This window comes from Gelidibacter mesophilus DSM 14095 (assembly GCF_000423005.1).
Classification (GTDB): domain Bacteria; phylum Bacteroidota; class Bacteroidia; order Flavobacteriales; family Flavobacteriaceae; genus Gelidibacter; species Gelidibacter mesophilus.
This window is the reverse complement of the sequence record NZ_AUHD01000006.1, coordinates 288,358-346,028: the sequence shown is the minus strand read 5'-3', so window position 1 is coordinate 346,028 and position 57,671 is coordinate 288,358. Positions and strand designations below refer to the sequence as shown.

The window sequence follows — 57,671 nt, the reverse complement described above, 5'->3', positions numbered from 1 at the left end:
CTTCCACATAAGCGGTGACGTGCGGTGATATATGTTTCGAATAGACCATATGATCAGCAATCATTTGGCGCATCCGATCCATTTTAATGATTTTACCCTTGCCTTTATCGAAATTCAATTGTGGAATTCTATATGCGGTCGAGTCTTGTGCAATGGGTTGTGCAAGCTTGTAAGGTCTTCCCTCTTCTATATAATTAAAGAGATCGCTTTTTCGCAATCTTCCCTCATGTCCAGTTGTTGGAATTCGGGCGAGTTCTTCATAACTGATGTGTTGTTCTTTTGCTATTTTTTGGATTAGTGGGGAGAAGAAAGCATTTGAAGTTGAAAATGAAATCGAAGATGAACTTGAAGTAATTGGTCTTGATGAAGCTTTTGTAGCTTCTGATTTTTTTACCTTTTGAATTATTTTTTCTTCAGAAACACCAGGTTTAGAGGGAAAATCAACTTTCTCATCGGCCGTTATATCTTCCGAAGCCTCAAAAATTGCAATAATTTCTCCAACAGGAACCACGTCCTTTGCCTGAAATAGGGTTTGTATCAGTTTTCCAGATTGAGGTGCTGGGACTTCGTTATCTACTTTATCGGTAGCAACCTCCAAAATGATATCGCCTTCTTCAAAGCTGTCTCCTTCATTGATCAACCAACTGATGATAGTTCCTTCTGTGATGCTTTCTCCCATTTTGGGCATCTTTAATTCCCACGACAGTGGGAATTTCTTCTCTTTACTCATTGTCTTTTAGTTTTAACCAAGAAGATTTGAACACTACTGGTTATCAAAATTTCGTTAATATTCTCGTAACTGCTTTAAGGATTGAGGCATTGTTGAAGCTCCTCGAAGAGAGCGACTGCCGAAAGCCTGACCCGTTAGGGTAACGCCAAAAAACCTCATATTATGCACTTTACCTTTTCCATCTAATTTATTCACCATATCATGATGCTTGAGCCTTTAATCACGAGATTCCTGCTTTCGCAGGAAGTGTTCACGAAGCGTTTTATAAACATCCTCCTGTATTTTCATATTCTCCGGAACTTCCCTTAATGGCTCCACTGCTCTTAAACTCTCATGACAGTCGGCTGGTAATTGTTGATAAAGTTGGGTGCCTTTAGTTTTCCATGCCATCATCTCATCGCTTACTTGTTTAATTACTTTTGCAGGATTCCCAACTACCAAACTGCGTTTAGGAATGATGGTTTCTGCTTTTATAAATGACATGGCACCAACGATGCTTTCATCGCCAATTTCAGCGTCATCCATAATCACTGAATTCATCCCAATCAGGCAATTTCTACCCAAATTAGCCCCGTGAATAATCGCACCATGCCCCACATGAGCGCTTTCTTTTAAGGTGATCGATTTGCCTGGAAACATGTGCACCGTGCAATTTTCTTGAACGTTGACGCCATCCTCCAGAATAATCTGTCCCCAATCACCTCTAATTGCAGCTCCCGGACCGATATAACAGTTTTTACCGATGATGACATTTCCTGTTACCGCTGCCAAGGGGTGCACGAAACTGGATTCGTGAACGACGGGAATGTAACCTTGGAAAGAATAAATCATTGTGATCTTATATTGAAGATTGTTGATTGAAGATTGTTGATTTTTGAACTTCCAAAATCAACAATCGTTAATCTTAATTCGTTAATCATTCATATTCTTTGAGTTTCTCCTTAGTAAAGTCTGAAAGCACCAAGCGTCCACTAATTTTTGCACGTTGTAGCAACAGTTGGTCCCAATCTTCGGTACCGCGCCAAAACATTGTTTTCATTTCGGCCATGGCTTTTGGATTGTAACTGCACATGGTTTCGGCGAATGTTTTTACAGCATCGTCCAATTCTTCAGCGGAATCGAATACCTGGGTATATAATCCTTTTTGCATGGCCCATTCTGCGGTATAAAATGTGTTGGCGTCAATGGCTATCTGCGACATGCCGCTCAATCCCAATTTGCGTTGTACTGCAGGCCCAACCACAAACGGTCCGATGCCAACATTCAGTTCGCTTAATTTGATTTGGGCATATTTAGTTGCCATACAATAGTCGGTGGCTGATGCCAGTCCGACACCTCCACCAACGGTTTTTCCTTGAATACGACCGATGATGAATTTTGGACATTTTCGCATGGCATTAATGACGTTCGCGAAACCCGAAAAGAATATCTTTCCAGTTTCCTCATCGTTGATAGCAACAAGTTCGTTGAAACTTGCACCTGCACAGAACGTTCTATCGCCCCCGCTCTGCAGGACCATGACCTTGATATGTTCGTCTTCACCAGCAGAATGAATAGTTCGTGCCAATTCTGACAATAGATTTCCGGGTAAGGAGTTTTGGGCAGGATGGAAAAATTCGATATATCCTACTCCGTTTTTGTTTTTTAGTGTTACGTATGGCTCCATATATTAGAATCAAGATTTTTAGAATCAAGAATCAAGACTGTTTTGACTCTTGAATGATGTTTTATGATTGAGACCTTTCAGGTTTTACCTAAAGAGTTTATAAATAAGCTATTTTCAAACCTACAAGGTTTTGAAAACCTTGCAGGTTGAGTCATTCATTTTTTAAATTAATCCAAACTGTTCAAAGTGATGATTCAAATGTTTTCTTTCTAACAAATAAGATTCATATTTATTCAATTCACCAAAAACTAAGTTTTTCAGTTTTGCTTCTGGATTTTCTTTGAAAAACTCCAGATACTTTTCTCTTTGCTCTTGAAACTTTTGTTTCGCTGTCTCTAAATCTGGGTATTTTAAATCTTCGAGTTTGTCTTTTTCGAGTAATGGAAAATTCGTGTTTCTTGGAAACTTATCATAAGTATAAAGGCTGGCGTGGACTTTTTCTAAAATCTTTTCCGGTGTTGCCACTTCAAAATCCTGAATCTCACCAGAGGCAATTTTATAGGTATATTCTAAATGCTCCAACATATGCTGAGCAGTCATGATGCCCCATTTTGGCTTCATGTCTGGAGTTAACTTTGAAAGAAGTTCTTGAATTTTATCATCAGTCATTTCAACAAAAACCTCTTGTTTCTTTTGAACCATGGTTAAAATTGTAGCGACAGCTACCAATTCATCTTCCGCATCAAATACCTCAACAAACCATTTGACAATCCCACTTGGATGCTCTGCGGAAGCCACATCTCTATCCACCTTTTGCTTACAAGTCAATCGCACATAAATGGTATCATTATGATATAATGGACGTAAAAATCGACAGTCTTCCAATCCGTAATTTGCAGCAACTGGTCCTTTATTTGGATAAACAAACAATCCAGCGGCAGCAGCAATGATAAAATAGCCATGGGCAGTTCGTTTTTCAAAAATGCTACCATCCAAGGAAGTGATATCAGTATGGGCATAAAAATGGTCCCAAGTGAGATTGGAAAAATTGATGATATCCGTATCTGTAAGGGTCCGTTTGTGCGTTTTTAACGACATACCGGGCTGAATATCTTCCCAATGGTATTGGAATGGATGTTGGTCGGCTTCTTTATATTTGGCTTTGGCTTGATATATTCCAGTAATTTCCGTCAATGTAGTTGGAGATCCCTGAATGGCGGTACGCTGTAAGTAATGCTTGATTCCTCTTAGACCTCCCATTTCTTCACCACCACCGGCACGTCCTGGGCCTCCATGAACTAAGTTTGGTAATGGTGACCCATGACCTGTACTTTCCTTTGCCATTTCACGATTGATGACTAAAATCCGTCCGTGATGGCTTGCCGCGTTAATCACATATTCTTTTGCGATCTTATCATCAAAAGTGGCAATGGATGACACCAATGAACCTTTTCCCATTTGGGCCAAAGTAACGGCCTCATCTATATTCTTATAAGGCATAATGGTACTTACTGGACCAAAAGCTTCGGTCTCATGAACCGATAGGTTTTTAAATGGATGGTCTTCACGTAGTAAAATCGGACTTAAAAAAGCCCCTTTCTTGGCATCGGCACCTATGGCTTCTATTTTATCTAAATCGCCATAAACAATACTGGCAGTTTTAGCCAATTCCTGAACGCGATTTCTAACTTCTGTCACTTGATCTTTACTTACCAAGGCACCCATTCTGACTTCTTTAAGTCTCGGATCTCCAATAGTGACTTTATCCAAGGTCTTTCCTAAGGAAATCTGTACATCTTCGACCAAATCTTGCGGTACTATAATTCTTCGGATTGCCGTACATTTCTGTCCGCATTTGACCGTCATTTCATTTCTGACTTCTTTGATAAAAAGGTCGAACTCGGGTGTTCCAGGAACAGCATCTTCTCCTAAAACAGAAGCGTTCAAGGAATCTGCTTCCATATTAAATGAGACGGATTCTTCTATGATACGTTTATGCGATTTTAGGAGTCGGCCGGTGGTTGCAGAACCAGTAAAAGTGACCACATCTTGAGATTCGACCGTATCCAAAATTGTTCTCGCTGATCCTGTAATTAATTGTAATGCTCCTTCTGGTAAAATCCGTGAGGCTATAATTTCACGCACCACAGCTTCCGTTAAAAACGAGCCATTTGTTGCAGGTTTTACAACTGCGGGAACACCTGCCATCCAATTGGATGCGCATTTCTCCAACATGCCCCATACGGGGAAGTTAAAGGCATTGATATGAACTGCCACCCCGCGTTTTGGCACCATGATATGATGTGCCACAAACCGTCCGCCTCGGGACAAATCGATAGGCTCTCCTTCTACGTGATAGGACTGGTTAGGGAATAATTTTCTTAGGGACGCGTTGGCAAAGAGATTACCAAATCCGCCTTCAATATCAATCCAACTATCCATTCTGGTTGCACCGGTTCTATAACTTAGCTCGTAAAACGCTTCCTTTCTTTTGGTAAGATATAACGCAAGAGTTTTTAACATATTCCCACGCTCTTGAAAGGTCATTTTACGAAGTACTTCGCCGCCTTTGGTTCTTCCGTAGTGAAGAATTTCGGCAAAATCCAAGCCTTGTGTATCAGAAAGCGCTACAACCTCGCCTGTGATAGCGTCGTACATAGGAGTACCTTCTCCTTTACCTTCTATCCATTGTCCTGTGACGTAATTTTGTATTTTTTTCATAGTAATGCCCACAAAAGTGGAAATCGTATTATTAAATTCTTTACTCCAATATTAATTCAACAACCTTGTTCTATTTTGCTTGACTGCGTTAGCGATTACTCAACCATACTTATTTGATAATTAAGAAATCGTGAATGCTCAGCATTTGAACGATCTGTTTGAACTCTCCCACTCTTTCGGTGGGAAGCGAGTAGTGAAAGCGCGACCCTTTTCGGGGAACGCCCAAATACTACAAATTCACATTTTCAATTATTGCTGCATACCCTTGACCAACGCCAATACACATCGTTATAAGTGCATATCTTTTTCCTTTTTCTTTCAACTCCAAAGCAGCTGAATACGCAACACGAGTTCCCGTTACACCGAGCGGATGACCAATAGCAATCGCCCCTCCGTTAGGGTTTAATCGCGGGTCGTCATCTGCCAATCCCCATGCTCTGGTGCACGCCAAAGCTTGCGCTGCAAACGCTTCGTTGAGTTCGATGATGTCCATATCGTCCATCGTCAAACCTGATTTTAGTAATGCCTTGTTAGAGGCTTCCACTGGACCGATGCCCATGATTCTTGGTTCGACACCAACCACTGCTGAACTTACAATTCTCGCCAAGGGTTTTAAATTGTATTTTTTTACGGCTGCTTCAGAAGCGATGATCGTTGCGGCGGCTCCATCGTTCAGTCCTGATGAATTCCCGGCGGTGACGCTTCCTCCTTCAGCTTTAAATGCGCCGCGCAATTTCCCTAAAACTTCTAAAGATGTATTCGGTTTTACAAATTCATCTTTTGAAAACAGAATGGGATCCTTCTTTCGCTGAGGAATTTCAACGGTCATGATTTCTTTAGCTAAACGTCCGTTTTCTTGGGCTTTAGCTGCTTTCATTTGGCTCCAAAAAGCAAACTTATCTTGATCTTCCCGAGATATCTTATATTTCCCTACGAGATTTTCTGCGGTTTGCCCCATGCCATCGGTGCCATATAATTTTTCCATTTTCGGATTGACAAAGCGCCAACCAAAACTGGAATCGTACATTTTAGCATCAGTTCCAAACGCACTGGATGGTTTGGCAACCACATACGGCCCTCGGGTCATATGCTCCACACCTCCAGCAATAAAAATATCACCATCACCAGCTTTTATGGCGCGATTGGCATGAATAATTGCAGATAAACCAGAACTGCATAAACGGTTGACCGTTTCACCTGGAACTGAAAATGGTAAACCAGCCAATAATGAGGCCATACGCGCCACATTTCGGTTGTCTTCTCCTGCTTGGTTTGCACAGCCCAAAATGACATCGTCATACGCTTCTTTTGGAATGTTTGAATTCCGTTTGACAATTTCTGCTATAACCAAAGCTGCTAAATCGTCAGTTCTTACTGCAGATAAAGTGCCTTGATAACTTCCTATTGGCGTTCTGATGCCGTCTATGATATATGCTTCTTTCATAAGCTTTCCTTATTCCCGCGAACCTGCCTGCCGGCAGGCAGGGGCGGGAATCTTTTGTTTTTATTTTAATTTCCAAACCAACAAGGTTTTAGAAACCTAGCAGATTGGTCAGTTATAATTTATTTATTCAATCATCACCAACTGCATTTACGATGCTCAACTTTTCTTACAACAATGAGATTCCTGCCTTCGCAGGAAGAGTTTAATTCAATAATTCCGAAAACGTATCGCCTTGTCTGATATCGCCAGTTTTATAGCCTTTCATGAACCAGTGCATGCGTTGCTCGGAAGTACCATGGGTAAAACTATCTGGTTGGACACTACCTTGCGTTCGTTTTTGAATGGCATCATCACCAACCGCGTTTGCAGCACTTAAGGCTTCTTCAATATCACCTTCTTCCAAATATTCTTTATTGTGATGCGCCCACACCCCTGCGTAAAAATCGGCTTGAAGTTCTTGTGCTACCGAAAGCTGATTGGCTTGTGCCGCACTGGATTGCTGCTGCATCTGCCTTACTTTTTGAGAAGTTCCGAGCAAGGTTTGAACGTGATGACCAATTTCGTGAGCGGTTACGTATGCCATAGCAAAATCACCACCTTTTGCTCCAAATCGGGTTCGTAATTCATCAAAAAAACTTAGATCCATATACAGTTTCTGATCAGTTGGACAATAAAATGGTCCCGAAGCCGAGCTTGCATTTCCACAACCAGTTCTTACAGCATCAGTAAACAAAACCATTCCAGCTTCTTTATAATTTCCGAGATTATTGTCCTTAAAAATTTGACTCCAAATATCTTCTGTATCCACTAATACAGCGTCCATGAATTCACCTAATTCTATTTCTTGTTCGGTCAATTCGCGTTCTTCAGTCGGCTGTGAACTTGACTGTGTTACACCTTCAAGAATTGGTGCCAATACTTGTCCGGTATCACCTCCAAACATTTGCAGTAGCACTACAACCACGGCTATAATACCGCCACCTGCGGCAAACTTTCCTTTATTGGACATGCCACGACGGTCTTCCAAATTACCACTTTTTCTTCTACCTTTCCATTTCATATTTGCTATTGTTTATTGGTATTATTTATTTTGTATTAAATATAAAACAATACCAGCTATTCTTCCCATTTTTTATTGGTTCTATATACCACACCTTTGAAAAGTGCTACCAATTCATTGCCGCGCTTAACCTCGATGATATTAAATCCTAATTTGTTTTTCATCTTCTCAATTACGGATTCAGCCACTATATAATCGCCTTCATTTAAGGCTTCAATATGATTGATACTTGTCTCTATAGAAACTGCGTACTTACCATGCGTATTAGCCGCAAATCCGAAAGCAGTGTCTGCTAAGGCGTAACTGATACCGCCGTGGGCCTTTCCCATGCTATTTAGCATTTCTTTTCTGATGGTCATTCCGACCTTACATCTTCCTATTTCGCATTCTAAAATTTCAATGCCGAGGTAGGTGCTGTAGGCATCGAGTGAGAGCATTTTGTAAGGAATGAGGTTTCCGTTTATTGGCATTAGGTATTTGGAATTAGGGATTAGTTATTTGCGTTTCTTTCTAAAATCTTCTTTCTTAAAGAAGACATCATTTTTGTCAATTCTGAAATCAACTTTCTATTTTCTTCATCTTCATCAAAATTAATATATAATCTTCGTTTGGCTTTTGTACTGCAACTAACACACTCATTTGCGCTATAAATGGCATAATTTATATGCTTAACAAATTGTGCATCAGAACCAGGATAGCCTTCTGCAATATTTAAAGCAATCGAATCCGCTGCTCTTCTGAACTGTGATGATAAGGGGTACAATTCGTATGCTGGAAACTTTTTGACTATCACATCAACGACTTCCCCCAAAGTCCATCGCTTTCTGATAAACTTGTAAATCTTCAAACTTAAAATGAAATGCACTTTTCATACTAATACCAAATGCCTAATACCTAATCCCTCAATAACTCTAATAAAAAAATGTTAGTCCCTCCGTTTCCTCATACCTCAAACCTCAATCCGTTAGTTTTCATCTTCCTCAACAACGGGCTACACCGATACCTATCCTCATGATATTCATTATATAATTCGTCCATTTTTGAAACGCACCAATCGATTCCTTTTTCGTCTGCCCACGCCAATAGGCCTTTTGGGTAGTTAACCCCTTTGGTCATCGCATGATCAATATCTTCTGCAGAAGCAATGTTCATGAATAGTGCATCTGCAGCTTCATTAATAAGCATAACCAATACGCGGTCGAAAATTTGTTGGGCTAATTTTTCGTCGAGTGGTTTCTTTAACTCAGTTGAAATTAGTATCCTACCATTGTCATCATAATCATAATAACCCTTTCCTGATTTTCTTCCTAAATAGCCAGCTTCTGCAAAACGTTTTTGGGTAAAGGCTGGTTTGTATCTCGGATCGAAATAAAACGCCGTAAAAACAGTTTCAGTCACTGTATAATTAACGTCATTTCCAATGAAATCCATTAATTCGAAAGGCCCCATTTTGAAACCTCCTAAAGTTTTCAAACTCTCATCGATGGTTGCGAAACCTGCCTGTCCGGCAGGCAGGTCAGCAATACCTTCTTCGTATATTCTTAAAGCTTCGCCATAAAAAGGTCTTGCAACCCGATTGACTATAAATCCGGGAGTGTCTTTTGCAACGGCTACTGTTTTTTTCCAATCGGATATAATTTTTGTCGATTTCTCTAAAACTTCTTTTGAAGTTTGAATGGCCGGAATCACTTCTACCAATTGCATCAATGGGGCTGGATTGAAAAAATGGATCCCAATGCAACGTTCTGGTTTTTTTAAGGAGGCTGCAATGGAAGCAATCGACAAACTTGACGTATTGGAGGCTATAATACAGTCTTTTGAAACATAGGTTTCCAATTCTGAAAACACTTTCTTCTTGATGTCCAGATTTTCAACAATGGCTTCAATGGTCAAATCGGAGTCTGATAGGTCTTTTAAATCATCGACGTAGGAAATGTTGTTTTGGATTCGGGATTTTTCGTCAGCATCAATACGATCTTTTTCAATCAATCGTGATAATATTTTTTCCAAAGCGGCTTTTGCCTTGTCCAATGCGGATTGATTGGTATCGTACAATTTTACTTTGCAGCCCGATGTTGCAGCAACCTGTGCGATGCCGCTTCCCATGGTTCCTGAGCCGATAATTCCTACTCTCATTATTGAAGATTGTTGATTGGAAATTGATGATTTTTGAAGTTTGGCTCCAGACATAACCTATGATTTCAATTTTAATGATGCCGTTTTTATGCTAACCACAAAAATCGAAATCAATTCATTATTTTCCTTTAATAGCTTGTCCAAAGCATTTATGTCTGTAATTAAATTGGCTCCTTTCTGAATCTTCATATTTATTAAGCATTCACGTAATTCCTTTAAACAGATTTTCATATTATGCAGAAAATCCCTAATTGATTCTCCACCTTGAGCCTCCCCATAATTTAATGCGGCAGAAGTTGCCGATCTTATAAGTTGTTTAGCCAGATGTTCTGAAGCAAATGAATTATCTATCTTCTTGCAAATCAAAATCACATCAATTGCAAACTGAATAAGTCGCTCCTCTAATTGATTTGGTTTCATATTATTATAATTAAACTATAAATGATTTAAAATTGTTGATTCTTGAAGTTTGTCTTCATAATATGTTATATGCCGCTTTCCGGATTTTCATGTTGATTGAGCATCCCTGTAATTTTTTTACGCAAACTCTCAAATTGTGCAAAAAATATAACTTCAAAAATCCTAAATCGACATTCAACAATCTACAATATAAATTTATCTACCGATGAAATTCGGTTTCCTTTTTTCAACAAATGCCGCAACGCCTTCAGCATAATCTTCAGTTTGTGCTGCTTCGATTTGAAATTTAGATTCCAATGCCAACTGGGCTTCCAAATCGTTAGTCATGGATTGATTGAATAATTCCTTGATCATGCCTAAAGCTTTTGTGGGCATATTGGCAAGTTTTAAAGCAAGTTGATTGACATCTTCTTCAAAAGTCTCTAAAGGCAGAACTTTATAGAGCATTCCCATTTTTTCAGCTTCTTCTGCAGACACTTTATCGCCCAGCATAGCCAATGCCAATGCTTTTTGAAATCCGATAAGTCTTGGCAAGAAGAAAGTTCCTGCACTATCAGGCACCAAACCAATGAGACTAAATGCTTGAATAAAACTGACCTTTTCATGAGCTACAACTATATCGCAAGCCAAAGCAATATTTGCTCCCGCTCCAGCAGCTACCCCGTTGATCGCACCAATAATTGGTTTTTTGATCGAGCGGATTCTTGTGATTATCGGATTGTAATGTTCTTCCAAGATCTTCTTAAACCCTGGATTTAATTCTGGCGAGGTCACCTCTTTTAAATCTTGACCCGCACAAAATGCTTTTCCGTTACCGGTCAAAACGATGGCTCGAACCTCGTCGCTTTTTTCACAAGCATCAAGTGTGTCTTGCAACCGTAGCGCCATTTCACGATTAAAACTATTGAAGACTTCTGGGCGGTTGAGCGTGATATACGCCACACTATTTTTTATCTCTAATAATATTGAATTCATTTTATATAATTTTTGATTGAAGATTAACGATTGTTGATTTTAGAAGTACTTCAAAAATCAACATTCTTCGATCTGCAATCGTTGATCCTTGCTACTTTAAACATTTAAAATAATCAAAGGGTTCCAAGCAATCGTCGCACTGAAACTGTGCTTTACATGCTGTTGAACCAAACTGGCTCACCATTTTTGTATTTGTTGAACCACATTGTGGACACTTTACAAGGCGTTTGCCGTGAAGCAATACATCTTTGTCGGCTTCGACACCTAAGGGTGCTGTGATTCCATAATCTTCTAATGCCTTTCTGCCTCTTGGGGTAATCCAATCGGTGGTCCAAGCTGGGGATAAAATCAACTCTACTTCCGACTTATATCCCGCATCTTTTAATGCTTTTCTTATATCATCACCAATAACATCCATGGCAGGACAGCCACTATAGGTTGGTGTGATTTGAACTTTTACAATGCTATTTTCAAAAACAGCAGAACGCACAACACCCATGTCCATAATAGATAGGACTGGGATTTCCGGATCGGAAACTGCTTCCAGGATCGGGATTAATTTTGGGTCGATATTTTGTTCTGTTGTGATCATAGTTAATATCGAATATCGAACGCTGAATAATGAAATTTGAAGTTTTGTTCAGATTTAACTTCATGATTCGATATTCAAACTTCCTTATTCATGATTTTTCTACCATTCCATATTGGGATAAGTACGCTGCATGTATTGCAATTCTGATAGCAAAAAACCCATATGTTCCGTATGAATCCCCAATTTGCCTCCTTTTTGGAAATATTTGGATTCAGGAATGGTTAAGGTTGCTTCTTCTAAAATCGTATTTACTTTTTCGTAATAAGCGGCTTTTAATTTGGTAACATCTACGCCAATACCTTCTGAAACCATCGCTTTATCGGCTTCAGTTTGGTGGAACAATTCATCGGTATAGGTCCATAAATCGTTAATTGCCGCTTGCATCCGGTTGTGACTTTCTTCGGTGCCGTCGCCTAAACGTCGGATCCAATCCGATGAGAAACGTCGATGGTAACTGACCTCTTTAATACATTTTATAGCGATTGCCGCCAAGGTCATATCCTTACTTTTCTTCAACTCTGTTAAAAACAGTAAGTGATACACATCAAATAAAAAGTGACGAGCCATAGTATAAGCAAAATCGGTGTTGGGCTGTTCTACTAAAAGCACGTTGACATAGTCCCGTTCTTTACGAAGCATGGCAATGTCGTCTTCTGTACGCCCATCACCTGCGATTTTGGCCGCATATTGGTAATAGCTGCGCACCTGCCCGAATAAATCCAAAGAAATATTGGTACAGGCAATGTCGGTTTCCAAACTTGGTCCGTGGCCGCAAAGTTCGCCCATGCGTTGCCCGAGGATTAGGGAGTTGTCGGCGATGCCGAGAATATATTGATAGAGATTATCTTTCATTTTAAAAAATTGAAGTTGAAATTGAAGTTGAAATTGAAGGGCTCCAATACATAATTTATCCTTTTCGAATTGAAATCCGATTTAAATTTCAACTCCTTTTTTAATTAATGTTTTTAATTCTTGTAACTATTATTCTTATCAGTTGATCATTTTCATCCTTTAATCCAAATAAATCTTCATTTGAAAACAATTTAGCTTTAGATTGAATATTGAGGTTTCGTTGACTTTCTCTCAATTCCTTTAAGCAAATTCTTAACTTATTAATTTTGTCTGCATCTGTTCCTGCTCCCAAAACTTCTCCATAGTTTAAAGCTGATGAACATGAGGAACGAATGAGTTGTTTAGCCAAATAATCACCAGCATAAGACAACGGCTTTTTATCATATAATAAAATGATTGAAGCTGCAAAATCTTCTAAACGTTCGCATAAATCATATTTGTTCTCATTCATTTTTTCAATTTCATGCCCGTCCGGCAGGCGGGCAACTTCACGTTCAATTTCAAGTTCGTATTACATATATTTCACCTCATCAGGCAATTCGTAAAACGTTGGATGGCGATATACTTTATCTTTTGCTGGCTCAAACATTTCGCCATTGTGTTCTGGATTGGAGGCGGTAATGTTTTTGGATTCTACAACCCAAATGCTGACGCCTTCATTTCTTCGGGTGTAAACATCGCGGGCATTTTCAAGTGCCATGTCTGCATCTGCTGCGTGGAGACTACCAAAATGACGATGTTCCAATCCGTTTTTGCTTCTTACGAAGACTTCCCATAGAGGCCAATTCTTTGTTGTTGTCATAGTTTTGTAACTTAATATTATGTTTCAAACCTGAAAAGTTATAATTCAAACTTACAAGGTTTTGAAAACCTTGCAGGTTGTTATACTGCTTCTTTTTCTTTTCTTTCCGCTTTCTTCTCTGCGTGTGCCATGGCTGCATCTCGCACCCATTCGCCGCGTTCCCATGCACCAACTCTGGCTTTCATACGCTCTTTGTTCATTGGACCATGACCTTTGACCACCTGCCAAAATTCATTCCAATCGATGTCACCAAAGTCATAACTACCACGTTCTTCGTTCCATTTCAAATCGGGGTCGGGAATGGTCAATCCGATCAAATCTGCTTGTGGCACGGTTTGATCTATAAACTGCTGACGTAATTCGTCATTTGATTTACGTTTCAGTTTCCATTTCATGGATTGTTCAGTATGGACAGATTCTGCATCTGTAGGGCCTAACATCATTAAACTCGGCCACCACCATCGGTTTAAAGCATCTTGTGCCATTTCCTTTTGTTCAAATGTACCGTTTGCCAACTTAATCATGATTTCATAACCTTGACGCTGATGGAAACTTTCTTCTTTACATACACGCACCATTGCACGAGCGTAAGGGCCAAAAGAGGTGCTGCATAAGGGTACTTGATTAATAATCGCCGCACCATCAACTAACCACCCAATAGCGCCCATATCGGCCCAAGTAACGGTAGGATAGTTGAAAATACTCGAGTATTTCGCTTTTCCCGTATGTAATTGCTCATACATTTCTTCTCGTGTAATGCCCAAGGTTTCTGTTGCAGAATAGAGATATAATCCATGTCCCGCTTCATCTTGGACTTTAGCCAACAAAGCTACCTTCCGTCTTAAAGAAGGGGCCCGGGTGATCCAATTGCCTTCTGGAAGCATCCCTACAATTTCAGAATGCGCATGTTGCGACATTTGACGAATATGCGTCTGACGGTACTTTTCTGGCATCCAATCTTTCGGTTCGATTTTTTCGTCTCTTGCGATATGTTCTTCGAATTGTTTTTCTAAATTCCTAATTTGCTCTTCACTCATTTTAATAATTATTAGTGAATGGTTATTTACTTTGCTCAGACCTCGCAGGTTTTTAAAACCTGTGAGGTCTTGTCACGCTTTATGATCTCTTTATCCTGTTCTACAAGGGTAATCTTTAAACAAACTTGAAACCTGCCAGGTTTTTAAAACCTTGCAGGTTGATGCTATCTAAACGTCAAAATCGACCACAACCTTATCGCTTGTAGGAACGGCTTGACAACTCAACACATAATTTTGTGCCACTTCCTTGTCAGCGAGTGCGTAATTCTTTTTCATTTTCACCGAACCTTCAATGACTTGACATTTGCAGGTACTACAAACGCCACCTTTACAGGCAAAAGGCAAATCGGCTCCCGCAGCTAAAGCACCATCAAGAATCGTATCAAAATCATCATTCATAATGAAATGGAATTCTTTTCCGCCATCGATAATGGTCACACTTGTGCCGTCAATTCGTTGCTCAAGGACTTCGGCAATATGTTTATTTTCTTCTTCTGAACTGCCCGTAAAAAACAATTCGAAATGGATATTATCCTTAGGCATCCCAGCAGCTTGTAATTCATCGCGAATCAAGAAAATCATGTCTTGCGGACCACAGATGAACGCATGTTGCGTATCCGGAATATCAATAAAGGTCTTGGTTAACACGGCTAATTTTTCCTTATCAAAACGTCCGTTCAAAAATGGAATGTCGCGCTGCTCCTTCGTTAAAAAATAAAAGACCTGAAACCTTCCAAAAAATTGATTTTTAAGCTGTTCTATTTCCTCTTTAAAGATAATGGATTTTACGGTCCTGTTCAAGTAAAACAGCTTAAAGGTACTGTTGGGTTCTTGCTGCAAGTGTGTTTTGATTATGGATAATAATGGCGTAATCCCACTTCCTGCAGCAAATGCGATGTAATTATTACTTGCCTCAACATCCACATCAACCGTAAATTCGCCATGTGGAATCATGACTTCAAGAGTGTCACCCTTTTTAAGTTCGCTAAAGGCATAATTTGAAAACACACCGTCCCGTATGGTCTTAACCGCGACTTTCCATTCGCCATCCAACGGACTTGAACATAACGAATAATTCCGTCGAATGTCTTCGCCATTGATCTCTTTTCGCAAAGTTAAATGCTGTCCTTGGCGGTATCTGAACGTTTCTTTGAGCTCATCAGGAATGTCAAAAGCAACGACTACACAGTCTTTTGTTTCCTTGTAAATATCTGCAACTTTGAGGTTGTGGAATTCTGCCATAATCCTATTCCTTTCCAAGGAAAGGAGGTTTTGTTTTATTAAATTCAGTATCACTACAAGTATCTGGCTCGAGGACCGGAAAACTTGCTGAAATCAAACTAACACTTGTTAGTCTAACGGCAAATTTACAAAAATTATTGTAAACTATTTATTAATTCCGTTGATGAGGACCTGGCTTAAGTTTTGGGCTAATGCTTTGGAATTAACAACTTCCTTTTTAGGGATCCATAAGTACAAGGAACGCAACGTAGACAGTATGGAGAACATGATGACTTCAGGGTTGGTGTCCGCTATTTCATTGGAAAAAACTCCATTTCTGATAATCTTTAGGAAGTCTTGCTCATAGCCTTCCCGCAATTCCAAATAGTATCCAAGTTGTTCTTCCAAATGCATCCAATCATTATTAAGAGAGGCCATTCCGTATGGGTTCTTGGTGGTAATTTCAACGTGAAGTGCCACAATCAGTTTTAATTTTTCTATGGCGGTCTGATCTGAATTTTTGATGATATCCATGCCATGCGTGAATTCTTCAGCCAAGGAGATAATGATAGCTTTTAAAATCTCCTGCTTTGAATTTATATGGTTATAAAGACTAGCAGCTTTCATTCCCATGGCCGTTGCCAGATCTCGCATGGTCACCGCGCTGTATCCCTTTTCTTTAAAAAGTTTTGCCGCTGTTTTTATAATTTCATCTCTACGTGTGCCTTCGATGTTCACCATTTACAGTTTAAAATTTAAGGTTAATGGCTCAGGATCTGTCCAATTTTTCGTAAATTTAAACAAAAGAAAATTATGGGGATTTTTGATTTTATATTCGGCATCAAAAAAAGACAGATTAGTGAGTTACTAGAAAAAGGTGCGATTATTTTAGATGTTAGGACTCAAAGAGAATGGGATAAAGATCACATTGAAAATGCAAAACATATTCCGTTGGATGATTTAAAAAATCATATGGCTGAACTTCAAAAATTAGATAAACCTGTGATTACCTGTTGTGCTAGTGGAGCCCGATCGGCCAAAGCCGCAGAATATTTGGCGCTTAACAATATTATAGCTACAAATGGCGGTAGCTGGTTAAGCTTAAAGACTAAAATGCCTATATAAATCCCCCAGAAGAAAGGATTTTTGATTACTGTTGACTTGCCGAATAGTCCTTTTAAACTTAGAGTTTTATGTTTTGCAAATCATCAGAAGATTTGATGGAATTGCCTTCATACTGAAGCGTCCAACCTAAGGAGCTTGTCAGGATATAAAATTTGGACAATTCGCTTATCAATCGATTTTCGGCATTACTTTTCAAGTTGGATGCTTCCACCTTTTTCATCAATTGCACTTTGACTTTATCTTTAATTTTATTATAATCTTCAGCGTTAAATGGATTCAAATAATCGGCTGTCACATCGTAATATTCAAAATCTGGACTGATGTTTATTTCTTCTTTAGGGATGCTTAAAATTTTGAGTGTTTTACTTTCCTCATCAAGTTCATACTGAATCAGGCTCAAATCATAAGAAACAGTGACATCCGCATTGACCACCACTAAAGCTTTCTTTTCCACATTGACCAAGTTGGCAAAAATAGCTTTCGAATTTTTATAAGTAAAAACTTGACTGAAATGCCCTTCAGTAACCACTAATTTGCTAACATTCCTAATTTGTTCTTGAATGAGTGCAGAGTTTTCCTGAAGGATGGTTTTATCCTTATCATTGAAAATATAGCGATAGCCGAACAAAACGACCATGACGAATATTAAAACGTATAGGAGTTTTCGCATTTTTTTATTTTTTGAAACCCACAAGATTTTGAAAACCTTATTGGTTTTTAGATTCTATTTATTGAGCTCCAACTTTTCGGCAAAATAATCGCAAAAATCCTTCATGGTGGCGGTCATCTTTTCATCTTGGGTAGCACGCTGGAACGTATGACTCATTTCAACCAAGGTTTGGTGAAAAAACAGTTTCATTTCGTCAACAGGCATATCTTTAGTCCAAAGATCAATTCGCAATGATTCTTGGGCTTTACTGTCCCATACCGAAAGCATCATAGCCTTGGCTTCTTCATTATTGATACCGCCGTCAGTGGCCGTCCAGCTTAATTTTTCCGGCACGCGATTTTCATCCAATTCAACGTGCAGTTCTATAGTTGATTTTATAGTATTTGACATTACTTTCGAGGTTTAAATTTAGATTTATTAAAAATTTCGTCGGCATTCTTTTGCATCATGTCCATGAAGTCGACATCATTGTTTTTCATATACGATCTTACAATGTGCCAACCCATATACTGACCTATTTTGCCTGGGGATTCACTATCCAATTCCAAGTAAAATTTTGAAAACGGCGCATCAGCAATAAAGCGTTCGGCCAAACTATTATCAGTACTGAACAACAGTTCACGCTCTATAAAATAGCGCCATATTTCGCTTTCATTTTCTTTAACCCATTCCAATTGCACATCGGAATAGCCAATTTTTACCGCATCTGAGACGAATGGAATCATCTTATCCTTAAAATAAAGTTGTTTTCCGAAGTAAATCATATCATCCAACAGTGTTTTGGGCTGATCTTGATATATATACTTTTCCGAATAGTTTGCGGCCAAATCACTCACAATTTGCGATCGTTTCATATTTTGGGTCAGAAACCTTTGTATGCCTTCGTAAAAATGATGGTCAGCACCTAAATAGGTGTCTAAAGAAATAAGCACAATAGTATCAGTTACAATGGTTTTATTCCTGTAGTCAACATCTGATGTGACGGTAATCACCCGTGGTATCTTGAAGGTCTTATCGTAATATTTTAAATGTTGAAAAAGTGATTCAATATTGTCACGAACGTCATCAAAATTCGCAAAAGTTTTTTCAACTTCATCTGAAAGTTCTTTCTGCAAGGAATCATTAATTCGGTCTATCCATATAGAATCATTGATACGCTCCGAGAACAAAAAAGGATAAGCCTCCTTCAGTTTTGGTAAATCCGCTGGGTTCGCATGGGCAAACGCCAAATCAAAACGTTCGATCTTAACCTCCACATCCATTTTAGAAATTTCACTTTCTAATTGATCATCTTCTTTACAAGCATTGAAAAAAAGCAACAGAACTATAAGAAAACCAACATTTTTCATAGAAATTTTTAAAAGGTCTTTAATTTTTATTACTTAAGTGATTACTTTATTTTTGTGGCGCAAAGGTAGTATTCTTTGTGTTAAATCTTCCAAAAAATGCAAACAGAAAAAGTAATTGACCACATTGTAACCTGGCTAAAAGATTATGCCAACAACGCCCAAGTAAATGGTTTTGTTATAGGTATTTCAGGTGGAATAGATTCCGCTGTCACCTCTATTTTATGTGCCAAAACAGGGTTGAATGTTTTATGTATTGAAATGCCCATCCATCAGCCAGAAAGCCATGTCTCAAGAGGGCAGGAACACATCAAACAATTGAAAGCCAATTTTAAAAATGTAAGCGACCAGCTCGTCAATTTGACGCCTGTTTTCGAAGCATTTAAATCTGAGGTCACCTTAGATGGCTCCCAAGCCACAGTGGATATGGCTCTCGCCAATACCCGTGCACGGTTAAGAATGACCAGTCTCTATTATTATGCAGGCATGAAAGGTTTATTGGTTGCAGGAACCGGTAATAAGGTGGAGGATTTTGGTGTTGGATTTTACACCAAGTATGGTGATGGAGGTGTAGACCTAAGCCCAATTGCGGATTTGATGAAATCAGAAGTTTACACTCTTGCAAAAGCCTTGGGGGTGACCGAATCTATTATTAATGCCGCCCCAAGTGACGGATTATTTGGTGATGACAGAAGTGATGAAGATCAAATTGGCGCATCCTATCCAGAATTGGAATGGGCCATGCACATGAAAGAAAACGGCAAAACAACGCTTGATTTTGAAGGGAGAAAGCGTGAAGTCTTTGAGTTGTTTTCAAGACTAAATACAATCAATCAACATAAGATGATCCCGATTCCGATATGCGAAATTCCTAAAAATCTAATATAATCCATCTTTTTTACGCTCTAATTCCTTGAATATTACCAATTTTCATGGAATACAATTATTTTTTTTATACTTTTACGTACCACATCTCCACGGTTTCAACTTAAGTCCTTACGTGTATTAACTAAATAATAAATGACATATTATGATTAAGGTATTGGTTGTGGACTCTCATCCCATTGTAAGAAAAGGACTAAAGCTACTTTTTGACGCTGATCCTGAAATTGAAGTTGTGGGCTCTATTGGCTCAGGTATTGAAATTTTCGAATTTGTAAGACGTCACCCCGTGGATGTTATTATTTCCGAAATTGATCTTCCTGAACTTAATGGCATTACCGCATTAAGAGCCATCAAAAAAGAACATACACAGGTAAAAGTCATTATGTTTAGTTACCATCCCGAAGAAATTTATGCCATTAGCACTATAAAAGCAGGGGCTTCAGGTTACCTTTCCAAAAATGTTGCTACAGAAACCATCAAAGAGGCCATACTTAAAGTACATAACGGGGGAATTTATTTAAGTGATAATATGGCAAAGCACTTAAATTATGATGACACCCGTAACAAGAAAAGCAAATTATACAAGCGTTTATCCACAAGAGAAGTGGAAGTTTTGAAACTATTGTCGTCAGGCAAGAAAAACAAGGAAATAGCACTGGAGCTTGATATCAACGAAAAAACTGTGAGCACCTACAAAGCAAGGCTGTTTAAAAAATTAAATGTGAATAATTTGGTAGATTTAATCCATCAAGCAGAACATATGGGAAAAATTTAGATTTTCCCCCCAACAACTTTTCCTAATTTTTTAGATAAAAGCGTTTTTAATCTTAAATAATCTCTTACATCTTCCATCACTCCCAAAAGGTTAACATTTGGCTTTCTGGTTTCCAATTGGTACTCTACCACCTTTTGGTCAATTAAAAAGCATCTCAAGCTTAAAATAGTTTGGGTTACCAATTGCGCAATGGTTTCGTGCTTCTCTTTAGGGATGATATGATTGCGTTCCCAATCATGCAATGAATACCGCTCATCATTCATCAAGATGGTGGTCACTTCATTGGCCATATCCTGATCTAGTTTATTGATAAAATCTTTCAATTGAAAATCTTTCGCCTGATGGAGGGCATCAATGATTATATAATACAAATTTTTAAAGCGCTCATCAGAAAATTGCATTTCATCTTCCTGTAGGTCCAAGTAGATTTTCTCAAAAACTTTTGCCTGATGAATTATAGGCTCCATTTTTAATTCGCCAGCACTATCCTCCTTCATTACCAAATCTTCAAAATCTTCAGTCTCATTACCATAGAGCAATAAAATTTCAATGATCTTTCGTTCCAACTCATATTGATGGTTGACCTTGTTTGTGGGTTGTTGTGAGCGCACCACCTCAAAGGCGGTTTGTTCTGATCTATGAGGTTTACCTGCTTCTTGGTTTTCCTTTTTATTGATCTGAGCTAGCGTAGTGAACAAGACCTGCTCACTAATATCCATAATATTAGAACATTCCCTAATATAGATTTCGCGTTTGATTGGATCAGGAATTTTTGAAATACTATTCACAATTTCCCTGATGGTATCTGCCTTTTTTATCGGATCATTCTTAGCATCCTCAACCAATAAAGACGCTTTAAACTGAATAAAATCTTTTGCATGATCTTTTAGATAGGCCGCAAGTTCATCAGCCGTATGTTCTCTAGCAAAACTATCAGGGTCTGCACCATTCGGGAAGGAACACACTTTAACATTCATTCCTTGTTCCAAAATCAAATCAACACCCCTTACAGCAGCTCGGACTCCCGCAGCATCACCATCAAAAAGCACGGTAATATTCTTGGTCAATCTATTGATCAGCCTGATCTGTTCTGGAGACAAGGCCGTCCCAGAAGAAGCCACAACGTTTTTTATCCCGGTTTGATGGAATTGAATCACATCAGTATAGCCTTCTACGAGAAAACAGTTGTCTTCTTTCGCAATAGATTGCTTAGCATGGAACAGACCGTATAAAATTTTACTCTTATGATACACTTCACTTTCAGGAGAATTGAGATATTTGGCCGCTTTTTTATCAGCGCCCAAAATACGACCTCCAAATCCTAAAACCCGACCGCTCATACTATGGATAGGAAACATCACCCGACCTTTAAAACGATCAAATCGTTTCTCGTCCTTAACAATGGTCAATCCGGTTTTTTCAAGAAACTCAAGCCGATATGCTTTCTTTAAAGCTTCATCAGTAAACGCTTGCCATTCATCAAGCGAATACCCCAAATTAAAAGTTTTAATGGTTTCCGTAGTAAAACCACGTTCCTTAAAATAACTAAGACCAATCGCTTTTCCTTGATCTGTTTTATGAAGGATTCTTTGAAAATAAGTATTGGCAAAATCATTCACTAAATAAAGGCTTTCACGCTCATTAGCTTCCTCTTTTTGTTCGTTGGTCTGCTCAGTTTCCTCAATTTCAATATTGTATTTTCTGGCGAGGTATTTTATAGCTTCAGGATATGTAAAATGTTCATGCTCCATGAGGAATGTCACCGCATTTCCGCCCTTGCCACTAGAAAAATCCTTCCAAATTTGCTTAACGGGACTTACCACAAAGCTTGGAGAACGTTCATCACTGAACGGACTCAAACCTTTAAAGTTGCTTCCCGCCTTTTTGAGGTTAACGAAATCGCCAATAACCTCCTCTACTCGAGCGGTTTCAAATACTTGTTCTATGGAAGATCTTGAAATCAAAATTCTGGTAGTAAATTTTTGTAAAAATAGCACAAACAATCGAAACGTACCTGAATCTCTATTTGAGTTTTATAGAAAAAAGTTGAATCTAAATCTCGTTTTTTAATAATGCGATGATGATTGACTTTGAACTGCTAAAGTTTGAATCCCGATGGTTCAAATTCGTTATATAGAAAAAATGGTTTAAATTAAATTTTGGATCTTATAGTATTACCTGAACTATTACAATCCAAAAAATCCCTAAAACTTTCCCAAACTCATTCTAACAGCGCCCTCTTTTTCGTAATTTTAATTAAAAGAGACGCTATGGGCACTAAAACCAGACGAAGTATTTATAAGAAAAAACGATATACCATTCCTATCATCATTGTCGTATTGCTCGTTGCCTTTAGAATTTATTTACCCACGTTGGTCAAAAATAATATCAATAAAATCCTTGCTGATATCCCGGGATACTATGGTCAAATAGAGGATGTGGATATTTCTTTAATACGCGGCGCTTATGTGGTTAACGGTATGTATCTAAATAAAGTGAATGCCAAAACACAAGTGCCCTTTTTAAATTTCCCAAAAAGCGATATTTCAATCGAGTGGAAATCGCTTTTTAAAGGAAGAATTGTGAGTGAGATTATCATGACCAGCCCGGAAGTGATTTATATCTTTGAAGATCAACAGGCGCCTACAGATGAAAAAACTGCTGATGTTGATGATTGGACTAAGGCCTTAACAGAAATTGTGCCTATTGATATTAATCATTTTGAAGTTCATGATGGTAAAATTGCATTTGTCCAGTTGCAAGCGGATCCAAATATTGATTTGAACATTGACAACATTGAACTATATGCCGATAACTTGCGGAATGTCAAATCTGCACAAGGCACCTTGCCCTCTCCCATCCATGCTTCTGGGGTTACTTTTGGCGATGGAAATATGACTTTAGATGGCAAGATTAATTTGATAAAGGAAATTCCTGATATGGATTTGGAATTTGCGTTAAAGGGTTCAAATGCCACGGCTCTAAACGACATGACGCGTCATTATGCAGGTATCGATTTTGAAAAAGGAACCTTTGAACTTTATAGTGAAGTGGCCATAGCAGATGGCTATTTGCAAGGTTATATCAAACCAATGCTCACTGACTCCAAGCTGATTGGCAAAGAGGATGGGTTTTTAGGCGTTCTATGGGAAGGGTTTGTCGGTTTTTTCAAGTTTATTCTTAAAAATCAGACTACCGATACCTTAGCTACAAAAGTTCCTTTTGAAGGCGACTTAAATAACGTCGAGACCGGTGTTTGGCCCACAGTGATCAATATTTTCGGTAACGCTTGGATAAAAGCCTTTACCGGGGAAGTGGATGGTGATATCGATTTTAAAGATGCCTTTGAAAAAGCCAAGGATGATGCTAACAAAGCGTCGGAAAAGGAAAAAAGAAAAGAGAAACGTCAAGAAAAGAAAGAAGCGCGCAAAGAACGTCGTGAAGAGCGCAAAGCGAAACAACAGTCAGAAAAAGAGACTACCGACTAAATTCAAAAAGACCTCGAAAATTTTCAAGGTCCTTTTTTTTTGACTGAATTAAATAATTGAAGTTTGGTTTATTGGCTCAATCCAAGACCCATCGGAGCCCTAAAGAGATATTATGTTGATCAACGATTTGATTTTTAAACAATTCATTCAGGTTATATTTGACATAGACACTGAAATCCCCGACACCTATATAGCCACTTACACCATAAACAAAACTGGTGGTATTAAAATCGGTTTTATTCTTTTGTTTTTGATTGTCTCCGTTTTCCTTGTATTTCAACTTCTGGAGGGTGCTTAAATTAAACCCTGCAAAACCTCCAATTCCCACTTTAAATTGATTGTCAGTAAAATACCTGATTCTATCGCCATAATCTTTCATTTTTGAAGGCCCAAACTCAAAATGGACTGGAACGACCAAACTCGTGGTCCTAAATTTTGATTTGTCCAATGGCAGCGGAAACTCCTCAAGCGTAATTTGGTTGTCATTTTCTACAAAATACAGGTTGTCTTTAATATTTAATTTATTCCATTGCATTGACAAACCATAATTTACCCTGACAAAATTGGAATTTTCAAGTATTCTCGTACTCCAGATCCATCCTAATTCCACAAAGCCAGAGCCACCAATTTTATAAGGGGAATCATCTAAACTTTGCCCATCAATTATGGCATTGTTAAATCCGATGGCAAATAACAATTTATTAGAGGTACGAATATCATATTTTGGAGGTGTTTTTTTTCTATTAATGTACAGGCCATTCTTTTTCCCAACAGAAAACAGGATGTCGTTTTTATTTAGATCGCTTGCTTTATAAAAATCTGGATTTCTCGATAGAAGTTCAATCTGATTGTCAATGATGACGTTACGATTTTCAATATTCAGGGCTCTTTTCTTTGCCATTTCTAATTTTAAATCTTCTGCACGTGCATGGGTAATTTCTCCTTTTTCAAGACGCAGATTAATCGTCTCTATTTCGGCTTTTAAAGCGGTTTTCTCCTCCTCCTTAATGGTTTCTTTGTACTGTAAATGACTTTCAATCCTCAACTGATTATCCTTTTTTTGGAGTGTGTCCTGTGCTTGGGTTTTCCCAATTATGAGGCATAAGGTTGCCAGCACAATAATTTTTGCAATTGTGTTCATGATGTTCGATTTTTGATTTTTGATTAAATTCTACTCTATAATTCCGAAGTCTCGGTAATTTATTTTACATGATTAAAAACTGTTTCCTTGCAGTCATTCATCAGTTATGACGTTCAGCAACAGACGTTTTCAAGGTTTCATAACTGCTCATTAAAGCTTCAAGGATCTTAGTTCTAAACGATCGCTGCAAATCTGATTCAACGTCTTGTAACAGTGCATTTGCATCAACAGTTCTTGTGCTTTCCATTAAGATGCTTTGGTAAGCAATTTCTTTTTGGGCCTTATCTAATAAGGCATCAATATCGGCGTCCGATACCGTTTCTCCTCTATCTTTTAAACTGTGTATTTGAGCAATAATTTCTGACACTCTCTCAGCTTCCAAAGTTTGGCTTTGGGTAACCACCTCTAAAGGCTTTAATGGCTCTATTGTTTTGGTTTTAGCAAGGCTTTGACTTAGCTTAATTGGGGACGTAAAAGAATTTTGTTTTTTAGAGTGTTCTTTTTTATCAGTATATTCTTCAACATGCTCAACAGTTTTTGAGTTTTCAGACACTTCTACTATTTGTTTCGGCTCTGGCACAACTTGTCGCGACACTGGGTTTTCAATAACTTCTTTCTGAGTGTCCACTACGACTGATTGTTGAATCTCGGTGCTGCTATTGTTAAAAAACAGGCTTACCATAAACATTATTGCTATCAAACCTGCTGCAATTCCCATCCACCAATACATGGCCTTATTATTATGTCTTTCCTCGGCATCCAACCGATCTGCCAAAGCATTCCAAGAGGCATCAGAGGGCTTGATAGTTCTCTTTTCGAGTGTCTCCTTAAATTTATCTTCCCATTTCATCTGTTCCATTATTTATAGAGTTCGATTTATTTATTTTATCTTGTAAAAATTGTCTTGCCTTAAACAACTGCGATTTTGAAGTGCCTTCATTGATGTTCAGCATGCTTGCAATTTCGTGGTGTTTATAGCCTTCAACGGCGTACATCATAAAAACCATTTTGTAACCTTCGGGCAATTCATCAATATATTGCTGAATCTCATCCAATTCAATTGCCGTCTGGATATTATTGGTCTGTTGCTGGTGGACCTCCATATCTTCCATTGAAAACTCGACTTTATTTTTCTGTCTTATGAACGAAATGGCTTCCCTGACCATGATTTTCCTGAGCCAACCTTCAAAACTACCTTCATTCTTAAAACTTTTCAAATTCGTAAAACATTTAAAGAATCCGTTCAACATGACCTCTTCCGCTTTTTGAAGATCTTTTATATAATATCTACAAATACTCAACATTTTTGGCGCATGCGACTGATAAAGCATGTGCTGCGCCTCACGGTTGTTTTTGGCAGCTTTCTTAATAAGCTCGATATTGTTGTTATGTAGTTGAATGACTTTCAAAAGTTGGTCGCATTAGGTCTTCTATTTATAAAGACGCGAAAGTTGGGCAAATGGTTGCCTGAAGATTATAAGTTAATTATCGAATTGCGCAAAACCAAGTCCAAACTAACTGATTATTAACAATTTATCACCATAACTTAAATCGATATATTTTAAAAAAAAGTAAAAAACTTCGAACTTCCAACTTCAAGTTTCAAACGTTTAGTCCTACTTCTTCCGATCAATAACATAGTTGACCATGAGCAATAAGGATGCCTTGAACTGAGATTCAGGATAGGTATTTAAAAGCAATAGGGCCTCGTCTTGAAATTCCAACATTTTAGAAACCGCATAATCCAATCCGCCTTTACTTTTTACAAATGCAATGACTTCCTTAACGCGCTTTTTGTCCTTATTATGCTTTTTGACCGAATTAATCAGCCATGCCTTTTCTTTTTTAGAAGAGTTGTTAATGGCATAGATAAGTGGTAACGTCATTTTCTGTTCCTTGATATCGATTCCTGTAGGTTTCCCGATGGCTTCGTTCCCATAATCAAATAAATCATCCTTAATTTGAAACGCCATCCCAATGAGTTCTCCAAATTTACGCATGGTCTCTACATCTGGGGAGTTTGGTTTTACGGAAGCAGCGCCAAGACTACAACAGGCAGCAATAAGTGTTGCTGTTTTCTGCCGGATGATTTCATAATAAATAGTTTCGGTAATGTCTAATTGTCGTGCCTTTTCGATTTGAAGGAGTTCGCCTTCGCTCATTTCCCTAACGGCAACAGAAATAATTTTAAGTAAATCAAAATCATTATTATCAATTGACAGAAGAAGGCCTTTGGATAGTAGATAGTCGCCAATAAGCACCGCAATTTTATTTTTCCAAAGGGCATTGATCGAAAAAAAACCGCGTCTTCTATTGCTGTCATCCACAACATCATCATGTACTAAGGTTGCAGTGTGGATCAATTCGATGACGGCAGCACCTCTATAGGTACGTTCGCTGACATTGCCATTATTGACCATTTTAGCAACAAGAAACACAAACATTGGGCGCATTTGTTTACCCTTTCTGTTGACAATATACGTTGTAATCCTATTTAAAAGCGCCACTTTTGAAGACATAGAAAGTAGAAACTTTTGCTCAAAAAGTTCCATTTCGTAGGCAATAGGCTGTTTTATTTGTTCAACAATTTTCAAATGAATGTAGTCCTGCGGATTTGTATAACAAACGTACTAAAAATGCGAATGATATGCTATCTTAAAATTTGATAAAGCCAAAAAATTCTGCGGATAACTAGAAAACAATCCCGCAATAGCAAGGTCTTAGAAATTTACCTGAATTTTTTAAGATTTATTCGCCAATTGACCGCAAGCAGCGTCAATATCCTTACCTCTCGATCGTCTTACGGTAACGGTGATATTATTGGCTTCCAACATAGAAATGTACATGTCCAACGCAGCATTATCCGCTTGTTGAAATTGCCCATCATCAATAGGGTTGTATTCAATTAAATTGACTTTGCTGGGCGCAAATTTACAGAATTGAATAAGGGCTTCCACATCTTTTTTTGAATCATTAATACCATCCCATACCACATATTCATAAGTAATCAGGTTTTTTGTTTTGGCATACCAATACTCTAAAGCTTCTCTTAAATCGGCCAGCGGAAAAGTGGCGTTAAAAGGCATAATGGAAGTTCGTACGTCATCAATGGCGGAATGCAAAGAAACGGCAAGACCGAATTTCACGTCATCATCGGCCATTTTTTTGATCATTTTGGGAACTCCTGATGTAGATACGACAATTCGCTTAGGCGACATGCCCAAGCCTTCTGGCGACGTTATCTTATCAATAGCCTTTAAGACGTTGTTATAGTTCATAAGTGGCTCTCCCATGCCCATGAATACAATATTGGTCAAAGGTTTATTGAAATACAATCGGCTTTCTTTATCAATAGCCACCACCTGATCAAAAATTTCATCAGGATTGAGATTACGCATCCGTTTAAGACGTGACGTGGCACAGAATTTACAATCGAGACTACAACCAACTTGCGACGACACACATGCCGTAGTCCGCTTTTTTGTTGGAATCAACACCGATTCCACTATCAAGCCATCGTGTAGACGCACTGCATTTTTAATGGTACCATCGTTACTGCGTTGCATTTGATCCACTTCAATATGATTGATCACAAAATGATCTTCCAACATCTGTCGCGTTTGCTTGGAGATATTTGTCATATCTTCAAACTTATGGGCACCTTTATTCCACAGCCATTCATACACTTGATTGCCCCTGAATTCCTGATCGCCTTGCGCCACGAAAAATTCGCGGAGTTGCTCTTTGCTTAAAGCGCGTATGTCTTTTTTTATTATTTCCATTGCAATTGCAAAAATACTGAAAGGAATTGACAAACTCGAAAGCTAGGACCAATTTGAAGTTGAAAATGGAGTTGAAGTTGAGACTTCCAGAACATATTAACCTATGGCCTCCTGAAAACTGTTGACTCAAGACTGAGACTACAAAAAAAGCCCCATCCAAAAGAATGAGGCTATAATTTATATTTATCTGTCAATTATATAATCAACATCGCATCTCCATAAGTGTAGAAGCGGTATTTTTCCTTGACGGCTATTTCATAAGCTTCTTTCATAAAATCATGACCCGCAAAAGCAGAAACCATCATCAACAACGTCGATTTTGGTGTATGGAAATTCGTAATCATACAGTTGGCAATACTAAACTCATAAGGAGGGAAAATAAATTTATTGGTCCATCCTTCAAATTCATTTAGTGTACCACTTGATGATACTGAACTTTCAATCGCTCTCATAGCGGTTGTACCCACAGCACATACTCTCTTTTTTCTGGCTTTGGCATCATTGACAATATCTGCCGCCTGTTGCGTTACAAATGCTTCCTCACTATCCATTTTGTGCTTTGATAGATCTTCAACCTCAACAGGGTTAAATGTACCTAAACCAACGTGAAGTGTCACTTCAGCAAAATCAATTCCCTTAATTTCCAAACGCTTTAATAAATGCTTAGAAAAATGCAATCCTGCTGTTGGAGCTGCAACGGCCCCTTCATTTTTTGCAAAAATAGTTTGGTAGCGCTCTTCGTCTTCTGGCTCCACATCTCTTTTTATGTACTTTGGCAATGGTGTTTCACCAAGTTGTGTCAGTTTTTGACGGAATTCTTTATAAGACCCATCATAAAGGAAACGCAAAGTACGCCCTCGAGAGGTGGTATTATCAATAACCTCAGCGACCAAAGTTTCATCATCTCCAAAATACAACTTGTTACCAATACGTATTTTACGGGCTGGATCAACCAACACATCCCAAAGGCGTTGTTCTTCATTAAGTTCTCTTAATAAGAACACTTCAATCCTTGCGCCAGTTTTTTCTTTGTTACCAAATAAGCGCGCTGGGAAAACCTTAGTATTGTTGAGAATCATGACATCACCTTCATCAAAATAATCAATGATATCCTTAAATAATTTATGCTCAATAGTTTTCTTCTTTCTGTCCAACACCATCAATCGTGCTTCATCTCTATTTTCGGTTGGATGTTCAGCTAATAATTCTTCAGGAAGTTTAAAACCAAAATGGGATAATTTCATCTGTTTCTTTTTATTTTTTAATGATAAGATCTATTTGCCGGCGGATCTCAGGAATACCTTTTCTATCATACCGACTGCTCCTTACTTGTATGTAAGTATTTCACAACGCGATTTATATAGATTTTTTTGGCAAGCTGCAAATATACAATCTCAAAGTAGGCGTTGTCAAGTAAAAGACGGTTTATTATTCTGAAATTTTAAATCCGATGCGCTTCAGGTCCTCCCAAAAGGTAGGATAAGATTTAGAAACGACCATAGCATCTTCAATTTGGAGGTTTCTTTTCAGCGCTAAAGGCGCGAAAGCCATTGCCATTCTGTGATCATGGTAGGTAGCGATAGAAACCTTTTCTACCCCCTCCGAAGTAAGGAAACTATTGTCTGACGTATACATCTTGTGAGGGCGCAATAACAATCTGTTTTCTGTGATGTCTACTTGTGCCCCCAATTTCTCTAGTTCCGTCTTTAAAGCCACCAATCGGTCGGTTTCTTTAATTTTAAGAGTGTGTAATCCTCTAAGATCACATCCAATTCCCAATCCGAAACAGGTTACAGAAATCGTTTGGGCAATGTCCGGCGCATTTTTTAACTGACAGCTAATCGTTTCAAGCTGGCAGTCAGCTTTCTTTAAAAGTATAATGGCATTCTCATTAAATGTGGTTTCTACACCGAAATCGGAATAGATCTCTGACAGGACAGAGTCGCCTTGCAAACTGTCGTTTTTATAGGATGATAAAGTAATTTCTGTACCAATTGGACTTAGCGCAACAATACTGTAAAAATATGAGGCTGACGACCAATCACTTTCAACGATCAAGGTTTTAGAATGTACATTTTGACTTTGAAGTGGTTTTACTTTTATTATATTATTCTCAAAACTAGTTGAAACACCTATCTGTTTGAGTAAATCTAACGTCATGTTGATGTACGGAACGGAGGTGATTTCACCTTCCAAGGTCAATTCCAATCCATTTTCCAATTTTGGGGCAATCAACAACAGTGCAGAAATATACTGGCTACTTACATTGGCCTTGAGCGCTACTTGATTTTTTGACAGTACTTTACCATTTATGTTTAATGGCGGACAACCTTCAGTTTCCACATAAGAAATATCGGCACCCAAAGCATTCAACGCTTCTACCAATACCTGAATAGGGCGTTCTTTCATTCTGGCAGAACCGGTAATCGTAATTTCTCGCCCTTCTTGGGTTGAAAAAAAAGCAGTTAAAAATCGCATGGCGGTGCCTGCATGGGAGATATCAATATGATTTGAAGTTGATTTCAAAGCTTTTTGCATCACTTCAGAGTCGTCAGAATTTGAGACATTCTCAATTTGTAATTCTGGATAAAGGGCTTGTAAGAGCAATAATCTATTGGATTCGCTTTTGGAGCCTGTGATGACAATTTTTGGAGGATTTTCTACAATGGTAGATTTATGAAGAACTAACAACATGAAATTTCTGATTTACGATTTACGATTTACGAAAATAGAAAAGCTATTCCACAAAGTGACACAAAGTAGCACGAAGTTTCACAAGGAAAAACCTAAAATGATTGGTGATTGATGAAATAACATTTCATAATTCTGAACTCATACTATTCACAACTTTGAAGTTTGAACCCTGAACTCTGAAATCAAGAACAGATCATTTCAATTTCTCATTATTATGATGCCGGTCGTGATCTCGATTTGTTTTTAAATCCATTTTTTTATCAAATGCAGCTTGAAGATCGATTCCTGTTTGATTTGCCAAACACAACACTACAAACACGACATCAGCCAATTCCTCGCCCAAATCTTTATTTTTATCGCTCTCCTTTTCGCTTTGCTCGCCGTAACGACGTGCAATAATCCGGGCAACTTCGCCAACTTCTTCTGTAAGTTGCGCCATATTGGTCAACTCATTAAAGTATCGAACGCCGTGCGCTTTGATCCATTCATCTACTATCTTTTGCGAGTTTTGAAGTTCCATTTTATATTTTTTTAAGGACTACTTTTTCCATTTGCTTTTCTGTCATCAATTGATAGAATCGTTTAAAATCCTGATATTCATCCGGAAGGATTAAAGAGTGGTTCAAATCCATCGAAATTACAAATTGTAACATTTTCCCATTTGCTTTTGCAATATACTTAAACTCCCCGCCGTTTTCCTGAAATTTAAGTATTGAATTTTCCGGTAAAGACGCCACCATATAACCTTCAGGTACCACCATGTTAATAGCATGTTTTTCACTAAATGCATACACAAAATCAATTGGAAACGCTCTCTTATCCTGTTTGAAGATATTTTCTTGAGGAGCCAGAAATAGCATTGGCGTAAGCAATAGTTCATCACCTATTTGCTCAATCCCACGTGATAATTTATAATCATAGACATAAACTATTGGTTTATTTACTTCGTTCATATCTGTAATTTCATAATTAGTCACTTCAATCTCTCCTTTATCCTTTTCTAAATCGGTCAACTTTTCTTCAGCATTGTAATTTTCATATTTACTTCTGAAATTTTTTGCTGCAAATGAAGTCAATTGCGTCCTTACCTTACCTTCTACCGTAAGATCTCCATTAATGGTCGCACTGACTGTAAACATTTCTCTCACCACATCTTTTGGGGATAAATCCTGCCATGATGAACTCCCATCTTCCATTATAATTCGTCCTTGCCAATTAATTGCAGCTATAGGAAGCACATTAGATGTAGCAAATTTATCAGTGGCATCCAAAATCATCACGTCATTTCGCACCTGAACTGCTGCCACCACATAATTAAATGCTCCCGTGCCGGGGAATAGGGGAATATCATTACTGCATGTGCTTATGAGCATTGGGTCTGCTTTTATTTTGGCATAGCGTAACATAGATGTTAACATCAGGTTGATATCCGCAACGTTTCCAACACCTTCTTTGTAAGCCTTTTTGACACCATTATCGGTGGTATAACCGTAATAGTCATTCCATTTTACTTTGGACTTTACAAAATTGTAAATGAGGTTGATTTTATCAGAATCTGTAGTGACGCCTTTAAGAAGTGCAGCTACATCTTCTTCAAAATAATTGGTTAGTTTTAATTGTGTTCCAAAATCGGCATCCTTGAAAATCGTTCTTGTGAGCTCTTCCCAATTTGTAGAATAAGTTGTTGTCAACCCTCTCAAATCTTTGTAAGAGGCATACTCCCAGATCAGTTTTGTTCTGTAAGTATTAAGATTGCTTACATAATCTTCATCTTTAAGTGCAGGAACATTCGAAAGTTTTATTTCTGTTTTATTTTCCTTAAACTCCCAATTGCTGTTTGAGTTTGTAGTCCTTACAACAGCTCCTCTCGCACTGTTTAATCCGCCACCAGTTCTTTCCTTAGTCTGAATAACCTCTGCTCTACTTACTAGATAATCTTTGATTTTTGGAATATAAGTGGCTCTTGGATTGACATATCTATTAAAGTTAAAATATTCAGGAATACGAACGTTCATGTCCAATTCCTTTATTGGAATATTATATTGCAAATTAAGGTCATCAATGCTGATGTAAGGTGATGTGATCTTGTATTCAAATTCAATGACACATCCCTCCTTTACATTTGGCATGGTAAATTTTGATGTTTTCCAATGTTTATTGTTCTTCTCATCAAATATGCCATCTTTTTTTAGTTTCGCTTCTAATATTTTACCATTCTCCAAGGTATAGGTCACTCCTCTTAAAGCACTAATCGTTTCAGTTTTTTTCTCGTTATCTCTAAGTTGCACCGCTTCAGTAGCCCACTCAAATCCATCGTTATTATAAATTTTTATGCGTTTGAACACTTCCACTATCTTAACAAATCCTTCGTTTTGTATAAAATCATAATAAACTTTTTGATTCAAATATAAAATTGCGGCGTTTGCTTCAGAATCTTCCGAATAGGTCATTTCTTGGAGCTCATCCATAGATACTTTTCCATATCTAAAATCTTGGGCATTAGCCCAGTTGAAGGCTATAAAGACAAACAGGTAAATACTTTTTTTCATGGAGGTTATGATTTTTTAATAAGTATGATTCTTGATTGATCGTGTTTGGCGACTTCCATATGAAAGTTTCTAAAATCTTCATAATCTTCCTTGGCATAAGCTCCTTTATTCAACATAAACGCGCGTTTAAATGTTAGGGTACTATCTGCATTTTTGATCAATGCGCTGCTGTATTTGCCAAATTTGTTTTCAATATGGATCTTCTTTTGAATTCCTTCGATCTGAAAGTTTTTAGGAATCGTTATCTCATACTCATCGGTATCATAAAAGCCACGTTGAATTTCAAATGGCAATTTTCTATCACGATAACGCGTTGGAATATTTGCAAGTACATTGAAAAAGTTTGGACTCATCAACAGGCGGTCACCTGTTTTCGAAGCATATTTTCTTGCCTTTAGCGCAATATTTTCACTAAATACAATGGCGTCTCTATCATTTTTAAAGGCCATCGAAAGGACATCCATATTATGAATATGACTCCAATAATTCTTGTAATACAGTGTTTGATCCTTTAAAGGGCTATTTTGAATTCCCTCATGATGCCCATATTGGCTACCGTAGGAATTGAGATGGATTTTAGCTTCAATGTCTCCCTCCTCTGTAATGACAACAGTGGCTTTCGTATCCAAAAGACTTTCGGTAGCGGTATAAATTTTGGTGCGTACAATTTCACCACCCTCTGGCTTTACACAAAAACATTTCTATCATCCGTAAAATTGGCACTATACCCAAATGGCGAGGTTTGACTGGTGCATTCCAACCATAGATTCTCACCTTGGTAAGGAAGATTTAAAATAACATGATTTGTTTGTCCAAGAAAGGACACAAAATCTTTATTAATGTCTACAGCATCGCTTGACGACGCATAAACCCTGGTATAGTAAGCCTTAACGCCTACTAAATCCAATAAGGCCATGGTGTAATTGGAGAGTCCTTTGCAATCGCCGTATTTTACTTCGTCCACTTTTAGCGCATCAATGGGTTGAATCCCACCTATGCCTTCCTGAACACTGATGTATCTTGTGTTTTTTTGAACGTAGGCATAGACTACTTTAGCCTTTTCTATTGGATTGTCTATTCCTGAAACTAATTTTTTTATCTCATTCTTGGTCTTTTCCGAAACATGAGTTCTACCAATTAATAGTTGCTCATGCATCCATTTACCCAAACCTTCCCAATCATTGGCATTTCCACTATAACCTTCATAGGAAAAATTTTTCAAGTTGAGCATGGCGTAGGGTGTAATATCTTTCAGACTAACACTATAAGCCTCATAAACAATAGCTTTCAAATTATGAGCCTCGTAATGGATGGTGCCTTTCTCAGATTGATTTACAATGCCGAAGATCTCAAAATTTCTCTCAGATGTATTGATTTCATTAGAACTGTCGTAACGAAAGATATAGCGACTGTTTTCAGTACTTGTAGAAAAACCTTCAATAGGCTGCCATCTTTTTATATATGCGGTTGAACTATACTCTACTTCAGTTTCAAAAAGCACCGTATACGGATAATTTATGGGCGTATAATTCAGATATTTAACACGACTGTCAGAATAGAGCGAGCCACCATCGACTGCACTGACGTCTTCAAAATCATTTTTCTTGATTTTTTTGATTTCTTTTCCTTCAGAATCATAAATTCGAGCTTCCATTTTTTTGATGGAAACCCCTTTGTCATAACCCAAATAAGCATCGACTTTAGAGTTGCCTGAAGAATTTAAAATGGTCACAATCCGCTTGTTGGAATGCACCATTTTATTGGGTGCCTTGACTTCTATATAGGAATCTTCCCATCTAATAACGGCGTTGGCATTTTCTTTTAAATCCGAAGGAATAGTGTGGGCGTTCAATAGGTTTTCATCCTGTGACAAACAGACCATAGGGAAAACCAGAACAAGAATTAAGCGGTAAATCTTAGTCATGGGGCTTGATAAACAGCTAATGTAAACCTTTTTACGAAATAACAAAAAAATTATTCGGCATTCTGAGAATCAATAATTATGGTCACTGGGCCGTCATTTAAAAGTTCAACTTTCATGTCTGCACCAAATTGTCCCGTTTGTATTTTCTTACCAAGAACGGCTTCTAAATGGCTCGTAAAGCTTTCATATAATGGAATGGCAACATCGGGTTTTGCGGCTTTGATATAACTGGGCCTGTTGCCCTTTTTGGTAGAGGCATGAAGCGTAAATTGACTGACCACAATAGCATCTCCATCAACATCTATAAGTGAGCGGTTCATTACCCCTTTTTCATCTTCAAAAATGCGAAGATTGGAAATTTTCCGTGTCAACCATTGAATATCGTCATCGCTATCTTCGTTAACAATTCCCAACAAAATGAGCAATCCTGAACCTATTGACGCAATTGTATCGTTTTCTATAGTGACACTTGCTTTGGAAACTCTTTGAATGACTACTTTCATATACTAAAATATACTTAATGGGAAGATTAAAATTGATAGTTGATGCCATTAAACCATCGCGTATTAGTTATTGAAACCTTACAGGTTGGCTGGCAAAATGCCTATAGATACGGTAGAATTAAGACCGCCAACTTAAAATTGGACGCTTATTTCATCCACTCTTCAGTTCTATAGTGCTCATCATCACCTTCTAAAATCTGAAGATAGCTTCTGTAGCGAGAAAATGAAATTTCATCTTTGTCCAATGCTTCTTTAACTGCGCATTTAGGCTCTTCAACATGCAGGCAATTATTAAATTTACACTCTTGTTTTAGGGCAAAAAACTCTGGAAAATAATCTCCAATCTCCTCCTTATCCATATCAACAACTCCAAAACCTTTAATTCCGGGAGTATCTATTATTTTGGCACCAAAACTTAAATCGAACATTTCTGCAAAGGTTGTAGTATGCTGTCCCTGCATGTGCTGCATAGAGATTGCTTTTGTTTTCAAATCTAAATCTGGTTCAATAGCATTGACCAAAGTTGATTTTCCAACTCCAGAATGCCCCGCAAACATGCTGGTTTTATCTTTCATCATGTTTTTTAGATGATCGATATTTTTTTTGGTTACCGCAGATACTTCAATGCATTCATAGCCAATTTTTCTATAAATGGAAGCTAAATACTTTACTTCCATTACATTATCCTCATCATAAGTATCCATTTTATTGAACACCAGAATGGTTTTAATCCGATAGGCTTGGGTGGTGACCAAAAATCGGTCTATAAAACTGGTCAGTGTTGGTGGATTATTGATCGTGATCAGCAAGAATACTTGATCAATATTGGCAGCGATAATATGAGTCTGTTTAGACAAATTAACCGACTTACGGACAATGTAATTCTCCCGATCATGAATGGTATGGATAATACCTGTGGTCACGTTGTTTAAAATTTCCACATCAAAACCTACAACATCTCCCACCGCAATAGGGTTGGTACTTTTAATGCCTTGAATTCTAAACTTTCCTTTTATCCGGCAATCATACGTAACACCGAGGTCTGTTTTTACGGTGTACCAACTGCCTGTAGATTTGTAAACGGTTCCTGTCATGACTCAAATTTAAGCAACAAAATAACGATTTTTTAGTCTAGAAAGTGCATTTCTGAGCGCTTAAATTTATTACGAGACGCGATGGTATTTGCTAAACACGATAAAAATGTGCGAAGTTTAAGATCAACTGTTATCACTTACTAAAAATAGCATTACACCTGTCTGCTCGAGTGCCGTTGAGACCAATTCATTTACAAGAAAGCATTACAATGACACTCGGTAGGACAGCAATAATTAATATTTAAGCATTGATAATTTTTTCTTGATGGTTAATGGATTCCTGATGAATGGCTTTAAACATTTTAAGGATAAATTCCTCGCTCAGTCCATTTTGTTCACCTTCTAAGACCATATTTCCTAAAATTTCATTCCAACGTTTACTTTGCAATACCGCCACGTTTTTTTGCTTTTTAAGGGCTCCAATTCCGTCAGAAAACTTCATGCGCTTGCCCAACATTTCAATAAGTTGATTGTCCACAACATCAATTTGTGCTCTTAAATTACTCAAATCAGTATTGTATTCTTTCTCAGGATCAGATTCTTTTCTAATCCGTAAATCTTTCATGATTTGAATTAAATTTTGAGGTGTCACCTGTTGTGCAGCATCACTCCATGCCGCATCTGGATCACTATGGGTCTCAATCATAAGTCCGTCAAAATTTAAATCTAAGGCTGTTTGTGACACATCAAAAATCATATCGCGTTTTCCTGTAATATGTGATGGATCATTAATTAATGGCAAATCAGGAAATTTAGTTTGCAATTCAATAGCCAACTGCCATTCTGGATTGTTTCTGTATTTGGTTTTTTCATAGGTTGAAAACCCTCTGTGGATGGCTCCTAATCTCTTGATATCGGCAGTGGCCAAACGTTCAATTGCGCCTAACCACAATGGTAAATCTGGATTAACTGGATTTTTAACCAACACGATTTTATCTGTTCCTTTTAAGGCATCAGCAATTTCCTGAACGATAAACGGGCTTACGGTAGAACGTGCACCAATCCAAAGCAAATCAATATCATGCTCCAATGCCAGTTCAACGTGTGCTCTATTAGCCACCTCTGTTGCGGTTTTCATACCGGTTTCTTCTTTAACTCTCTGTAACCATTTTAATCCCAAAGCACCCACGCCTTCAAACATTCCTGGACGTGTACGTGGTTTCCAAATACCCGCTCTATAATAGCTCACATCGGTATCTTTTAATTGATGGGCAATACCCAAGACTTGTTCTTCTGTTTCTGCGCTGCATGGGCCTGCAATGACCAAAGGATGATCCAATTTTAAATCATCTAACCATGTTCTTAATTCTCTCTTGTTTTCCATAATACTTATTAATTTCCAAGTTTAAAATTCCAAATTCCAAGGTTTAGTCTAAAAGCTGATCGTAATGGAATTTGGTGCTTTGATTTTTATTTATTTAATACTATTGTATTCCGTTTAAAATTTCTTTTATATGATTGGTGTTTTTCATTTCTGAATAAATAGACTCAAAATCATCATCATGAATCAAATCCCTGAAATGTTTAAGATTGTTTATATATTCATCCAAGGTTTCGAGAACGTTGGTTTTATTTTGTCTAAAGATTGGCGTCCACATTTCTGGTGAACTTTTTGCCAATCGTACCGTCGATGCGAATCCACTTCCTGCCATATCAAAAATATCACGCTCGTTTTTTTCTTTGTCGATGACGGTTTTACCCAACATAAATGCACTAATGTGGGATAAATGCGATACGTAAGCAATGTGTTTGTCGTGAGCTTCCGGATTCATATAGCGGATACGCATCCCTAAATCCGCAAACAATTTGAGCGCCATTTCCTGAAGCTTGAACGCCGTTTTTTCAACTTCACAAATGATATTGGTCTTATTTTGATACAATCCAAAAATGGCCGCTTTGGGTCCAGAAAACTCAGTTCCCGCAATCGGATGGGTAGCCAAGAAGTTCCGGCGCTTTGGATGCTGATCTATAGCTTGACAAATTTCAGCTTTTGTGGATCCTACATCCATCACCAAAGTATCATCTGAAACCAAATCCAAAACTTTAATAATTTCAGTTACCGCCGCATCAACAGGGATGGATAAAATAACCAGATCTGCATGCTTTAAATCCTCATAATTTGCTTTGGCGTCAATCACATTCAATTGGATCGCCTCTTCCAAATGCGCATTATTATGATCAATTCCGAAAACCTTTACCTTTTGGTCGTGTTTTTTAATATCGAGAGCCAAGCTGCCTCCTATTAATCCAACACCTATGATGTATATATTTTTCATTACAAATGTGTCGCTCCGATAGAGCTTCTACTATATTTCAATCTTACTATTTAAAATTTTTTGGACATCGTCCACTATTTCACTCTGGATATGGCCTCACGCAGTTCTTCTAGTGGTGCACATAACGAAAATCGAATATACCCTTCGCCATTGCTCCCAAATATGGTACCTGGGGCGATAAAGATGGAGTGTTCCTTCAATATCTTATCAATAAATTCCTCGGAGGTCAAATGCCCTGGTAGTTTTGCCCAAACAAACAATCCTGTTGCGCATGGATCATAGGTACAGTTTAAGGCTGTTGCCAACTCCCAGACATTCTCACGACGTTCTTCATAAACACTGTTTAAACTTGTAAACCACATTTTTGAACACTTTAAAGCTTCAATCGCACCCTTTTGAATGCCGTAAAACATGCCAGAGTCCATATTACTTTTTACTTTTAAAATAGCATTGATATATTCTAGATTCCCCAAGACCATCCCCACACGCCATCCTGCCATATTAAAGGTTTTACTTAAAGAGTTAAGTTCCAAACACACATCTTTGGCGCCTTTATATTTCAAGATACTTCGTGGATAATCATTCAACACAAAACTATATGGATTATCATTGATCACTAAAATACTATGCCGTTTTGCAAAAGCAATGATGTCTTCAAAAACTTTATTACTGGCGGTTGCTCCCGTTGGCATGTGCGGATAGCTCACCCACATCATTTTTACTTTTGACAAATCACTCTTTTCTAAAGCTAGCATATCCGGGCACCAATCATTCTCAGCGACCAAGTCATAATAAACAGGCCGTGCACCCACTAATTTCGTTACCGAAGCATACGTTGGATAGCCGGGGTTTGGGATTAACACTTCATCTCCCGGATTTAAAAATGCCATAGAAATATGCATGATGCCTTCCTTACTTCCCATTAATGGCAACACTTCAGTCAACGGACTCAATGCAACGCCGTAATGTTCTTTATAAAACCCTGTCATGGCTTCCCTCAATTCTGGCAAGCCTTGATAGCTTTGGTATTTATGCGCAATGGCATCGTTCATGCTTTCGTTAATAGCTGATATAACGCGGGCAGGCGGCTCCAGATCCGGACTCCCAATTCCTAAATTGATTATAGGTTTTCCTTGGGATTTCAATAAGTTCACTTCCCTCAACTTTTTTGAGAAGTAGTACTCTTCAACAGTATTTAATCTATCTGCAAAGGTGATCATTGTCGTGCATTTTTATATTCGCCCAGAACCTTAAATTCTTGAGCCATTATTTCCATTATTGATTTTGCTTTTTTATAATCTTGATAATCCTCAAAAGTAATATCCACAAAAAAGGCATACTTCCAAGGAGTTTCAATTTTTGGTAAGGATTGAATTTTAGTAAGGTTCATCCTACAATCACTCATCACATTTAAAATAGACGCCAAACTTCCGCGTTTATGGTCTAATGTGAATTTTAGTGATGCTTTATTGATTTCCCTTTGATCCAAAACACCATTACTCGTTTTTGCAATAACAAAACGGGTTTCGTTTTGCTTGATGGTTTGGATACTTTCTGATATGATTTCCAATTCAAATAATTCCGAAGCCAATCGACTTGCAATCGCACCCACATTCTTTAATTGTTTTTGCTGAATGCGTCTTGCGACCTCAGCGGTATCTTTATCTTCCACCAACTTAATATGTGGGTGTTTTTTAAAAAATTGCTTGCACTGTAACAACGCCATGGGATGCGAATAAACTTCATGAATATCAGCAATGGACTGTCCTGCCAATCCCATTAAATGATGCTGAATATCCAAATAATGCTCCCCAATAATGTGTAATTGGTTATCGTCAATTAAGGCATAATTAGGAATGATGGAACCGGCAATCGAATTTTCTATGGCCATGATCACGGCATCCGTTTTACGGGTCAAAACGCTCTGCACCACGGCATCAAACGTCATGCACTCATCAATTGTTTCTAAAGGGTCTTTAAAATACTCAAGGGCAACAATATGATGAAACGACCCTTTAACTCCTTGTATGGCAACAGACTTTATCATGTATATTTTTTAAATTATCCGTCAAAACGGACATCATTAAAACAAAAAAGTCCCGATTTTCATCGAGACCTTTATATTAATTTATAGCGAATAAATTACACATACGAAGTCTCGTTCCCTTTGCTAAAAAAGAAATAAAACAAGCTGTGATATGTGTAATTGATTGTTTTCATAATATGATTTAGCTAAAGTAAATAATAAATTGGATAAACAAAATGTTTTTTTCATTCTTTTCACATTACAACGATTTCGCTAATTCATGGCATGTCTAAAATGCTTACTTTTGAACAAATATTTTGAATTATGTCCATTGAAGTCCATCAAATCACTAAGCACTATGCTGATCAAAAAGCGCTGAACAACATTTCATTTAAAATCGATAAAGGTGAAATTGTGGGTTTTTTAGGACCCAATGGCGCTGGTAAATCTACAATGATGAAAATATTGACCACCTATATTGATGCAACCGAAGGTGAAGCCAAAGTCGCTGACTTTGATGTTCAAAAGGACGCGCTTGAGGTTCAAAAAAGAGTGGGATATCTGCCAGAACACAATCCATTGTATTTAGACATGTACGTTAAGGAATATTTGGCGTTTAATGCCGATGTTTATAAGATTGGCAAAGCACGAATTGAAGAAGTCATTGCACTTACCGGACTCACGCCAGAAGCCCATAAAAAAATAGGACAACTTTCTAAAGGTTTTAGACAACGTGTCGGCTTGGCCAATGCCCTGTTGCACAATCCTGAAGTCTTGATTTTGGACGAACCAACTACAGGATTGGATCCTAACCAGTTGGCAGACATCAGACAACTTATCAAATCTTTGGGCAAAGAAAAGACCATATTTCTTTCTACACACATCATGCAAGAAGTGGAAGCCATATGTGACCGCGTGATTATCATCAATAAAGGAGAAATTGTTGCCGATAAGAAACTTACCGATTTAAAAGCAGATCAAGAGCAGATTGTAGAAGTGGAATTTGATTATCGTGTCGAAAATATTTTACTAAACCGTTTAAAGCACGTGCAAAACGTTAAGAACACGCATGACTTTATTTACGAACTAACGTTTTCCACCAAAGAAGATATGCGTCCAATGGTTTTTGATTTTGCTCATGACAACGGATTGAAAATCCTACAATTGAATCAAAAGAACAAGAATTTGGAGAGTTTGTTTCGAGAGATGACGATGTAGAATTAGGGATGAAGTAGTAGGAATGAGCTATAGGTCAAATACTGAAGTTGCCCAACCGACAGACGGACAGGAAGTTGCAATTTAGAATTTGATTTCCGATTGCAGATTTGGAATTTGTGATTTCCATATTCATTGCGACCTTTGCGAAAATTCGTCGCGTCCTTTGCGGTTAAATAAGCATGAGGGATGAGGTTAAAGATTAAATTTGAGTTGCAAAACTTGGAGTTTCGAATATCCTCATTCCACAATCAATTGGCCTGTATAATAGCTTTGGACATTTACAACAGGGGGTTCATGGACCAAAATAACATCTCCTGTGCTTCTAATCTCTCCTATTAATGAGGCTTGCGGATTAAGAATCATATCATTACTACTCCGATGAAAAATCTTGATGTTTTGGGCAATTAAATCACGGCCTTCAAAGCGGGAGTTTCCAGAATAAAATCCGATATCCAAATTTTCTACAGAACCACTCAAGAACATATGTGATAAATTATTATTTACCACCGTCAGCTCCTTACAATTAACTTCCAATCTGAAATCGCCATTGGTATGATACTGGTCTTCAGCACCAAAATCTTCTGAAAACAACACTAATTTGGGATAATTTAAAAATCCATCGCTCAAAATAGGCAACCCTGTACTTGATCTGATCTGCGTGATATTGGGCGCACTGACATAAATTTTGGTGATCCCATAGTCTCTGGAAATATTACAACCGTTCGTGTTTTTCAAAATCAACTCACCATCTTCAACAGTTGCAGTCACCTCATCTCTTAAATACTCGCCAGTTTCAATAATAATCTTTTGTTCCGGTGCATCCTTAAGAATAAGCTGCACCCTTTCAAATACAATGATTTTGTTAAACTCAGGCACAGAAACCTCCATCTGAATAATGGGCCCCGCATTCTGAAAACAATCAGGCATCACTTTAGCGTTGCATGAAAGCAACAGTACGGGAAATATGATGTATATAAATTTTTTCATTTTTTATCTTTCAGAATCATCTCAATTTATAAAACTATCTTCTTCGTACGTCCAACTTCGAGCTTTCTATAATCGCACCCCCACACCAAATTCAACAGCTTCTGCTTTTGCACCATGCGATTTCAGAGTTATGGCTGCAAAAAACTGATTTCCAAAATAGCGTTTCAAACCAATTCTATTATATACACGACCTTCAAAATCATACGGATAATAGACATAATAACCCAATTGTGCAATCACCGAGAGTTTGTTTATAAACAGCTCATGTCCTACAAACACCCCCAAACGCTTATAATCAGTATCTGCGTCAACATCGCGTTCTGGGTAAGCCACTGAATAGTAATAAATTAATTCCTTTAAGAAGTTCGCAAAAAACACATCGGTCCCTACCTGCAAGGCACTTTTTCTATTCAGCCGTTTATCGGCATAAAACGAAAAATTATAGAATGGCGATTGGCCTAAGCCTATAACATCACTTTCATTGATACCCGTTCTAAAAGCAAGATTGTATTTGATATTTTCAGTAAATTTTTTGCTTTCTGTTACAGGCTGAAAATCTGGTTCTTCCTTATAGTCCAATAGGTAATTGACTCCTACATTAAAAACGAAAGAATTTGTAGAATTGTTGGGTGCCTTAACATTGGCATTGGAATAATGAATAATTGAAACTCCAGCCTGAAAACCAAGGCCTTTGAATACATTCTCCTTCTTGTAATTGAGCATAATATACGTGGTACTCATAAGATATGAGCCATAGGCACCGTTCATGTAATTGGTATTCTTATCGTATGGATTTGTGGTGTATGCGATACCCTGACCAATTCTGAAATTTAAGTTTCGCTTAAGAAAATAGAAATTATAATGTGCATAAATGCTATAATTTTCGCCTAAGTATTGGTTTTTCATATCCTGATAAATGAAAGAAAACCCCCAATCAGGATAGTTATAGCGACTTTCCCAAGGTTGAAAGCCGTAGCTTTTTTTGTTGTAACTTAAAATCAAACCTGTAGGATGGTCTGTGATAAGATGTGAAATATCAGGATTATGCTCCAATATGGTTCCGTAAAAATAACTGACATCAATGTTGGACACCCCTGGGTCTTCTTGAGAAAACAGGAAGGAACTCATTAAAAAAAATACGCCTACTATTAGATGCTTCATTCAGTTAAAATATTCGGCAAAATTAACAGAAAAATCAAAACCGAGATACTTGTTGGAATCTATCTTTTTACTTTAACCTCATTAGGTCCACATCCACGTTTAAAAAACCTGCGATGCAATGTTTTGTATATTGTCACTTTTACCCATAGAATAATAATGCAACACGGGAATTCCAGCTTTTTGAAGCTCCTTTGATTGTTGAATACACCATTCAATTCCCACTTGTTTGACTTCAGAATTGTCCTTGCATTTAACAATCTCTAGAATTAAGGCTTCCGGTAAATCCACATGAAAACGATGTGGCAACAAGTTTAATTGTCTTTTGGTAGCAATTGGTTTTAACCCTGGAATAATTGGAATGGTAATGCCTTCTTTTCGGCATTTATCCACAAACTCAAAATATTTCTGATTGTCAAAAAACATTTGGGTGACCACATATTCCGCACCATTTTTTATTTTCTTTTTCAGGAAATGAATGTCACTATCCAAACTCGGTGATTCCATGTGTTTTTCTGGATACGCCGCAACACCAATGCAAAAATTAGTTTTGGAGGTGTTTAGAAGTTCTTCATCCAAATAAATCCCTCCGTTAAGGTCGTTGATTTGTTTTACCAACCCGTTAGCATAGGCATGACCGTCTTTTTCTGGCGTGAAATACGTTTCAGTTTTAACCGCATCGCCCCGTAAAGCCATCACATTCTGAATGCCTAAAAAATCAAGATCGATGAGGAAGTTCTCGGTGTCTTCTTTGGTGAAACCTCCGCATAATATATGAGGAATGGCATCCACCTTATATCGGTTTTGAATGGCCGCACAAATACCCACGGTCCCTGGACGCTTCTTCACCACTTGCCGTTTGAGCAATCCATTTTCCTGTTCTTTATAAATGTATTCTTCCCGATGATACGTCACATCAATAAAAGGCGGTTTAAACTCCATTAACGGATCAATATTATCAAAGATTGATTTAATATGTTGCCCTTTTAATGGCGGTAAAATTTCAAATGAAAACTGTGTGTTTCCGTTGGCTTGTGATATGTGTTCAGTTACTTTCATGTTTACTATCTGTCTTTCAACGCCACTCAAGATAAACTCCAGTGGGATTTCTTTTTTGCCACAAATACGCGAATGTATTCTGTGACTTTAAGTTAATATTTAATTTATTTGGGCGTTACCTAAAGGTCGCGCTTTCATTACTTGCTCTCTTCGAGGAGCTCAAACATACCGTTCAAATGCCAAGCATTCACGATTTCCTATTTATCAAAAAAGAATGAATGAGTAATCGCTAACGCAGCCTTGTCAATCGGATAGCATTTTGTAATTGCAATTTATTTTTCTTTTCAAGAATAAGAGGGTAATAATTAATGCCGCACCCAATTAGAATTTACAATTAATTCTTTGCGCACCTCTGCGAAACCCTGTGTCACACACATTTCGCAGAGACACACGGATTTTTTTTCTTAGTCCGCCAAATTTGGGCTTAACCATTTCTCGGCAACTTCATTAGAAACACCTCGTCGTTTGGCATAATCCTTCAGTTGATCATCCGTTATTTTTCCTAATCCGAAATATTTTGCTTCCTTATTGGCAAAGTAGTACCCCGAAACACTGGCGGCTGGCCACATCGCCAAGCTATCGGTGATTTCAACACCAATATTTTCTTTAACCTGGAGCAATTTCCAAATGGTTTTTTTCTCTAAATGGTCGGGGCAGGCGGGATATCCCGGTGCAGGACGGACGCCCTTATAACTTTCTTTGATCAATTCATCATTGGATAAATTTTCATCAGTGTCATAACCCCAATGGTTAATTCGGACTTCCTTATGCAAGTATTCTGCAAATGCTTCCGCAAGTCGATCTGCAAGTGCCTTGATCATAATGGCATTGTAATCATCCAGATCATCTTCAAATTTTTTAGCTAATTCCGCAGTTCCAAAACCGGTCGAAACACAAAAACAGCCCATATAATCTTGTTTACCTGAATCTTTTGGTGCAATAAAATCGGCTAAGGCGATATTTGGAATGCCTTCACGTTTATCCAATTGTTGACGTAGCGTTAAAAAGGTAACTTTTACTTTTCCTGCATCGTCATAAATCTCAATATCATCATCATTTATCGCATTTGCTGGGAACAGGCCAAAAATAGCTTTCGCTTTTAAGAGCTTACCATCGAAGACTTTTTTTAATAAACCCTTCGCATCTGCAAACAATTCGGTAGCTTGTTCTCCCACAACCTCATCGGTAAGAATATCTGGATATTTTCCGTGCAAATCCCAACTTCTAAAAAACGGACTCCAATCAATAAACTCTTCCAGTTTGGTCAATTCAAAGTCTTCAATAATCTGAACGCCTAACTGGTTGGGTTTGACAATTTCCGAAGTACTCCAATCGATTTTATATTTTCTGTTTCGGGCCTCTTCAATGGTAACATAATTCTTTTGCTTGCCACGTTTTAAAAACTGCTCTCGGAATTTTTCATATTCCTCACGAATTTGTTCTTTGTACACCCGATTATCCTTTTGAAGCAAACTTCCTACCACTGTTACTGCCCTTGAGGCATCATTGACATGCACGGTGGTATGCCCATAATTTGGAGCAATCTTAACCGCTGCGTGTGCTCTGGAGGTGGTGGCACCCCCAATAAGTAACGGAATGCTGATATTCTTCTTTTCCATCTCTTTGGACACATACACCATTTCATCTAAAGACGGGGTTATGAGTCCGCTTAAGCCAATAATATCAACGTTTTCTCGAATAGCAGTTTCAATAATTTTTTCTGGTGGCACCATTACTCCCAAATCGATGATTTCATAATTGTTACATCCCAAGACCACACTCACGATATTTTTACCAATATCATGCACATCGCCTTTTACCGTTGCCATTAAAACGCGACCGGCATACTCTTGCCTTCCATCCTTCTCTGCTTCTATAAAAGGTTGCAGATAGGCGACCGCCTTTTTCATCACCCGTGCTGATTTCACCACTTGGGGCAAGAACATTTTTCCACTGCCAAACAAGTCGCCTACAACACCCATTCCAAGCATTAAATGACCTTCAATGACTTCAATCGGTTTTGAACTTTGTTGTCGAGCCTCTTCTACATCCTCAATAATAAAAGTTTCAATACCTTTTACCAACGCGTGCGTAATACGATCTTGGAGTGGGTCATTTCGCCATTCTAATATTTTGGCAACATCTTCCTTTTTGTCACCTTTTACCGTTTCGGCAAAATCCAACAAACGTTCCGTGGCATCGTCTCTTCTATCAAACAAGACATCTTCAACATGCTCCAATAAGTCTTTTGGAATTTCATCATAAATTTCCAACATGGTTGGGTTAACGATTCCCATATTCATGCCGTGCTGAATAGCATGGTATAAAAATGCGGAGTTGATGGCCTCTCTTACCACCGTGTTTCCTCTAAAAGAAAATGACACATTGCTTACCCCACCGGAAACATTGGCATAGGGTAGGTTTTCACGAATCCATTTGGTCGCTTTAAAGAAATCGAGGGCGTTCAAGCGGTGTTCGTCCATTCCTGTGGCCACAGGGAAAATATTGGGATCAAAAATGATATCCTGTGCCGGAAAGTGAACAATGTCCACTAAAATATCGTAAGAGCGTTTGCAGATTTCTATCCGTCTTTCTAAGGTATCAGCTTGTCCGTCTTCATCAAAAGCCATTACAATGACTGCAGCGCCGTAGCGCTTTACCAATTTGGCTTGGTGAATAAAGGTGTCCTCCCCTTCCTTCAAACTGATGGAGTTTACTACGGATTTCCCTTGCACCACTTTTAGGCCAGCCTCAATGATTTCCCATTTGGAACTGTCAATCATGATGGGTAATCTTGAAATGTCAGGTTCAGATGCAATCAGGTTTAAGAACTTAGTCATCGCATATACTCCATCCAACATGCCTTCATCCATGTTGACGTCTATAATTTGTGCGCCGCCCTCCACTTGATCACGTGCCACATCTAAGGCTTCACTGTAGTTCTCGTCTTTTATCAGACGTAGGAATTTACGCGAACCTGTAACGTTGGTACGCTCACCTACGTTTATGAAATTACTTTCCGGAGTGACGATTAAAGGCTCCAGTCCTGAAAGTGTTAAGTACTTATGTTTTTTGCTCATTTTCATTCTATTCATTTGATCCTTAATCTTTAGGTTTTTTACAAAACCTAAATCCACCTTCCCTTGACAAAAGGGAAGCCATAAGGCTACTATTCTTAGTTAGGCTTCTATTCCTATTTGGCGGGGTTTATATTTTTTTGCAGTCTCTGCTATTTTTTGAATATGCTCTGGGGTAGATCCACAACAGCCACCAATAATATTGATTAATCCATCTTTCAGGTATTCTTCAATAAAAGCGTTCATTTGATGAGGCGTCTGTTCGTATTCGCCAAAAGCGTTTGGCAACCCTGCATTGGGGTGTGCGGATGTAAAAAATTCTGTTTCGTTGGAAAGTCGTTGCAAATACGGTTGTAATTGATCGGCTCCAAGTGCGCAGTTAAATCCGACGCTGAGCAAAGGAATATGGGAGATGGACAATAAAAAAGCTTCCACTGTTTGTCCGGAAAGTGTCCGCCCAGAGGCATCTGTAATGGTCCCCGAAACCATGATGGGAATATCAATTTGCCGCTCTTCTTTGACTTCATCAATTGCAAACAAAGCAGCTTTGGCATTTAACGTATCAAAAATTGTTTCAACCAATAGCATATCTACGCCACCATCAATCAAAGCTTCGACTTGTTGCTTGTAGGCAATTCTCAGTTCGTCAAAAGTAATGGCTCGGAATTCTGGGCGATTGACATCTGGTGATAGACTCGCAGTTTTATTGGTAGGTCCAATGCTTCCCGCCACAAATCTTGGCTTATCAGGGTTGGCTTTTGTAAACTCGTCCGCAACTTGTTTGGCTATTTTTGCAGATTCAAAATTCAGTTCGTACACTAAATCCTCAAGATCATAATCGGCCATCGCAATGGTTGTTCCTGAGAACGTATTGGTCTCAACAATATCTGCTCCCGCTTCAAAATATTTACGATGCACATCAGCTATGGCCTGTGGTTGCGTCAATGATAGCAAATCATTATTTCCTTTAAGAGAGCTTGGGTAATCTTTAAAACGCTCGCCACGAAAATCTTCTTCTGAAAAATTATAGCGTTGCAGCATAGTCCCCATGGCACCATCGAGAATAAGAATACGATTTTGTAAAATTTGATTTAAATCTGACATTGTTTAAGAAAATAAAAATGTCATCAGGAAAGTGAGAGAAAAAACACTCTGGTTATCTGTCTAAATCCTGAAATCAATTCAGCATAAAGTAGAATTTAGCACCTTCTTACCAAGATTTCTGCCGTGGCAGAAATTTTAAGGGTTGCTAAGGCTTCAACGGGTCTAATCCCTCTGCCTTTCGTGATAACAAATATTAATAGTATGAACTAAGGGCGAATTTAAGGGATAAAAAATAGTTTACCAACTTTTATTCAAATAAATCTGAAGATAAATACCTGTCGCCAATATCACAAATGATGGCCACAATAATTCCATAATCCAAATTTTCGGCAATTTTTAAGGCAGCAGCAACAGATCCTCCGCTGCTCATTCCCGCAAAAACACCTTCTTCCTTGGCCAATCTATTGGTTGTTTTTCTTGCTTCTGCCTCGCTCACTTCCACAACCTTATCCACTTTAGAGCGATCAAATATGCTTGGTAAATACGCTTCTGGCCATTTGCGAATGCCTGGAATACTAGCCCCATCTTTAGGTTGGGCCCCAACGATGGCAATGTGTTTATTCTGTTCTTTCAAATATGTGGATACGCCCATGATGGTTCCCGTAGTTCCCATAGCTGAAACAAAATGTGTCACTTCACCATTAGTATCACGCCAAATCTCAGGCCCGGTGGTTTTGTAATGGGCTTTCCAATTGTCGTCATTGCCAAATTGGTTCAACATAAAATAGCCCTTCTCTTTCTCGAGGTTTTCAGCTACATCCCGTGAGCCTTCAATACCATCATCAGCTGAGGTTAGAATTAATTCTGCACCATAAGCCCGCATGGTTTTAATCCGCTCTTCGGTAGCGTTTTCGGGCATCACCAACACCATTTTCAACCCTAATAATTGGGCTATAAAAGCCAAGGCAATCCCTGTATTTCCACTTGTGGCTTCCACTAAGGTATCTCCTTTTTTGACATCCCCACGGTTTAAGGCTTCGGAAATCATATTGAACGCCGCTCTATCCTTTACACTGCCTCCTGGATTTTTTCCTTCTAATTTCAAAAATAAACGGACGCCCGCTTTCGAAATAATATGTTTCACTTCAACAAGTGGTGTGTTACCAATTTGGTCGATTATCGATTGACTTTGAATCATTTTTTGCGAGTACTAATTTTAATTTCTGTTTTATAAGTGACCAACGAATTTTCGGGAACCGATTGGGTAATCCATACGTTCGCACCAATAATGCTGTTGGCACCAATAACAATATCACCTCCCAACACGGTGGCGTTGGCGTAGATGGTCACATGATCTTCAATGGTAGGATGCCGTTTTGTTTCTGACAGACTCTTTTTAATTTGAAGTCCGCCTAAAGTGACGCCTTGGTAAATTTTTACATTATTTTTTATTACAGCCGTTTCACCAATAACAATTCCTGTTCCATGGTCAATAAAAAAGGAATCTCCAATAGTCGCTCCGGGATGAATGTCTACGCCGGTTAGACCATGAACGTGTTCACTCATCATTCTTGAAATCACAAAATATTTTAATTTGAATAAGGCATGGCTTAATCTATAAATAGCGATGGCATGAAATCCTGGATAGGCCAAATACACTTCAGTCAAACTCTTGGCTGCAGGATCATTTTTTTCTATGGCAATGGCATCCATATCGAGTTTTTCCCTTATAGTTGCAAATTGACTTTCAAATTGTGCCCATGTTTCTTCACCATCTTCCAATTTCAGTTTTGCCGTAATTCTAAGAAATGTATCCTTTACAAACTGACAATTATGAGTTCGATACTCTTCATCAAATAGCATATAAAACAACGCCTTTGTGAAGGTTTCCACAGGATCCTTTAAACAAATATTATAAGTCTGAAACTGATTTAAGTGATTCGAAATTATCGTCATATATTCAATATTACGCATTATTGGTTAGTGTAATATCAAAATTAAACAATTATTAACTGGAATTTATAGAATCGCTTGAACAACTGCCTTAGGAGCTTCTTTTCGTGTCCCGTCAAACCCATCAATACCGCTAACGGTAGTATATTTTAACACATATCTTTTACCAGGATTGATAATTTGATATGCCGATTGACACATTAAGGTGGCTTCGTGAAAACCACAAAGAATCAACTTTAGTTTTCCTGGATAAATGTTCACGTCACCAATGGCATAAACTCCTGGAATATTAGTTTGATAATCGAAAGTATCTACTTTTATGGCGTTTTTCTCAATTTCAAATCCCCAATCCCCTATGGGCCCCAATTTTGGAGACAATCCAAAAAGTGGGATGAAATGATCGGCTTCATGCAATATTTGCTCATCTTCATGCGCTATTGTAACCCCTTCCAATCTTTTAGTTCCATGTAGTGCAGTGACCTCAGCAGGGGTGACGAGATTTATTTTCCCTAGAAGTTTTAATTCTTGAACTTTTTCTACCGAGTCCAAAGCCCCTCTAAATTCATTACGTCTATGAACGAGCGTCACTTCTGATGCGATATCCGCTAGAATAATACTCCAGTCTAATGCAGAGTCGCCACCTCCAGAAATTACCACTTTTTTGTTCCGATACACTTCTGGATCTTTGATAAAATAGTCCACACCTAAATCTTCATAGTAGGCGATATTGTCAATCAATGGTTTTCTTGGCTCAAAACTCCCCAATCCACCAGCGATGGCGACTATTGGCGCATGATGTCTCGTGCCTTTGTTAGTCGTTACGATAAAACTCCCATCTTCTTGTTTTTCAAGAGTTTCAGCGCGCTCTCCCAAAGTAAAACCAGGTTCGAACTGCTTGCCCTGCTCCAAGAGATTTTGGGTTAAATCTCCAGCCAAAATATCCGGAAGTCCAGGAATGTCATAAATGGGTTTTTTGGGATACAATTCTGAGCACTGACCACCCGGCTGAGGCAAGGCATCAATTAAATGGCATTTGAGTTTTAACAATCCCGCCTCAAAAACGGTAAATAATCCTGTAGGCCCAGCTCCTATTATTAATATATCTGTTTTAATCATGTTATTTGCTTATTAAGGTTTCGGTAATTTTATTGAGTGCAGTTACTTTTTGTTCAAAATTTCCTTTTATTGTTTTTCTATAGTGGTTTAAATTCTCGACCAGAATAGTAACATCCTCTGGAATGACTTCTTCAAAAAACTGACGCAAGCGTTTGGCTGTGGTAGGCGATTTCCCGTTGGTGGAAATGGCTATTTTAACGTTGCCCTTTGTTACGATTCCTCCCAAATAGAAATCACAAAACTCTGGGGTATCGGCCACATTGACCAATAAATTGCGCCGCTTTGCATCTTTGTAGATTTGTTGGTTGACCTCTACATTATCAGTTGCTGCAATAACCAAATCCTTATCGCATAAAAAAGCACTGTCATAAGCCGTATAAATCAAATTAATGTCGAATTGTGCGGCAAGATTTTTCACCTCATCCCTGAAAAAAGGCGCCACCAGTTCTACATTGGCATTGGGGCTGGATTTTAATAAAAATGTCAGTTTTTCCAAAGCGACATTTCCGCCGCCAATTATAAGCGTTTGGATTTGATGCATTTTTAGGAAAATTGGATATAAATTATTTCGTTCCATTTCTATACGGATATATGGTGTTGGTTGATTTCCTTAAGTGCAGCATTAAGTTTGACACGTTGGCTGACAACAGCGCCGATCACGATAATTGCAGGATTGGATAAATTTTGCTTTTCGACGACACTACAAATTGTTGAAATAGTTCCAACCCCAAATTTTTCGAATTCGGTGGTGCCGTTTTGTATAATCGCCACAGCTGTATGTTGTTTGCCTTCCGATGAAAAGACGTCCACTATTTCAGACAATTTACTCATGCCCATTAAAATGACTACAGTTGCGGTAGATTGTGCAGCTATCTTGACATCATTGGATAATTTATGGGATTTTGTGGTACCAGTTATGACCCAAAAACTTTCAGAAGCACCGCGTTTTGTTAACGGAATACCTTGGTAGGCCGGCACGGCCAATGCCGATGAAATTCCTGGAACGACATAAGTCTCTATTCCAAAGTGTCGTACAAAATCGATTTCCTCAGCACCACGACCAAAAATAAAAGGATCACCGCCTTTTAATCGCACGACGTGACCATGTGAGTTTGCCCGTGCCACAATCAAATCGTTGATTTGATTTTGCTCGTAAGCATAACATCCCTTGCGCTTGCCGACAAAGATAAGTTCGGCACGTGAAGAAGCATAGTCTAACAAAGCCACATTGATCAAGGCATCGTATAAAATGACATCGGCAGATTGGATTGCTTTGATGGCTTTAATGGTGATCAGTTCTGGATCTCCAGGCCCTGCGCCTACTACTGTTAATCTTGGTGTTTTCATATTTGTCGGTTTAAACCTGACAGGTTTGTTCTAAATTGTTATGGCTTGTTTTTGTTTTCTAAAAGTTCTTGCTTTATCTAAAAACACCGTTGCATTTTCAATATAATTTTGGGCGAAATCTTGCGTTGGTGCATTCTTTCTTATTTGATAAATGACTTCCGAAAAAGAAGTTCCCAAATCAATTTTTTGGGATTCCACAAATTCAGCATCAAACTGACTGATGATTCCGGCTTGGGTATTGGTGACAATGTCTTCAGAAATTAATAGGGCCTTTGCAGAATTGACCATGGCTGTGTAGGCTAAATAAATAGCATTGGAATATACTTCATGGCCAAAGGCTTCCTTGGCTTTATCAATTTTCTCTTCACTTTCCAAAAATAAGGTGGCAATCAAATCAATCATAACCCCCGCACATTCTCCGATGCCAATGGCTTTTACATAATCTTCATTAGTGCCCCAATCGATGAAATCGTCTTGGGTTAAATTGGTTACATCTGACAAGTCGGTCAACAGATTATAAAAATATTTTTCCTCTTGTTCTATATAATAATCCAAAAACAACTTCCCATGGGCATGCGTTTGAAAATCATTTAAAATACGGCGCAGAGCCTCAGGACCTCTTTTACTCGGCACCTTTACAACTTTATCAGCATACACGCCTTTTCCGTTGCCCAAGTTTCCGCCGCCAAGTAAAACTTGAAGTGCAGGTGCTACCAATTTATCTGGCGTTCTTACGGACATGCCTTGAAACCCAATATTCGCCATATTATGCTGGCCGCAAGCGTTCATACACCCACTAATCTTAATGACGAGATCATCATTCTTTAGATACTGCGGATATTCGGTTTTGATGACACGTTCCAATTCTTCCGCAATCCCCGTACTGCTTGCGATTCCTAAGTTACAGGTATCCGTTCCTGGACATGCCGTAATATCAACAGCTTTGTTATAGCCTACTTCTGTAAAACCGAGCTTATCCAATTCTTGGTAGAAATACGGCAATAATTCTTCTTTTACGAATGGGATGAGGATGTTTTGACGTAGGGTCAATCGGATTTCTCCAGCGGCATAATTTTCAACCAAATCTGCCAATAAACGTGCTTTATCCGTATAGAAATCACCCAGCAATACCTTAATCCCAATGGCCACATAGCCCTCCTGTTTTTGAGGAATGAGGTTGGTGGCTTTCCAATCATCAAAGGCCACTTTATTTTTAAGTTCCACTTTTGGCGCTTCAACAGCTACCGGAATAGAGATTGGATAGTCTTTAACATGTATTGGGATAATGGTATCTGCAATGGCATTCTGTTCTTCATCAACCAGAGATTTAAATTCTTCCAGGCCTATCGCGTTGATTAAAAATTTCATCCTCGCCTTCGCACGGCTTTTTCGTTCGCCATGACGGTCAAAAACGCGCAATACACCTTCCATAAGTGGAATAATCCGATCTGTTGGCAAAAATTCATAGAGCACATCTGCCAATCGTGGTTGTGATCCCAATCCGCCGCCCAACATGACTTTAAAGCCTCTGATGTCATTTTTGGTTTTAGCAATAAAACCTAAATCGTGCATATAGGACAGGCCTGAATCTTCATCAGAAGCTGAGAAGGATACTTTAAATTTCCGTCCCATTTCTTGACAGATAGGATTTCGTAAAAAGAATTTAAAAACAGCATCAGCATACGGCGACACGTCAAAGGGCTCATTGATATCAATGCCGGCAGTTTCGCTGGCCGTAACATTTCGAACGGTATTGCCGCAGGCTTCACGAATGGTCATCGTGTCTTTTTCCAGTTCCGCCCACAATTCTGGGGTTCTATCAACATCCACATAATGGATTTGAATGTCCTGCCGCGTAGTGATGTGCAAACGCCCTCTGGAATATTCATCAGAAACATCGGCAATTCGTTTCAATTGTTGGCTTAGAACTTTCCCGTAGGGCAATTTGATCCGCACCATTTGAACACCTGGTTGGCGCTGTCCATAAATACCTCGTGCCAGACGCACACTTCTGAATTGATCGTCGTCAATTTTGCCATATTTATACAGTTCAATTTTGTTGGCTAAATCAATAATGTCATTTTCAACGACTGGATTTTCTAATTCTGTTCTAAAACTTTGCATAATCCCCTCCCTGCCTCCCGAAGGGGAGGTGTTTTATGGGTAATTTTTTAATTAAACTTTTTTCTGTGATACGCATTCAAAATCTTTAACTCTTCAAAAATTTTAAGAATATTTTGAACGTAAACTTGCAGACTTTTTTGGTTGTAACTATTGAATAAAACCGGCTCCAACGGTATTGTTGGATTGGGAATCTATTAAAATAAAGGAACCATTGGTGCGATGATTTTTAAATGGATCATAAAAAATAGGCTTATTCAATTTGAAGGTGACGGATGCAATATCATTCATCCCCAAGGCCTGTATATTTTCTTCAATTCCTGAATAATCAGGATGAATTTTATGGTGGATGGTATCCACTTTTGCGAGAACCTTGTTAACGCCATGTTGCAATACATATTTATTTCCTGTGACTAAATTCTGGGAGTCCATCCAAGAAATAGTTGCTGTAAATTGTCTCTCAATCGCTGGTAAATCATCAATTTTCACTAACATATCGCCGCGACTTACATTGATATCATCTTCCAAAGTAATAGTAACGGATGATCTCCTTGAAGCAGTTTGATACGCTTGGTCATATACAAAAATCTCTTTTATCTTCGACTTGGTTTGGGATGGTAAGGCCACCACCTCATCACCAACACTTAGTTGTCCGCCGTAAACTTTGCCGGCATAGCCCCTAAAATCATGAAATTCTTCAGTTTTTGGCCTTATAAC

At 38.3% G+C, this 57,671-nt stretch carries 56 protein-coding genes and 1 riboswitch (2 of these 57 only partly in view); of the genes, 5 read left to right on the top strand and 51 right to left on the bottom strand.

Going from position 1 to position 57,671, the window contains the following annotated elements:
- The 18 genes from G525_RS0108675 to G525_RS0108590 form a co-directional block, all read right to left on the bottom strand.
- Positions 1-730: the 5' portion of a dihydrolipoamide acetyltransferase family protein gene (locus tag G525_RS0108675; RefSeq protein ID WP_027125829.1), read on the bottom strand. It extends 608 nt beyond the left edge of the window; 730 of the gene's 1,338 nt are visible here — the first part of the coding sequence; its start codon is at positions 728-730; its stop codon lies beyond the left edge, outside the window.
- 216 nt (positions 731-946) lie between these two features.
- Entirely contained in the window at positions 947-1,561 is a 615-nt protein-coding gene (locus tag G525_RS0108670) for an acyltransferase (protein WP_035479315.1), read from the bottom strand.
- An 85-nt stretch (positions 1,562-1,646) separates the two neighbouring features.
- On the bottom strand, positions 1,647-2,396 hold the full coding sequence (locus tag G525_RS0108665) for an enoyl-CoA hydratase/isomerase family protein (protein ID WP_027125827.1): 750 nt from the start codon (positions 2,394-2,396) through the stop codon (positions 1,647-1,649).
- 162 nt (positions 2,397-2,558) lie between these two features.
- Positions 2,559-5,057, bottom strand: coding sequence for a phenylacetic acid degradation bifunctional protein PaaZ (gene paaZ, locus G525_RS0108660; RefSeq protein WP_027125826.1), 2,499 nt, complete (start codon positions 5,055-5,057; stop codon positions 2,559-2,561).
- A 229-nt stretch (positions 5,058-5,286) separates the two neighbouring features.
- On the bottom strand, positions 5,287-6,501 hold the full coding sequence (pcaF, locus tag G525_RS0108655) for a 3-oxoadipyl-CoA thiolase (protein WP_027125825.1): 1,215 nt from the start codon (positions 6,499-6,501) through the stop codon (positions 5,287-5,289).
- Positions 6,502-6,703: 202 nt separating this feature from the next.
- Entirely contained in the window at positions 6,704-7,561 is an 858-nt protein-coding gene (gene ypfJ / locus G525_RS0108650; RefSeq protein ID WP_027125824.1) for a KPN_02809 family neutral zinc metallopeptidase, read from the bottom strand.
- Positions 7,562-7,617: 56 nt separating this feature from the next.
- Positions 7,618-8,031: a PaaI family thioesterase gene (locus G525_RS0108645; protein WP_035479313.1), complete on the bottom strand. Its 414-nt coding sequence runs from the start codon at positions 8,029-8,031 to the stop codon at positions 7,618-7,620.
- Positions 8,032-8,051: 20 nt separating this feature from the next.
- Positions 8,052-8,426 carry a four helix bundle protein gene (locus tag G525_RS20560; RefSeq protein ID WP_342662744.1) on the bottom strand — a complete coding sequence of 125 codons (375 nt, stop codon included), beginning with the start codon at positions 8,424-8,426 and terminating at the stop codon, positions 8,052-8,054.
- A 77-nt stretch (positions 8,427-8,503) separates the two neighbouring features.
- Positions 8,504-9,697, bottom strand: coding sequence for a 3-hydroxyacyl-CoA dehydrogenase NAD-binding domain-containing protein (locus G525_RS0108635; protein ID WP_027125822.1), 1,194 nt, complete (start codon positions 9,695-9,697; stop codon positions 8,504-8,506).
- 57 nt (positions 9,698-9,754) lie between these two features.
- Positions 9,755-10,117 (bottom strand): four helix bundle protein, encoded by a 363-nt coding sequence (locus G525_RS0108630; protein WP_027125821.1) that lies wholly within the window; start codon positions 10,115-10,117, stop codon positions 9,755-9,757.
- Positions 10,118-10,312: 195 nt separating this feature from the next.
- A complete protein-coding gene (locus G525_RS0108625) occupies positions 10,313-11,092 on the bottom strand; it encodes an enoyl-CoA hydratase-related protein (RefSeq protein ID WP_027125820.1) in 780 nt (259 codons plus the stop codon).
- Between the two features lie 91 nt (positions 11,093-11,183).
- A complete protein-coding gene (gene paaD, locus G525_RS0108620) occupies positions 11,184-11,684 on the bottom strand; it encodes a 1,2-phenylacetyl-CoA epoxidase subunit PaaD (RefSeq protein WP_027125819.1) in 501 nt (166 codons plus the stop codon).
- Positions 11,685-11,783: 99 nt separating this feature from the next.
- On the bottom strand, positions 11,784-12,536 hold the full coding sequence (gene paaC / locus G525_RS0108615) for a 1,2-phenylacetyl-CoA epoxidase subunit PaaC (RefSeq protein WP_027125818.1): 753 nt from the start codon (positions 12,534-12,536) through the stop codon (positions 11,784-11,786).
- A gap of 100 nt (positions 12,537-12,636) precedes the next feature.
- Positions 12,637-12,987, bottom strand: coding sequence for a four helix bundle protein (locus G525_RS0108610; protein ID WP_027125817.1), 351 nt, complete (start codon positions 12,985-12,987; stop codon positions 12,637-12,639).
- Between the two features lie 60 nt (positions 12,988-13,047).
- Complete coding sequence (gene paaB, locus G525_RS0108605) at positions 13,048-13,338, bottom strand: 1,2-phenylacetyl-CoA epoxidase subunit PaaB (RefSeq protein WP_027125816.1); 291 nt, start codon at positions 13,336-13,338, stop codon at positions 13,048-13,050.
- An 80-nt stretch (positions 13,339-13,418) separates the two neighbouring features.
- Positions 13,419-14,375 carry a 1,2-phenylacetyl-CoA epoxidase subunit PaaA gene (gene paaA, locus G525_RS0108600; RefSeq protein ID WP_027125815.1) on the bottom strand — a complete coding sequence of 319 codons (957 nt, stop codon included), beginning with the start codon at positions 14,373-14,375 and terminating at the stop codon, positions 13,419-13,421.
- A gap of 168 nt (positions 14,376-14,543) precedes the next feature.
- Positions 14,544-15,617 (bottom strand): 1,2-phenylacetyl-CoA epoxidase subunit PaaE, encoded by a 1,074-nt coding sequence (gene paaE / locus G525_RS0108595; protein WP_027125814.1) that lies wholly within the window; start codon positions 15,615-15,617, stop codon positions 14,544-14,546.
- A 144-nt stretch (positions 15,618-15,761) separates the two neighbouring features.
- Entirely contained in the window at positions 15,762-16,337 is a 576-nt protein-coding gene (locus G525_RS0108590; protein ID WP_035479310.1) for a TetR/AcrR family transcriptional regulator, read from the bottom strand.
- A 72-nt stretch (positions 16,338-16,409) separates the two neighbouring features.
- Between G525_RS0108590 and G525_RS0108585 the strand changes: the two genes are divergently transcribed.
- Positions 16,410-16,721 carry a rhodanese-like domain-containing protein gene (locus tag G525_RS0108585; protein WP_051209856.1) on the top strand — a complete coding sequence of 104 codons (312 nt, stop codon included), beginning with the start codon at positions 16,410-16,412 and terminating at the stop codon, positions 16,719-16,721.
- Positions 16,722-16,779: 58 nt separating this feature from the next.
- On the opposite strand, the gene G525_RS0108580 is transcribed toward G525_RS0108585, so the two are convergent.
- Genes G525_RS0108580 through gldB form a run of 3 tightly spaced genes read right to left on the bottom strand, consistent with a single transcriptional unit; the run spans position 16,780 to position 18,740 of the window.
- On the bottom strand, positions 16,780-17,391 hold the full coding sequence (locus tag G525_RS0108580; RefSeq protein ID WP_027125811.1) for a DUF4230 domain-containing protein: 612 nt from the start codon (positions 17,389-17,391) through the stop codon (positions 16,780-16,782).
- A gap of 54 nt (positions 17,392-17,445) precedes the next feature.
- Positions 17,446-17,781, bottom strand: coding sequence for a gliding motility protein GldC (gene gldC, locus G525_RS0108575; RefSeq protein WP_027125810.1), 336 nt, complete (start codon positions 17,779-17,781; stop codon positions 17,446-17,448).
- Positions 17,781-18,740: a gliding motility lipoprotein GldB gene (gldB, locus tag G525_RS0108570; protein WP_027125809.1), complete on the bottom strand. Its 960-nt coding sequence runs from the start codon at positions 18,738-18,740 to the stop codon at positions 17,781-17,783. Before gldB ends, gldC begins: the two co-directional genes overlap by 1 nt.
- A 96-nt stretch (positions 18,741-18,836) precedes the next feature.
- On the opposite strand from gldB, the gene nadE reads away from it, so the two are divergent.
- Together nadE and G525_RS0108560 are read left to right on the top strand one after the other, a co-directional pair.
- A complete protein-coding gene (gene nadE / locus G525_RS0108565) occupies positions 18,837-19,625 on the top strand; it encodes an NAD(+) synthase (RefSeq protein WP_027125808.1) in 789 nt (262 codons plus the stop codon).
- A 142-nt stretch (positions 19,626-19,767) separates the two neighbouring features.
- Positions 19,768-20,397 (top strand): response regulator, encoded by a 630-nt coding sequence (locus G525_RS0108560; RefSeq protein WP_027125807.1) that lies wholly within the window; start codon positions 19,768-19,770, stop codon positions 20,395-20,397.
- On the opposite strand, the gene dnaG is transcribed toward G525_RS0108560, so the two are convergent.
- Complete coding sequence (gene dnaG, locus G525_RS0108555) at positions 20,394-22,361, bottom strand: DNA primase (RefSeq protein ID WP_027125806.1); 1,968 nt, start codon at positions 22,359-22,361, stop codon at positions 20,394-20,396. The genes G525_RS0108560 and dnaG overlap by 4 nt on opposite strands.
- 306 nt (positions 22,362-22,667) lie before the next feature.
- On the opposite strand from dnaG, the gene G525_RS20555 reads away from it, so the two are divergent.
- Positions 22,668-23,885 (top strand): DUF748 domain-containing protein, encoded by a 1,218-nt coding sequence (locus G525_RS20555; RefSeq protein ID WP_035479308.1) that lies wholly within the window; start codon positions 22,668-22,670, stop codon positions 23,883-23,885.
- A gap of 76 nt (positions 23,886-23,961) precedes the next feature.
- Here the strand turns inward: G525_RS20555 and G525_RS0108545 are convergent, their stop codons facing one another.
- The 17 genes from G525_RS0108545 to G525_RS0108465 form a co-directional block, all read right to left on the bottom strand.
- Positions 23,962-25,026 carry a hypothetical protein gene (locus tag G525_RS0108545; protein WP_027125805.1) on the bottom strand — a complete coding sequence of 355 codons (1,065 nt, stop codon included), beginning with the start codon at positions 25,024-25,026 and terminating at the stop codon, positions 23,962-23,964.
- 100 nt (positions 25,027-25,126) lie between these two features.
- Positions 25,127-25,885 carry a hypothetical protein gene (locus tag G525_RS0108540; RefSeq protein WP_027125804.1) on the bottom strand — a complete coding sequence of 253 codons (759 nt, stop codon included), beginning with the start codon at positions 25,883-25,885 and terminating at the stop codon, positions 25,127-25,129.
- The gene (locus G525_RS0108535; RefSeq protein ID WP_027125803.1) at positions 25,860-26,435 is read right to left on the bottom strand and encodes an RNA polymerase sigma factor; all 576 of its coding nucleotides are present in this window, start codon (positions 26,433-26,435) and stop codon (positions 25,860-25,862) included. Before G525_RS0108535 ends, G525_RS0108540 begins: the two co-directional genes overlap by 26 nt.
- 207 nt (positions 26,436-26,642) lie before the next feature.
- Positions 26,643-27,620, bottom strand: coding sequence for a polyprenyl synthetase family protein (locus G525_RS0108530; RefSeq protein WP_027125802.1), 978 nt, complete (start codon positions 27,618-27,620; stop codon positions 26,643-26,645).
- 147 nt (positions 27,621-27,767) lie between these two features.
- Positions 27,768-28,808 (bottom strand): dual-specificity RNA methyltransferase RlmN, encoded by a 1,041-nt coding sequence (gene rlmN, locus G525_RS0108525; RefSeq protein ID WP_027125801.1) that lies wholly within the window; start codon positions 28,806-28,808, stop codon positions 27,768-27,770.
- Positions 28,809-29,002: 194 nt separating this feature from the next.
- On the bottom strand, positions 29,003-30,052 hold the full coding sequence (gene queA, locus G525_RS0108520; protein ID WP_027125800.1) for a tRNA preQ1(34) S-adenosylmethionine ribosyltransferase-isomerase QueA: 1,050 nt from the start codon (positions 30,050-30,052) through the stop codon (positions 29,003-29,005).
- Positions 30,053-30,236: 184 nt separating this feature from the next.
- Positions 30,237-31,502, bottom strand: coding sequence for a 3-phosphoshikimate 1-carboxyvinyltransferase (locus G525_RS0108515; RefSeq protein ID WP_027125799.1), 1,266 nt, complete (start codon positions 31,500-31,502; stop codon positions 30,237-30,239).
- Positions 31,503-31,695: 193 nt separating this feature from the next.
- Positions 31,696-32,022, bottom strand: coding sequence for a nucleotide pyrophosphohydrolase (locus G525_RS0108505; RefSeq protein ID WP_027125798.1), 327 nt, complete (start codon positions 32,020-32,022; stop codon positions 31,696-31,698).
- Position 32,023: 1 nt separating this feature from the next.
- Entirely contained in the window at positions 32,024-34,051 is a 2,028-nt protein-coding gene (locus G525_RS0108500; RefSeq protein ID WP_027125797.1) for a transglutaminase family protein, read from the bottom strand.
- A gap of 5 nt (positions 34,052-34,056) precedes the next feature.
- Positions 34,057-34,680: a DUF3858 domain-containing protein gene (locus tag G525_RS21705; protein ID WP_051209855.1), complete on the bottom strand. Its 624-nt coding sequence runs from the start codon at positions 34,678-34,680 to the stop codon at positions 34,057-34,059.
- A gap of 56 nt (positions 34,681-34,736) precedes the next feature.
- A complete protein-coding gene (locus G525_RS21700; RefSeq protein ID WP_051209854.1) occupies positions 34,737-35,975 on the bottom strand; it encodes a DUF3857 domain-containing protein in 1,239 nt (412 codons plus the stop codon).
- Positions 35,976-36,025: 50 nt separating this feature from the next.
- A complete protein-coding gene (dtd, locus tag G525_RS0108490) occupies positions 36,026-36,478 on the bottom strand; it encodes a D-aminoacyl-tRNA deacylase (protein WP_027125796.1) in 453 nt (150 codons plus the stop codon).
- 146 nt (positions 36,479-36,624) lie between these two features.
- Complete coding sequence (rsgA, locus tag G525_RS0108485) at positions 36,625-37,572, bottom strand: ribosome small subunit-dependent GTPase A (RefSeq protein ID WP_027125795.1); 948 nt, start codon at positions 37,570-37,572, stop codon at positions 36,625-36,627.
- 241 nt (positions 37,573-37,813) lie between these two features.
- Positions 37,814-38,896, bottom strand: a complete 1,083-nt coding sequence (locus G525_RS0108480) for a bifunctional 3-deoxy-7-phosphoheptulonate synthase/chorismate mutase type II (RefSeq protein ID WP_027125794.1) — start codon at positions 38,894-38,896, stop codon at positions 37,814-37,816.
- A 100-nt stretch (positions 38,897-38,996) separates the two neighbouring features.
- A complete protein-coding gene (locus G525_RS0108475; protein ID WP_027125793.1) occupies positions 38,997-39,848 on the bottom strand; it encodes a prephenate dehydrogenase in 852 nt (283 codons plus the stop codon).
- 74 nt (positions 39,849-39,922) lie between these two features.
- On the bottom strand, positions 39,923-41,068 hold the full coding sequence (locus G525_RS0108470; protein WP_027125792.1) for a pyridoxal phosphate-dependent aminotransferase: 1,146 nt from the start codon (positions 41,066-41,068) through the stop codon (positions 39,923-39,925).
- The gene (locus tag G525_RS0108465; RefSeq protein ID WP_027125791.1) at positions 41,065-41,895 is read right to left on the bottom strand and encodes a prephenate dehydratase; all 831 of its coding nucleotides are present in this window, start codon (positions 41,893-41,895) and stop codon (positions 41,065-41,067) included. Before G525_RS0108465 ends, G525_RS0108470 begins: the two co-directional genes overlap by 4 nt.
- Before the next feature lie 303 nt (positions 41,896-42,198).
- Between G525_RS0108465 and gldA the strand changes: the two genes are divergently transcribed.
- Positions 42,199-43,092, top strand: a complete 894-nt coding sequence (gene gldA / locus G525_RS0108460; protein ID WP_027125790.1) for a gliding motility-associated ABC transporter ATP-binding subunit GldA — start codon at positions 42,199-42,201, stop codon at positions 43,090-43,092.
- A 237-nt stretch (positions 43,093-43,329) separates the two neighbouring features.
- On the opposite strand, the gene G525_RS0108455 is transcribed toward gldA, so the two are convergent.
- From G525_RS0108455 to G525_RS0108400, 12 genes are all read right to left on the bottom strand, one after another.
- Positions 43,330-44,079 carry a head GIN domain-containing protein gene (locus tag G525_RS0108455; RefSeq protein WP_027125789.1) on the bottom strand — a complete coding sequence of 250 codons (750 nt, stop codon included), beginning with the start codon at positions 44,077-44,079 and terminating at the stop codon, positions 43,330-43,332.
- A 66-nt stretch (positions 44,080-44,145) separates the two neighbouring features.
- Positions 44,146-45,240 (bottom strand): acyloxyacyl hydrolase, encoded by a 1,095-nt coding sequence (locus G525_RS0108450; protein WP_027125788.1) that lies wholly within the window; start codon positions 45,238-45,240, stop codon positions 44,146-44,148.
- 99 nt (positions 45,241-45,339) lie between these two features.
- Positions 45,340-46,296: a methylenetetrahydrofolate reductase [NAD(P)H] gene (gene metF, locus G525_RS0108445; RefSeq protein ID WP_027125787.1), complete on the bottom strand. Its 957-nt coding sequence runs from the start codon at positions 46,294-46,296 to the stop codon at positions 45,340-45,342.
- Positions 46,297-46,700: 404 nt separating this feature from the next.
- Positions 46,701-49,391, bottom strand: a complete 2,691-nt coding sequence (metH, locus tag G525_RS0108440; RefSeq protein ID WP_281170389.1) for a methionine synthase — start codon at positions 49,389-49,391, stop codon at positions 46,701-46,703.
- An 84-nt stretch (positions 49,392-49,475) separates the two neighbouring features.
- Positions 49,476-50,477, bottom strand: coding sequence for a homocysteine S-methyltransferase family protein (locus G525_RS0108435; protein ID WP_027125785.1), 1,002 nt, complete (start codon positions 50,475-50,477; stop codon positions 49,476-49,478).
- A 49-nt stretch (positions 50,478-50,526) separates the two neighbouring features.
- Positions 50,527-50,667: riboswitch (SAM riboswitch) on the bottom strand.
- A 57-nt stretch (positions 50,668-50,724) separates the two neighbouring features.
- Positions 50,725-51,615 carry a cysteine synthase CysM gene (cysM, locus tag G525_RS0108430; protein ID WP_211222922.1) on the bottom strand — a complete coding sequence of 297 codons (891 nt, stop codon included), beginning with the start codon at positions 51,613-51,615 and terminating at the stop codon, positions 50,725-50,727.
- On the bottom strand, positions 51,612-52,391 hold the full coding sequence (epsC, locus tag G525_RS0108425) for a serine O-acetyltransferase EpsC (RefSeq protein ID WP_157491905.1): 780 nt from the start codon (positions 52,389-52,391) through the stop codon (positions 51,612-51,614). The genes cysM and epsC overlap by 4 nt, the downstream gene beginning before the upstream one ends.
- 45 nt (positions 52,392-52,436) lie before the next feature.
- Entirely contained in the window at positions 52,437-53,486 is a 1,050-nt protein-coding gene (locus G525_RS0108420; RefSeq protein WP_027125782.1) for an NAD(P)/FAD-dependent oxidoreductase, read from the bottom strand.
- Between the two features lies 1 nt (position 53,487).
- The gene (locus tag G525_RS0108415) at positions 53,488-54,063 is read right to left on the bottom strand and encodes a precorrin-2 dehydrogenase/sirohydrochlorin ferrochelatase family protein (protein ID WP_027125781.1); all 576 of its coding nucleotides are present in this window, start codon (positions 54,061-54,063) and stop codon (positions 53,488-53,490) included.
- Between the two features lie 2 nt (positions 54,064-54,065).
- The gene (gene cobA, locus G525_RS0108410; protein WP_027125780.1) at positions 54,066-54,833 is read right to left on the bottom strand and encodes a uroporphyrinogen-III C-methyltransferase; all 768 of its coding nucleotides are present in this window, start codon (positions 54,831-54,833) and stop codon (positions 54,066-54,068) included.
- Between the two features lie 30 nt (positions 54,834-54,863).
- Positions 54,864-56,957 carry a HEPN domain-containing protein gene (locus G525_RS0108405; protein WP_027125779.1) on the bottom strand — a complete coding sequence of 698 codons (2,094 nt, stop codon included), beginning with the start codon at positions 56,955-56,957 and terminating at the stop codon, positions 54,864-54,866.
- Positions 56,958-57,104: 147 nt separating this feature from the next.
- Positions 57,105-57,671, bottom strand: the end of a protein-coding gene (locus G525_RS0108400) for a sulfate adenylyltransferase subunit 1 (protein ID WP_027125778.1). The gene runs 681 nt beyond the window's last position; the window shows 567 of its 1,248 coding nt (coding positions 682-1,248); its start codon lies beyond the right edge, outside the window; the stop codon is at positions 57,105-57,107.

Bases quoted from the DNA above. Each gene is read 5' to 3' on its own strand.
- paaC (WP_027125818.1), bottom strand. From the start codon at position 12,536: ATGAAAGATAATCTCTATCAATATATTCTCGGCATCGCCGACAACTCC.
- G525_RS0108625 (WP_027125820.1), bottom strand. From the start codon at position 11,092: ATGAATTCAATATTATTAGAGATAAAAAATAGTGTGGCGTATATCACG.
- G525_RS0108420 (WP_027125782.1), bottom strand. From the start codon at position 53,486: ATGATTAAAACAGATATATTAATAATAGGAGCTGGGCCTACAGGATTA.
- paaE (WP_027125814.1), bottom strand. From the start codon at position 15,617: ATGGCAGAATTCCACAACCTCAAAGTTGCAGATATTTACAAGGAAACA.
- metF (WP_027125787.1), bottom strand. From the start codon at position 46,296: ATGAAAGTAACTGAACACATATCACAAGCCAACGGAAACACACAGTTT.
- G525_RS0108540 (WP_027125804.1), bottom strand. From the start codon at position 25,885: ATGGAACAGATGAAATGGGAAGATAAATTTAAGGAGACACTCGAAAAG.
- G525_RS0108670 (WP_035479315.1), bottom strand. From the start codon at position 1,561: ATGATTTATTCTTTCCAAGGTTACATTCCCGTCGTTCACGAATCCAGT.
- G525_RS21700 (WP_051209854.1), bottom strand. From the start codon at position 35,975: ATGACTAAGATTTACCGCTTAATTCTTGTTCTGGTTTTCCCTATGGTC.
- paaA (WP_027125815.1), bottom strand. From the start codon at position 14,375: ATGAGTGAAGAGCAAATTAGGAATTTAGAAAAACAATTCGAAGAACAT.
- G525_RS0108560 (WP_027125807.1), top strand. From the start codon at position 19,768: ATGATTAAGGTATTGGTTGTGGACTCTCATCCCATTGTAAGAAAAGGA.
- paaZ (WP_027125826.1), bottom strand. From the start codon at position 5,057: ATGAAAAAAATACAAAATTACGTCACAGGACAATGGATAGAAGGTAAA.
- gldA (WP_027125790.1), top strand. From the start codon at position 42,199: ATGTCCATTGAAGTCCATCAAATCACTAAGCACTATGCTGATCAAAAA.
- G525_RS0108470 (WP_027125792.1), bottom strand. From the start codon at position 41,068: ATGATCACCTTTGCAGATAGATTAAATACTGTTGAAGAGTACTACTTC.
- paaD (WP_027125819.1), bottom strand. From the start codon at position 11,684: ATGATCACAACAGAACAAAATATCGACCCAAAATTAATCCCGATCCTG.
- ypfJ (WP_027125824.1), bottom strand. From the start codon at position 7,561: ATGAAATGGAAAGGTAGAAGAAAAAGTGGTAATTTGGAAGACCGTCGT.
- G525_RS0108450 (WP_027125788.1), bottom strand. From the start codon at position 45,240: ATGAAGCATCTAATAGTAGGCGTATTTTTTTTAATGAGTTCCTTCCTG.
- dtd (WP_027125796.1), bottom strand. From the start codon at position 36,478: ATGAAAGTAGTCATTCAAAGAGTTTCCAAAGCAAGTGTCACTATAGAA.
- cobA (WP_027125780.1), bottom strand. From the start codon at position 54,833: ATGAAAACACCAAGATTAACAGTAGTAGGCGCAGGGCCTGGAGATCCA.
- G525_RS0108610 (WP_027125817.1), bottom strand. From the start codon at position 12,987: ATGAATGAGAACAAATATGATTTATGCGAACGTTTAGAAGATTTTGCA.
- rlmN (WP_027125801.1), bottom strand. From the start codon at position 28,808: ATGGAAATAATAAAAAAAGACATACGCGCTTTAAGCAAAGAGCAACTC.
- cysM (WP_211222922.1), bottom strand. From the start codon at position 51,615: ATGATTCAAAGTCAATCGATAATCGACCAAATTGGTAACACACCACTT.
- metH (WP_281170389.1), bottom strand. From the start codon at position 49,391: ATGAATAGAATGAAAATGAGCAAAAAACATAAGTACTTAACACTTTCA.
- nadE (WP_027125808.1), top strand. From the start codon at position 18,837: ATGCAAACAGAAAAAGTAATTGACCACATTGTAACCTGGCTAAAAGAT.
- G525_RS0108500 (WP_027125797.1), bottom strand. From the start codon at position 34,051: ATGAAAAAAAGTATTTACCTGTTTGTCTTTATAGCCTTCAACTGGGCT.
- G525_RS0108645 (WP_035479313.1), bottom strand. From the start codon at position 8,031: ATGCCAATAAACGGAAACCTCATTCCTTACAAAATGCTCTCACTCGAT.
- G525_RS0108545 (WP_027125805.1), bottom strand. From the start codon at position 25,026: ATGAACACAATTGCAAAAATTATTGTGCTGGCAACCTTATGCCTCATA.
- pcaF (WP_027125825.1), bottom strand. From the start codon at position 6,501: ATGAAAGAAGCATATATCATAGACGGCATCAGAACGCCAATAGGAAGT.
- G525_RS0108590 (WP_035479310.1), bottom strand. From the start codon at position 16,337: ATGGTGAACATCGAAGGCACACGTAGAGATGAAATTATAAAAACAGCG.
- epsC (WP_157491905.1), bottom strand. From the start codon at position 52,391: ATGCGTAATATTGAATATATGACGATAATTTCGAATCACTTAAATCAG.
- G525_RS0108515 (WP_027125799.1), bottom strand. From the start codon at position 31,502: ATGTTGTTAGTTCTTCATAAATCTACCATTGTAGAAAATCCTCCAAAA.
- G525_RS0108635 (WP_027125822.1), bottom strand. From the start codon at position 9,697: ATGAGAGTAGGAATTATCGGCTCAGGAACCATGGGAAGCGGCATCGCA.
- G525_RS0108630 (WP_027125821.1), bottom strand. From the start codon at position 10,117: ATGAAACCAAATCAATTAGAGGAGCGACTTATTCAGTTTGCAATTGAT.
- G525_RS20555 (WP_035479308.1), top strand. From the start codon at position 22,668: ATGGGCACTAAAACCAGACGAAGTATTTATAAGAAAAAACGATATACC.
- rsgA (WP_027125795.1), bottom strand. From the start codon at position 37,572: ATGACAGGAACCGTTTACAAATCTACAGGCAGTTGGTACACCGTAAAA.
- G525_RS0108480 (WP_027125794.1), bottom strand. From the start codon at position 38,896: ATGGAAAACAAGAGAGAATTAAGAACATGGTTAGATGATTTAAAATTG.
- paaB (WP_027125816.1), bottom strand. From the start codon at position 13,338: ATGACAACAACAAAGAATTGGCCTCTATGGGAAGTCTTCGTAAGAAGC.
- gldC (WP_027125810.1), bottom strand. From the start codon at position 17,781: ATGTCAAATACTATAAAATCAACTATAGAACTGCACGTTGAATTGGAT.
- G525_RS0108580 (WP_027125811.1), bottom strand. From the start codon at position 17,391: ATGCGAAAACTCCTATACGTTTTAATATTCGTCATGGTCGTTTTGTTC.
- G525_RS0108415 (WP_027125781.1), bottom strand. From the start codon at position 54,063: ATGGAACGAAATAATTTATATCCAATTTTCCTAAAAATGCATCAAATC.
- G525_RS0108505 (WP_027125798.1), bottom strand. From the start codon at position 32,022: ATGGAACTTCAAAACTCGCAAAAGATAGTAGATGAATGGATCAAAGCG.
- G525_RS0108465 (WP_027125791.1), bottom strand. From the start codon at position 41,895: ATGATAAAGTCTGTTGCCATACAAGGAGTTAAAGGGTCGTTTCATCAT.
- G525_RS0108585 (WP_051209856.1), top strand. From the start codon at position 16,410: ATGGGGATTTTTGATTTTATATTCGGCATCAAAAAAAGACAGATTAGT.
- G525_RS0108665 (WP_027125827.1), bottom strand. From the start codon at position 2,396: ATGGAGCCATACGTAACACTAAAAAACAAAAACGGAGTAGGATATATC.
- G525_RS0108455 (WP_027125789.1), bottom strand. From the start codon at position 44,079: ATGAAAAAATTTATATACATCATATTTCCCGTACTGTTGCTTTCATGC.
- G525_RS0108435 (WP_027125785.1), bottom strand. From the start codon at position 50,477: ATGTCAGATTTAAATCAAATTTTACAAAATCGTATTCTTATTCTCGAT.
- queA (WP_027125800.1), bottom strand. From the start codon at position 30,052: ATGAAATTATCCCATTTTGGTTTTAAACTTCCTGAAGAATTATTAGCT.
- G525_RS0108475 (WP_027125793.1), bottom strand. From the start codon at position 39,848: ATGAAAAATATATACATCATAGGTGTTGGATTAATAGGAGGCAGCTTG.
- G525_RS0108405 (WP_027125779.1), bottom strand. From the start codon at position 56,957: ATGCAAAGTTTTAGAACAGAATTAGAAAATCCAGTCGTTGAAAATGAC.
- gldB (WP_027125809.1), bottom strand. From the start codon at position 18,740: ATGAAAAATGTTGGTTTTCTTATAGTTCTGTTGCTTTTTTTCAATGCT.